The sequence below is a fragment of the Streptomyces sp. NPDC002306 genome, assembly GCF_053593435.1.
In genome coordinates this window covers 1-57,671 of sequence record NZ_JBSFCK010000012.1, presented here as the reverse complement: position 1 = coordinate 57,671, position 57,671 = coordinate 1, and the positions used below count along the sequence as shown (strand labels likewise).

The 57,671-nt window shown below is 72.4% G+C and carries 42 protein-coding genes (1 of these 42 running past the window's edge); 31 read left to right on the top strand and 11 right to left on the bottom strand.

The genetic code is table 11. The features are described from left to right. The 8 genes from ACWCQK_RS23635 to ACWCQK_RS23600 all read left to right on the top strand — a co-directional run. Nucleotides 1–6, top strand: the end of a protein-coding gene (locus ACWCQK_RS23635) for a hypothetical protein (protein ID WP_451157918.1). The gene continues 1,089 nt to the left of window position 1, outside the view; 6 of the gene's 1,095 nt are visible here — the last part of the coding sequence; its start codon lies off the left edge, out of view; the stop codon is at nt 4–6. A 6-nt stretch (nt 7–12) separates the two neighbouring features. Continuing rightward, complete coding sequence (locus tag ACWCQK_RS23630; RefSeq protein WP_451157916.1) at nt 13–2,481, top strand: hypothetical protein; 2,469 nt, start codon at nt 13–15, stop codon at nt 2,479–2,481. Nucleotides 2,482–2,594: 113 nt separating this feature from the next. Beyond that, nucleotides 2,595–3,923, top strand: coding sequence for a toll/interleukin-1 receptor domain-containing protein (locus ACWCQK_RS23625; protein WP_451157914.1), 1,329 nt, complete (start codon nt 2,595–2,597; stop codon nt 3,921–3,923). Continuing rightward, complete coding sequence (locus tag ACWCQK_RS23620; RefSeq protein WP_451157912.1) at nt 3,920–4,912, top strand: AAA family ATPase; 993 nt, start codon at nt 3,920–3,922, stop codon at nt 4,910–4,912. The genes ACWCQK_RS23625 and ACWCQK_RS23620 overlap by 4 nt, the downstream gene beginning before the upstream one ends. Then, nucleotides 4,909–6,375: a hypothetical protein gene (locus tag ACWCQK_RS23615; RefSeq protein WP_451157910.1), complete on the top strand. Its 1,467-nt coding sequence runs from the start codon at nt 4,909–4,911 to the stop codon at nt 6,373–6,375. Before ACWCQK_RS23620 ends, ACWCQK_RS23615 begins: the two co-directional genes overlap by 4 nt. Beyond that, complete coding sequence (locus ACWCQK_RS23610) at nt 6,372–9,839, top strand: CHAT domain-containing protein (RefSeq protein WP_451157908.1); 3,468 nt, start codon at nt 6,372–6,374, stop codon at nt 9,837–9,839. Before ACWCQK_RS23615 ends, ACWCQK_RS23610 begins: the two co-directional genes overlap by 4 nt. 53 nt (nt 9,840–9,892) lie before the next feature. Continuing rightward, nucleotides 9,893–10,327: a hypothetical protein gene (locus ACWCQK_RS23605; RefSeq protein ID WP_451157906.1), complete on the top strand. Its 435-nt coding sequence runs from the start codon at nt 9,893–9,895 to the stop codon at nt 10,325–10,327. A 48-nt stretch (nt 10,328–10,375) separates the two neighbouring features. After that, a complete protein-coding gene (locus ACWCQK_RS23600; RefSeq protein WP_451157904.1) occupies nt 10,376–10,885 on the top strand; it encodes an HIT family protein in 510 nt (169 codons plus the stop codon). On the opposite strand, the gene ACWCQK_RS23595 is transcribed toward ACWCQK_RS23600, so the two are convergent. Further along, nucleotides 10,845–11,033 carry a hypothetical protein gene (locus tag ACWCQK_RS23595; protein ID WP_451157902.1) on the bottom strand — a complete coding sequence of 63 codons (189 nt, stop codon included), beginning with the start codon at nt 11,031–11,033 and terminating at the stop codon, nt 10,845–10,847. The two genes, ACWCQK_RS23600 and ACWCQK_RS23595, sit on opposite strands and share 41 nt — an antisense overlap. Before the next feature lie 263 nt (nt 11,034–11,296). On the opposite strand from ACWCQK_RS23595, the gene ACWCQK_RS23590 reads away from it, so the two are divergent. After that, nucleotides 11,297–13,624: a GH92 family glycosyl hydrolase gene (locus ACWCQK_RS23590; protein WP_451157900.1), complete on the top strand. Its 2,328-nt coding sequence runs from the start codon at nt 11,297–11,299 to the stop codon at nt 13,622–13,624. A gap of 140 nt (nt 13,625–13,764) precedes the next feature. Here the strand turns inward: ACWCQK_RS23590 and ACWCQK_RS23585 are convergent, their stop codons facing one another. Beyond that, on the bottom strand, nt 13,765–15,237 hold the full coding sequence (locus tag ACWCQK_RS23585; RefSeq protein WP_451157898.1) for a glycoside hydrolase family 76 protein: 1,473 nt from the start codon (nt 15,235–15,237) through the stop codon (nt 13,765–13,767). Between the two features lie 185 nt (nt 15,238–15,422). Then, nucleotides 15,423–16,700 carry an ATP-binding protein gene (locus tag ACWCQK_RS23580; RefSeq protein ID WP_451157897.1) on the bottom strand — a complete coding sequence of 426 codons (1,278 nt, stop codon included), beginning with the start codon at nt 16,698–16,700 and terminating at the stop codon, nt 15,423–15,425. A 327-nt stretch (nt 16,701–17,027) separates the two neighbouring features. Here ACWCQK_RS23580 and ACWCQK_RS23575 point away from each other — a divergent pair, with 327 nt between their 5' ends. Beyond that, on the top strand, nt 17,028–18,296 hold the full coding sequence (locus tag ACWCQK_RS23575) for a phosphatase PAP2 family protein (protein ID WP_451158221.1): 1,269 nt from the start codon (nt 17,028–17,030) through the stop codon (nt 18,294–18,296). A gap of 269 nt (nt 18,297–18,565) precedes the next feature. Here ACWCQK_RS23575 and ACWCQK_RS23570 read toward each other — a convergent pair whose 3' ends face one another. Then, nucleotides 18,566–18,766, bottom strand: coding sequence for a hypothetical protein (locus ACWCQK_RS23570; protein WP_451157896.1), 201 nt, complete (start codon nt 18,764–18,766; stop codon nt 18,566–18,568). A gap of 280 nt (nt 18,767–19,046) precedes the next feature. Between ACWCQK_RS23570 and ACWCQK_RS23565 the strand changes: the two genes are divergently transcribed. The 9 genes from ACWCQK_RS23565 to ACWCQK_RS23525 all read left to right on the top strand — a co-directional run bounded on the left by ACWCQK_RS23565 (nt 19,047) and on the right by ACWCQK_RS23525 (nt 35,715). Then, the gene (locus ACWCQK_RS23565) at nt 19,047–20,138 is read left to right on the top strand and encodes an AfsR/SARP family transcriptional regulator (RefSeq protein WP_451157895.1); all 1,092 of its coding nucleotides are present in this window, start codon (nt 19,047–19,049) and stop codon (nt 20,136–20,138) included. A gap of 33 nt (nt 20,139–20,171) precedes the next feature. After that, complete coding sequence (locus ACWCQK_RS23560; protein ID WP_451157893.1) at nt 20,172–22,712, top strand: TOMM precursor leader peptide-binding protein; 2,541 nt, start codon at nt 20,172–20,174, stop codon at nt 22,710–22,712. Continuing rightward, nucleotides 22,702–24,657 carry a TOMM precursor leader peptide-binding protein gene (locus ACWCQK_RS23555; protein WP_451157891.1) on the top strand — a complete coding sequence of 652 codons (1,956 nt, stop codon included), beginning with the start codon at nt 22,702–22,704 and terminating at the stop codon, nt 24,655–24,657. The genes ACWCQK_RS23560 and ACWCQK_RS23555 overlap by 11 nt, the downstream gene beginning before the upstream one ends. A 90-nt stretch (nt 24,658–24,747) precedes the next feature. Next, complete coding sequence (locus ACWCQK_RS23550; RefSeq protein WP_451157889.1) at nt 24,748–26,337, top strand: nitroreductase family protein; 1,590 nt, start codon at nt 24,748–24,750, stop codon at nt 26,335–26,337. A gap of 67 nt (nt 26,338–26,404) precedes the next feature. Beyond that, nucleotides 26,405–29,188, top strand: a complete 2,784-nt coding sequence (locus ACWCQK_RS23545; RefSeq protein ID WP_451157887.1) for a lantibiotic dehydratase — start codon at nt 26,405–26,407, stop codon at nt 29,186–29,188. Beyond that, entirely contained in the window at nt 29,185–30,456 is a 1,272-nt protein-coding gene (locus tag ACWCQK_RS23540) for a lantibiotic dehydratase C-terminal domain-containing protein (RefSeq protein WP_451157885.1), read from the top strand. The genes ACWCQK_RS23545 and ACWCQK_RS23540 overlap by 4 nt, the downstream gene beginning before the upstream one ends. Nucleotides 30,457–32,033: 1,577 nt before the next feature. Then, the gene (locus ACWCQK_RS23535; RefSeq protein ID WP_451158219.1) at nt 32,034–32,930 is read left to right on the top strand and encodes an ABC transporter ATP-binding protein; all 897 of its coding nucleotides are present in this window, start codon (nt 32,034–32,036) and stop codon (nt 32,928–32,930) included. After that, nucleotides 32,927–33,679 carry an ABC transporter permease gene (locus ACWCQK_RS23530; protein WP_451157883.1) on the top strand — a complete coding sequence of 251 codons (753 nt, stop codon included), beginning with the start codon at nt 32,927–32,929 and terminating at the stop codon, nt 33,677–33,679. Before ACWCQK_RS23535 ends, ACWCQK_RS23530 begins: the two co-directional genes overlap by 4 nt. Beyond that, nucleotides 33,676–35,715 (top strand): TOMM precursor leader peptide-binding protein, encoded by a 2,040-nt coding sequence (locus ACWCQK_RS23525; RefSeq protein ID WP_451157881.1) that lies wholly within the window; start codon nt 33,676–33,678, stop codon nt 35,713–35,715. The genes ACWCQK_RS23530 and ACWCQK_RS23525 overlap by 4 nt, the downstream gene beginning before the upstream one ends. 146 nt (nt 35,716–35,861) lie before the next feature. Here the strand turns inward: ACWCQK_RS23525 and ACWCQK_RS23520 are convergent, their stop codons facing one another. Next, on the bottom strand, nt 35,862–36,035 hold the full coding sequence (locus ACWCQK_RS23520) for a thiazolylpeptide-type bacteriocin (protein WP_031179489.1): 174 nt from the start codon (nt 36,033–36,035) through the stop codon (nt 35,862–35,864). A 454-nt stretch (nt 36,036–36,489) separates the two neighbouring features. On the opposite strand from ACWCQK_RS23520, the gene ACWCQK_RS23515 reads away from it, so the two are divergent. Further along, nucleotides 36,490–37,914, top strand: coding sequence for an amidohydrolase (locus tag ACWCQK_RS23515; protein ID WP_451157879.1), 1,425 nt, complete (start codon nt 36,490–36,492; stop codon nt 37,912–37,914). Here ACWCQK_RS23515 and ACWCQK_RS23510 read toward each other — a convergent pair. The 3 genes from ACWCQK_RS23510 to ACWCQK_RS23500 all read right to left on the bottom strand — a co-directional run bounded on the left by ACWCQK_RS23510 (nt 37,907) and on the right by ACWCQK_RS23500 (nt 40,517). Next, nucleotides 37,907–38,626 carry a hypothetical protein gene (locus tag ACWCQK_RS23510; RefSeq protein WP_451157877.1) on the bottom strand — a complete coding sequence of 240 codons (720 nt, stop codon included), beginning with the start codon at nt 38,624–38,626 and terminating at the stop codon, nt 37,907–37,909. The genes ACWCQK_RS23515 and ACWCQK_RS23510 overlap by 8 nt on opposite strands. A gap of 154 nt (nt 38,627–38,780) precedes the next feature. Then, nucleotides 38,781–39,689, bottom strand: a complete 909-nt coding sequence (locus tag ACWCQK_RS23505; protein WP_451157875.1) for an alpha/beta hydrolase — start codon at nt 39,687–39,689, stop codon at nt 38,781–38,783. A gap of 93 nt (nt 39,690–39,782) precedes the next feature. Further along, nucleotides 39,783–40,517, bottom strand: coding sequence for a flavin reductase family protein (locus ACWCQK_RS23500; RefSeq protein ID WP_451157873.1), 735 nt, complete (start codon nt 40,515–40,517; stop codon nt 39,783–39,785). A 604-nt stretch (nt 40,518–41,121) separates the two neighbouring features. Between ACWCQK_RS23500 and ACWCQK_RS23495 the strand changes: the two genes are divergently transcribed. Together ACWCQK_RS23495 and ACWCQK_RS23490 are read left to right on the top strand one after the other, a co-directional pair. Continuing rightward, nucleotides 41,122–41,904: an alpha/beta fold hydrolase gene (locus tag ACWCQK_RS23495; RefSeq protein ID WP_451157871.1), complete on the top strand. Its 783-nt coding sequence runs from the start codon at nt 41,122–41,124 to the stop codon at nt 41,902–41,904. Between the two features lie 287 nt (nt 41,905–42,191). Next, complete coding sequence (locus tag ACWCQK_RS23490) at nt 42,192–42,593, top strand: tautomerase family protein (protein WP_451157870.1); 402 nt, start codon at nt 42,192–42,194, stop codon at nt 42,591–42,593. A gap of 9 nt (nt 42,594–42,602) precedes the next feature. Here ACWCQK_RS23490 and ACWCQK_RS23485 read toward each other — a convergent pair whose 3' ends face one another. Next, nucleotides 42,603–43,814, bottom strand: a complete 1,212-nt coding sequence (locus tag ACWCQK_RS23485) for a glycoside hydrolase family 3 N-terminal domain-containing protein (RefSeq protein WP_451157868.1) — start codon at nt 43,812–43,814, stop codon at nt 42,603–42,605. Between the two features lie 926 nt (nt 43,815–44,740). Here ACWCQK_RS23485 and ACWCQK_RS23480 point away from each other — a divergent pair. Then, nucleotides 44,741–46,639, top strand: coding sequence for an FHA domain-containing protein (locus tag ACWCQK_RS23480; RefSeq protein ID WP_451157866.1), 1,899 nt, complete (start codon nt 44,741–44,743; stop codon nt 46,637–46,639). 108 nt (nt 46,640–46,747) lie between these two features. Here the strand turns inward: ACWCQK_RS23480 and ACWCQK_RS23475 are convergent, their stop codons facing one another. Further along, entirely contained in the window at nt 46,748–47,230 is a 483-nt protein-coding gene (locus tag ACWCQK_RS23475; RefSeq protein WP_451157864.1) for a hypothetical protein, read from the bottom strand. Nucleotides 47,231–47,455: 225 nt separating this feature from the next. On the opposite strand from ACWCQK_RS23475, the gene ACWCQK_RS23470 reads away from it, so the two are divergent. The 4 genes from ACWCQK_RS23470 to lepB all read left to right on the top strand — a co-directional run bounded on the left by ACWCQK_RS23470 (nt 47,456) and on the right by lepB (nt 52,560). Then, entirely contained in the window at nt 47,456–49,444 is a 1,989-nt protein-coding gene (locus ACWCQK_RS23470) for a fibronectin type III domain-containing protein (RefSeq protein WP_451157862.1), read from the top strand. A gap of 497 nt (nt 49,445–49,941) precedes the next feature. Further along, nucleotides 49,942–51,561: a multicopper oxidase family protein gene (locus tag ACWCQK_RS23465; RefSeq protein ID WP_451157860.1), complete on the top strand. Its 1,620-nt coding sequence runs from the start codon at nt 49,942–49,944 to the stop codon at nt 51,559–51,561. Further along, the gene (locus ACWCQK_RS23460) at nt 51,545–52,048 is read left to right on the top strand and encodes a hypothetical protein (protein ID WP_451157858.1); all 504 of its coding nucleotides are present in this window, start codon (nt 51,545–51,547) and stop codon (nt 52,046–52,048) included. The genes ACWCQK_RS23465 and ACWCQK_RS23460 overlap by 17 nt, the downstream gene beginning before the upstream one ends. Further along, the gene (lepB, locus tag ACWCQK_RS23455) at nt 52,015–52,560 is read left to right on the top strand and encodes a signal peptidase I (protein ID WP_451157856.1); all 546 of its coding nucleotides are present in this window, start codon (nt 52,015–52,017) and stop codon (nt 52,558–52,560) included. Before ACWCQK_RS23460 ends, lepB begins: the two co-directional genes overlap by 34 nt. 203 nt (nt 52,561–52,763) lie before the next feature. On the opposite strand, the gene ACWCQK_RS23450 is transcribed toward lepB, so the two are convergent. Beyond that, nucleotides 52,764–53,144 (bottom strand): response regulator, encoded by a 381-nt coding sequence (locus tag ACWCQK_RS23450; protein ID WP_451157854.1) that lies wholly within the window; start codon nt 53,142–53,144, stop codon nt 52,764–52,766. A 168-nt stretch (nt 53,145–53,312) separates the two neighbouring features. On the opposite strand from ACWCQK_RS23450, the gene ACWCQK_RS23445 reads away from it, so the two are divergent. The 4 genes from ACWCQK_RS23445 (at nt 53,313) to ACWCQK_RS23430 (ending at nt 57,596) form a co-directional block, all read left to right on the top strand. Further along, entirely contained in the window at nt 53,313–53,978 is a 666-nt protein-coding gene (locus ACWCQK_RS23445) for a response regulator (protein ID WP_451157852.1), read from the top strand. Next, complete coding sequence (locus ACWCQK_RS23440; protein WP_451157850.1) at nt 53,971–55,305, top strand: sensor histidine kinase; 1,335 nt, start codon at nt 53,971–53,973, stop codon at nt 55,303–55,305. Before ACWCQK_RS23445 ends, ACWCQK_RS23440 begins: the two co-directional genes overlap by 8 nt. 107 nt (nt 55,306–55,412) lie before the next feature. Further along, complete coding sequence (locus ACWCQK_RS23435; RefSeq protein ID WP_451157848.1) at nt 55,413–56,855, top strand: copper resistance CopC/CopD family protein; 1,443 nt, start codon at nt 55,413–55,415, stop codon at nt 56,853–56,855. A gap of 99 nt (nt 56,856–56,954) precedes the next feature. Beyond that, nucleotides 56,955–57,596: a DUF1775 domain-containing protein gene (locus ACWCQK_RS23430; protein ID WP_451157846.1), complete on the top strand. Its 642-nt coding sequence runs from the start codon at nt 56,955–56,957 to the stop codon at nt 57,594–57,596. The last annotated feature ends 75 nt before the right edge of the window (nt 57,597–57,671 follow it).

The window sequence follows — 57,671 nt, the reverse complement described above, 5'->3', positions numbered from 1 at the left end:
ATGTGAGGCGACATGGACCGACGCGGCCAGGAACAGCTCGACCAGATCGTCTTCCGCTGGGAGGGCAACCGCGACCGCACGGGGACGGGCATCACCGCCGTGGCGTACTCCTGCGAGAAGGAGCGTGCCGAGGAGCTCAGAGCCGAACTGGCCCACCTGCTGCGGGTGGAGGGCACCGAACAGCCCAGCCAGGTCCGTTACGTGCTCACGTCCGGGGAGGTGGTCGTCGTCAACCGCCGGAGCGGTCCCGACGCCCATGGCCGGGGCAGCACGCGGTCCCATGCCCTGGTCGGCGGACGCGGACTCCTCAAGCCCAGGCTCTGTCTGACGCTGAGCGCGTTCCCCGTACCCGAAGGCGGGCCGCCCGGAACCGACCCCCGCGGTCTGCGGCGGGCGACGCGCGGTGAGATCAACGAGGTGGTCGCCCAGGAATGGCCCTTGTTCACGGGCCGGGTGGGCACGGTCGCGGAGCCCCTGATCGCGGTGGTGGCCCAACTGCTGCGCACCCCGGACCACTCGGTGTCGATCCGGGTACCGGACTTCTCCGCCGTCGGGGCGAACGACACCCCGCTGCTGGTGTGGGGGCTGTGCGGCATCTTCGGCGACTGGCTCGGGCCGGACTGCTGGACCTACGCGACCTACGACACCTCCGACACCCGGGGCCTGCGGGTCGTCGGCGTGCCGGCCTGGCGTACGTCGGCGGCCGGAATGGCACGGCTGGAGCGGATCACGTTCGGCGACGCGCCGCGGGACGAGGCCCAGTGGATCGCGGCGGAACTGGTACGGCTGTTCCTGGCCGACCCGGACGAGGCGGTGATCCTCCGCCGGCTCTTCGGCTTCTTCCCCAAGGGAGCCACCATGCCGGTGTCCGAGCGGCTGCGTACGCTGCGGGGCCTGCTGGAGACGAGCCAGGGCCCCGTGATGCAGGGGACGGCCACGACAGCGGCCCCGCGCCCCCGGCACACGGTCCGTCACGACAACGCTCCGTACCCGCTCCCCGGCGAGGGTGAGCCGGGAGCGGCGGACGGGCGGGGAGCCGGCGAGCCGGACCCGGCCGGCCGGCCGGACGTGTTCGCGGACTCCGGCGGGTCGGTCGGCCCGGGCGGGTCGGTCGGTCCAGCCGATTCCGTCGGTCCGGCTGGTTCCGTCACGCGCGAGGACGAGCGGTACGGCAGTTCACCGGACGACCGCCGCGCACCGTCCGTGCCGACCACCCCCGCCCCGGGTGCTCCGGCGCCCGCAGCCAGGGCGCACGAGCCCGTCACGGACGGGAACGCCGGACACGGCGATGCCTTGACGCACTCCTCACCCACGGCCACGGGCACGGGTGCCACCCGGCCCGCACGACCCTCCGAGTCGACGCCACGACCCGTCCACGAGTCCGCGCCGGCGTACCCGCCCTCGCCCGCCGCAGACTCCACGCCCGCTTCCGCTCCCGCCTTCACGCCGGATCCGGAGTCCGTCCTTCCGCCGCCGCCCCGGTCACCGCTGACGCCCGCCCCGCCGGGGGCGTCACCGACGCCACCGATGCCTGAGCGCCCACCGGCCGACCCCGGCGCCGGACCTGCCCGGCGCCGGGAGACGACGGACCCCCTGCTCCGCCGGCCCTCCGAACGGCAGCGGTCGCGGTACGGCCTGCCGCGGCTTCCCCACCCCGGGCACGCACTGCCGGAAGCCGACGAGCGGAACCCGGACCGCCGGCCGTCGTCACTCGTCGGCCCCCGGGGGAGACTGCCCCTGCGCCCGACCCGGGTGCAGCGTCTGGCCCGCCGGGTCACCTTGGGCCGATGGCGGCACGACCGGCGTTCGGCGTCGTCGACGAGCCTCGACGCGCGGAGCGACCGGGAGTTGCTGGAACGGCTCGGGGAGCACGGCATACCGCGGGAGGAGAGCGACCTTCTCCTCGGCGCGCTGGCCGACCGGGCGGGCTGGCGCAGTCTGCGGGAAGCGGACTTCGTCTGTCGCGCGGTGCTGGACCAGCGGCTCTACCTCCGCCGCGGTCGCCCGGCCCCCGACGAGGAGCCCGACGAGCGGGACCCGCGATACAGGGCGGAGACCGCCGTCTGGCTGCTGCACTGGGCCGTGCTGCCGTACATGACGCACCGGGGCGTCGACGAGGACGTGGTCCGCCTGGTACGTCGCCTGTGCGAACGTCCCGGCCCGATGGAGCGGCACTTCCTGGACCGGCTCGTCCTGACCACCATGTACGGCGTGCCGAACCTGCCGAGCCGTGCCTGGTCGGAGATCGTCCACTGCCTGGCCAGGACCCCGCTCACGGACGGGACGCTCCCGCAAGCGCCTCCCCCCACGCGTTCCGGCACATCTCCCGAGCAGCTCCCCGAGGCACCCGCACCGGCCGGCGCCCGTCGACCGCCACCCGGTGAGGGCCACCGGGCGGCCCCGCCCGACGACAAATGGAAGTTCGGGTTCCTGTGCATGTGCTGCGTCGCAGCCGTCCTTCTCCTGCTCCTGATCGCCTGAGGGGGCGACCACGAACTCCCCTCAGGAGCAGGGGACATGAGAAGCCGACAGATGAACCGGCACGGGGCCGCGGCGGACAGCCGCTCCCGTGCACGGCGCGAGAGGAAACGCGCGTGACACCGACCCACGGCCCGCACGACGGGCCGCCGCCCGAGAACAGCCGGAGAGTCCGACAGCGGGTCTTCATCAGCCACGGCTCCGCGGAGGACGCCTTCAGCTGGCGGGTGTGCGCCGCCGTCCGGCGGGCGCTCGACGACGTGGGCTATGAGGTGTTCCTGGACCGCGACTCACTGGACCCGCAGACGGACTGGGACCTCCAGATCCGCGAGGCACTGGCCGCGTGTCACGCGGCGGTGTTCGTCATCTCCCGCCGTGCGCTGACCAGGGAATGGGTACGCAGGGAGGCGGAGCTACTGCGCCAACGGCAGGACATGGAACGGATCTTCCTGCTGGTCGTGCTGCTCGACGACGTACAGCCGAAGGAACTGGACGAGGCGGGCCTGCAGGTGCTGAACAGCAAACAGGCCCTGAAGTTCGCAGCGGATCCGGAGCCGGCCGGGATCGCCGAGGCGGTCGCGGAGGAGTTCGCGGCACTCCTGCCGCTGCCGGGCGAGGACGAACCGATGTACCTGTGGGCCGAGCGGGTCTCGGCGATGCTCAGGAAATCCGGCGACCCGGGTGTCCTTGAGGACGCCGCGAAGCTGCTCGGCCTGGAGGAGCGGGACGCGCGCCGGGCCCGCTGCTTCAACGGTTCGCGATTCCTCGCCAGAACCCTGCTGAGCGCGAGACTCGGCGACAACGTGCCCAGGGCCGTGTTCCACCTCAACGCGGCTCTCGGGGCCAACGGCCGTTCCCTGGCCAGGGAGATGGAACCGACCTGGGTGGACGAGGAGGCCGCGCGTGCCTTCATCCCGGACGAGAGGTCGGACCAGGGCCGGGTCATCCTGCTCAACGCCTCGTTCAAGCGGACCGCGGAACATCACATAGGGCGGGCGATGCGCCGGGACACCACCCAGTACGTCAAGGCAGACCTCGCCGTGCTCCGGCCGGACGAGGAGGCCGCCACGGAGTCGGTCGCGGACGAGCTGTGGGCCGTCCTGAGGAACAAGCTGGCGATCCCCGACCGGCCGGGCGCACGGCGCTGGCGGCCGCCGCGGTACGTGTACGTCGTCGTCCCCGTGGAGTCGCGCGCCCGTCGGCGCACGCTGGCGAACGCCGTGAGGCAGCTCAGGAAAGAGGCTCCCTGGCTCCACGTGGTCGTGCTGCTGGAGGACGGATCACCGGACGACGGCGGACCGACGCCCTGGGGGATCGAGGACGCCGTGGTGGTACGGCCCGCGCTGGACCCCGGGCAGGAGGAACAGGGGCACTTCCGGGTCCAGGAACTGTACGAGGCCGTCGAGAGCCCGTGCCGCGAACCCGAGCGCTGGAGGACGACATGAGGGTGAGCGAGGGCGACTACGACACCGTCCGGACATGGGGCAGCACGGACCGCGGGGACGGCACCCGCTACCTGATGCCCGACGCGGGCCGGCTCGCGGTGCAGGTGGCCCTCGCCACCGGGCGCCCGCTGCTGCTCAGGGGAAGCCCCGGCTGCGGCAAGTCCTCCCTCGCCGCGTACGTCGCCCACACACTCGACTGGCGTTACTACGAACATGTCGTCACCTACCGCACCCAGGCGACCGACCTGCTGTGGACCTTCGACACGGTCCGGCGGCTCGCGGACGCGCAGGCCCGCGACGGCGGCGGCAGGATCGACGACCACAAGTACGTGCGTCCCGGACCGCTGTGGTGGGCGTACGCGCGGGACTCCGCCCTGCGGCGCGGGCTGCCCGAGGGGAGGCTCGTCGAGGACACCGCGTGTCCCGAGCCGTCGGCCGAGTTGAACGCCGGGCGGAAGAAGGAGGGCGCCGTCGTCCTCATCGACGAGATCGACAAGGCCGACCCGGACGTACCCAACGGGCTGCTGGTGCCCCTGGGTTCGGCGGAGTTCACGGTGGCGGAGACCGGGGACGTCGTCCGCATGCGACGCCGCGCGACGCCGGGGCCGGCGGACCCCCGCCACCTGGTCGTGATCACGACCAACGACGAGCGGGAGCTGCCGCAGGCGTTCCTGCGGCGGTGCGTCGTCGCGTCGCTGCCGTCACCAGGCAAGGACCGGCTGGTCGCGATCGCGGTCGAGCATCTCAAGAACGGGCCGCCGGACGGCGACTGGGAGGGACTGGCCCTGGCCGTGGCGGAGGAGGTCGAGAACGCCCGGGACCAGGCACGCAAGGACGGTGTGCGCGCTCCGAGCACGGCCGAGTACCTGGACGCCCTGTACGCGTGTCTGTCCCTGGGCATCCGCAGCCCGGCCGACGACCGCTGGCACCGGCTGCGCGATCTGGTGCTGGTCAAGCACCAGCAACCGGAGGATGGTCTCTCGGGGTGACACACCAGGACGGCGGGGACAGCCCGGAGCGGTGGGGCGCGGACGGCGGCCGGAACGGGCACGGTGGGACAGAGGCCGCCGGGCACGTCCTGTCCGGCCGGGCGGACGTCTGGCTGGGGGATCTCGTCAGGGCCGTCGAGGAGATCGCGCCGCGCGACGACGAGGAGTTCTGGCGGGTCGCCCGGATGCTGGGACTGGGCCCCGGGGGACGGGGGCCGGCCCGCGCCGGGTCAGAAGCGGGGACACCGGGACGGACGGGACTCGGCCGGTGGCACCGCGCCGAGCGCCCTGGGACCGGCCCCGGGCCGACGACCACGCACGGGGTCGTTCTCGAACCCGGCGCCCTTGACGCGCCGGACGAGGGGCGGACGCGGGCTCCCGTACCGGTGCGGTGGTACGCGCCGGTGCCCGAGCCGGGGTCCGCGCCCCGGGCCGCGGACCCGCGCACACCGCCCCCCGGCCCGTGCGACGGGCGCGCTCGGGCGGCGGACGCGCGCCGCACCGTCGACGCCGACCGGGCGGCTGGAACGGACACCGGCGCGACGGGGACCACCGGCACCGCCGTCTCGCGCACCGACACCCCGCGCACCGACACCCCGCGCACCGACACCCCGCGCACCGACACCCCGCGCACCGACACCCCGCGCACCGACACCCCGGGCGCCGACACCGGTACCGCCGCCACCGACGGTGGCCGCGCGTCCCGCGCCCTGGACCCCGTGGAGCGCGCGCCCGCCTGGCCGCGGACCTGGGTCCGGGACGGGCTGCTCAGGCCCGACCGGAAGCTGATGGCCCAAAGTCCCCCGTACACCCCGCTGTTGGCCCGCAGTTCCGCGGCGGCGCTGCTCGAGGCCGCCCTGTCGGGCCGCGCGCCGGACGGGGACGTGGAGATCGAGCACGCGGTCGAACTCCTCGCGCGGGGACTGCCGTTGGCAGCCCTGCCGCGGCGCATGCGCCGGACGCTGCGGCACGGGGTGCAGATCCTCGTCGACCACGGCCCCGCCATGGAACTGTTCGCCCGCGACCAGGTCCAGCTGTGCGCACGGGTCGAGGCTCTCGTCGGCACCGACAAGACGGGGCTGCTGCACTTCGCCCACGCCCCGCTCCGGGGGGCCGGCCCCGGGCCGCTGTGGACCTGGGAGGCCTACCGCCCGCCGCCCCGGGACAGCGCGGTCCTGCTGCTGAGCGACTGCGGAGTCATCGGCCCGCCCGGCGACCAGGACCGGAGCACCCCGGCCGAATGGCGGCGGTTCGCCGAACTCGTGCGGGGCAACGGCGCCCGCCCGCTGGCGCTGCTGCCGGTGCCGGAGCAGCGGGTGCCCGAATGGCTGTCCGCGCTGATGCCGGTGCTGTGCTGGGACCGTGGCACCACCGTCGGCCGGGTGGCCGCCCGGGTGCACGCCTGGCGGGAAGGACGACGGCCGTACGGTGGTCCGCCCCTGGGCGACGGGAGCCACCCATGAGTACCGCGTCCGGTGCCGTGGGGGAGGGGCACCCGCTGCCACCCGGGCCGCCGCGCGACGCGGTCGACGTCGCCACACTGCTCAGCACCACGGTTCGCGTCGAGCCCGAGTTGTTGCGTGCGGTGCGGGTGGCGCTGTTGCCGCAGGCCGATGTCGGCGCGGAGTCCGATCTGTGGTTCAGCCGGTGGGTGGCGACCCGCAATCCGCGCGCCATGGTGCTCCTGCCCGACGTGCAGCGAGCGCTCAGGCCACGGCTGCCCGAGGTCCTCGGACGCTGTGCCTCGCCCCCGGGCCTCACCGCGGCGGAGCATCTCAGGGAGCTGATCACCAGCAGGCACGGTCATCTCTCCCCTCTCATGCGGCTGGAGGAGGAGGTCCAGTGGCTGGTCGCGTCGGGCGCGGGCGGCGGTGCGGGCGTGCGCGAGGCGGAGGCCGCGCTCGGCTCGGCACTGCGGGCCCTGGTCGAGCACGAGGGACGTGAGGCGATCGCCGACTGGATCGTGAGCGTGTGCCCACGCCTGCCCGAGCCGTTGCGGGACACGGTCACCGGCTGGCAGTTCCGTGCCATCACCCGCTTCCTGGAACCCGGGCTGAACCCGGACCGCGCCGCGCCCGCCGGGCTCACCTGTCCGGACGTCGGGCTGGTCCTCGACGCGGTGGCCGTCTCCGGGGAGGCGGAGGTCCCCGACACGCTGGTCGCGGTCCGCCTGGCCGGCGAGGTGCTGACGGTCGCCGACGCCTCGGCCGGCCGAGGCGCCGTCGACGGCGCCGAAGGGGACGGGACGGGCCCGGTGTTCATTTGGGTTCCGGCCACCGATCCGGTCGTCCTGGAACTGCTCCCCGGCGCGGACGGACGGGGCGGTCGGCCGATCCGGTTGCGCGCGGGTGAGTCGGTCACGGTCACCGGGTGTCCGCCCACGCCCCGGCTGGTGACCGCCGACCGCCGCGTCTACGCCCCGTCAGCTGCGGCCCGCGCAGGCGGTGGCGGGCGGCCTGCGTCCACGACACCGGGCCGGACCGTCGTCCTGGGCCCGCGGCCCGTCACCGACACCTTCTGCCAACAGGTGTACGACAGCGTGTGCGCACGGCTGCGACAGGCCGGACACGCCGTGTGGGATCTCGGAACGCTGTGGTCGTCCGTCGCCCGGCCCGGCCATGTGCCCTGGCCCGGGACGGTGGACGCGGTGGTCTTCCTGCTCGACCGCGAACTGATCGTCGAGCCCGCGGTGCGCGACCAGATCGAGACGCTGGTCTCGTGGTCGGCGGACACGGGGGCGCCCCGCCCCCTTCTCGTGCCGCTGCGGGGCGTGCGACGCGACGACCGGCAGGCCCGGGCACTGCCCGGTGGCGACGCCTGTCACTGGATGACGTACGTCAACGACCGCGTGTGGAGGAAGGACCGCCCCTGGAGTGCCGGGCACGCCCTCCACATCGCCGGGGCGGTGGCGAGTCAGGTCGGGGAGTCCATCACCGGCGCGGGACACACCCCGCCGGGCAGGCACACCTTCCCCACGCGCTTCCGGATCCTCGCCCGGATGGCCGACAGGCGGCTGAGCCGGTACGTCGCACACGGCGACCGCGATGCGCTCGACCGGGCGGTCGACCTCTTCCCCCCGGACCTGACGGTGTTCCCCGCCGACGACCCGGGAGCCGCGTCGGCGTTCCTCCGGCAGGCACGCGCCCGACGCCACCGGGCGCGGCTGACCGGCAGCGCCCGGGACGCCGAACGCGCGGTGGACCTCCTGCGCCAGGTACTGGACGGTACCTCCGGGGAGTCCGGTCCGCGGGCGCGGGTACACGCGACCGCCCTGAGGGAGCTGCTCCTGGCCCTGCGGGTACGCACCGAGATCGCCGGCGCCGCCCCGCTCCCGGACGGTGTCGTCGCCGCTCTCGACGAGGCGGTGGCGCTGGCCCGTGCGGCACATCACGAGGACCGGTCGGCCGACGACCGGGCCGCCCTGGCGGTCTGTCTGGCCCCCGCCATGGCGAGCGACGCGTGGCTGCGCCGCCATCCCCGGGAGACCGAGACCGCGGCGCGGCTCAATCTCGAAGCCGCGGGCGTGGTGGTCTCCGGCTCGTCGACGGAGCCGGTGATCGCGGCCCGGACGGCGGCCCGGCTCGCGCTGGACGCGGGAGCCGTGTCTCTGGCGGTACGGGCCTTCGCCCGGTGGTTCACGCTGCTGGAGGGCACCGAATGGACACGGCTGGACGGGGCCCGGTTCGCCGCCCTGACGGAGGGGTTCACCGGCGCCCCGGAGAACGCCGCCGCCTGCGCGGTCGCGGCGGACGAGCCGCCGACGACGGTGCTGCGGCTGCTGGAACGCGGCCTCGCCGTGCACCGGGTCGTCCTGGCGGGTCGCTCCGTACTGAACGACGAAGGCGGGCGTTCCTGCCGGTCGCGCGAGGAACGACTGGACCGGCTGGGCGGGGAGGCGGCCCGGCTCACCGCCCGCTGGACGCCGGACGAGCGGCGGGCGGTGACCGCGCGGGCCACCGTGGTCGTGCTGGTCGCGGCGGACGCGGGGGGCGGCGCGCTGATCCTCGACGGCGACACGGCCACCGCCGTACCGCTGCCCGGCCTCACCTCCGCCGCCGTCGCGGGCCGGGCACCGGAGGATCCGGCTGTCCGCGAGGCGCTGGGCCCCGCGCTGCGGGAGCTGGAACGCGGCCCGTCGGCCGGGGACTCCACGGTGCCGCGCCGCGTGTACTGGTGTCCCACCGGTCCGCTGGCCCGGCTCCCCGTCCACGAGGCGTGGTCCGGCGAGCCCGGCACGCCGGCCCCGGTGTCCTCGTACGCCACGTCCGTGTCGGACCTGTTCATGCCCCGCCACGACGTCTCCGCGGGCGGCCCGTACCGGCCGGCTCCGTCACGGGTCCTGCTCGTCGTCTCCCCGACGCAGGGCGACGACCGGTGGGCGGAGCGGGCCGAAGCGGAGGTACGGACCGTCAGGGACACCGGCATCGAGGTCGACCTGCTCGTCGGCGCCCAGGCGACACGGCGGGCGGTGCTGGAGGCCGCCGCCGACGTGGAGTTCGTCCATCTCGTCTGCCGCCCGACGGCGGCGCCCGGACGCGGCGGGGGCTGGGCGATCGTCCTCGCGGACGGACCGCTCACCGCCGCCGACATCGCCGCGACCGACCTGTCCGCCACCCGACTCGTCCTGCTCTCCGGATACGGCGAAGCCGTCGGCGCCGGTACCGACCCGGACCGGGACACGCTCGCCGGCAGCCTGCACCGGGCGGGGTGCCGTCATGTCGTCGCCTCGCTGTCCGCCCCCGGGACCGGGGCGGCCGTGCACGACCTCGACGCACCCGTGGCCCGCTTCTACGACGCGCTCCTCGACGGCGACGGACGCCCGTGGACCGACCGGGTGGCGCTCGCCCTGCACGAGGCGACGGCACCGGTCCACGGGACGGAGCGGCGACGGAATCCGTACCCGTCCTTCGTGCACATCGGCTCGTGAACAAGAAGTGCGCGCACAGCGGCTCGTGAACAAGAAGACCGAGGGAGGGTGTCGTGACCACCACCGACGTGGGTTCGTACACGACCGACGAGATCAAGCACCTTGAATTCATCCAGGCGGTGGTGACCAGACTGGGAAACGGCTCCTTCCTCATCAAGGGGTGGACCATGACGGTCAGCGGAGTGTTCTTCGGCGTCCTGGTCAATCACCTGAGCTGGAGGTTCGCGGCGACCGGGATGATTCCCCTCGTGGGATTCTGGCTGCTCGACTCCTATTACCTCAGGCAGGAACGGATGTTCCGCAAGCTCTACGACGATGTCAGGGGGCGGGCGGCCGGAGTTCCGCCCTTCTCCATGAACGTCCAGCCTTACCTGGCCCGCGTTCCGTGGAGCGATGTGGTCGTCTCGCGGACGATGGTCAACTTCTACGGCGTCATCGCGGTCGTCGACGCCGCCTTCATCGTGGGCGCGGTCATCCAGGTGACCTGACAGCGGCGGATCTTCCACCTCGCGAGGGGCGTGCTGTACGGTCGCGCAATGACGTCGGCAGTCGAACGCGAGGCCGCAAGCTGCCCCTTCTGCGAGATCGTCGCGGGCCGCTCTCCGGCGAGGATCGTCCACGAATCCGCGTCCACACTGGCATTCCTGCCCCTGAATCCGGCCGCGCGCGGACACACACTCGTGGTGCCCAAGGAACACATCGCCGACCTCTGGGAGTTGGACCCCGCGGCGGCCCGTCCGTTGATGGATTCCGTGCTGCTCGTCGCTCAGGGCATCAGGAGCGCGCTGTCACCCGAGGGGCTGAACCTGATCAACTCGGCGGGCGCGGCGGCCTCGCAGACCGTCTTCCACCTGCACATGCATCTGGTCCCGCGCTGGCCGGACGACAGAATGGGAAAACTCTGGCCGCCGAGCGAGGAGGCGGAACCCGAACAGCTCGACGCGTTCGCGGAATCACTCAGGTCGGAGCTCGCGAGCAGGACCATGATCCCCGCTTCCGCGTCACCTAGCGCTTCAACGCCCGATAGCGCTTCATCAGGGCGGTGATGCGCGCACCGTCCGCCTGGCCGTTCAGTTCGGCGACGAGATCGTCAGGGCACAGCTCGTACAGGTCGCCCCACCACCGACGCCCACGGTTGTCCCAGATCCGGTAACCCCCCGGCACACCCCTGGCCACGAAACGCCTCCTGCTCACGTTCCCTCCTCCCACGAACCTCCACACCGGGCCACCGGACCACCGGGTCACCTGGCCCATCGTTCCCTCCGTCGGGCCGCCCCCGCTCCGGCTTTTCGCCATTCGGCCGACAGGCCCTCCGTCAAGGCGACTTGTCGATGTGCTCGCCCTCACCGCGGCCCGCCCCGCCCGCTCCCCATCTTGACGAGTACACGCCCGCCGCGAAGAATGAGCCCGCTCCACTTTGACAACGTTGTCCAAGCTTCGGGGAGGCGCTGACGCCCATGAAATGGATCCAGCGAGTACACCGCGCGGGGACGGTGATCACGGCGGTCGCGCTGCTCGGTGCCGCCCTCGCCGCGCCGACGGCCCAGGCGGCCGGAGCCGGGAGCGAGCGACTCACCGACCTGGTCAACCCGTTCATCGGGAGCGAGAACGACGGCAACACCTACCCCGGCGCGGCCGTGCCCTTCGGGATGGTGCAGTTCTCGCCGGACACGGGGCACAACACCGGTTACGACTACTCCCAGAACCACATCCGGGGCTTCTCCCTCGTCCACCTCTCCGGCGTCGGCTGCGGCCTGGGCGGCGACCTGCCCGTGCTGCCGACCACCGGCGACGTCACCGAGACGGACTACGCCAGGTACGCGGCCGAGTTCAGCCATGACACGGAGCAGGCGAGCCCCGGCTACTACAAGGTCGGACTGAAGACCGGCATCGACGCCGAGCTGACCGCGACCGCTCGCACCGGGGTGCAGCGCTACACCTTCCCCGCCACCGACAAGGCCAACGTCCTGCTCGACGCCGGCCAGTCACTGCACCGGACGGTCTCCACCAAGGTCGAGATCCTCGACAACCGGACCGTCCGCACGGCGATCACCGGCAGTGGTTTCTGCCAGGACACCAAGCCGTACACCGTCTACACGATCACCCGCTTCGACCGCCCGTTCACCGCCCACGGGACCTGGGACGGCTCCACGGTCACCGACGGTTCGAGCGCCGGACGCGACGGCGCCTACGTCCGCTTCGACACGACCGAGGACCGGACCGTCGAGGCGACGACCGCCCTTTCCTACGTCGACGCCCACGGCGCGGCCGTCAACCTCCGTACCGAGGGCGGCCGTTCCTTCCGGCAGGTCCGTGACGCCGCACAACGGGCCTGGGAGGACCGGCTCGACGACGTACGCGCGAAGGGCGGCGGCGACACGCTGCGCCGCACCTTCTACTCGTCCCTGTACCGGTCCTTCCTCGCGCCGAACATCGGCAGTGACGCCGACGGCCGTTACACCGGCTGGGACCAGAAGATCCACCGCGCTCGCGGCTTCACGTACTACCAGAACTGGTCGTTGTGGGACACCTACCGCACCCAGTCCCAGTTGCTCGCCCTGCTCGCGCCGCGCGAGGCCCGCGACATGGCGATCTCCGTCATCAGGATCGACGCGGAGAGCGGCTGGCTGCCCAAGTGGGGTTACGGCACGGTCGAGACGAACATCATGACCGGTGACCCGGTCACCCCGTTCCTCACCAACGCCTACCAGCAGGGCCTGCTCAAGGGCTACGAGGAACAGGCCTACCAGGCCCTGAAGAAGAACGCGGACGCGGTGCCGCCCGCGAACTCGCCGGCCGTGGGCCGCGAGGCCAACAGGGAGTACATCGCCGACGGCTTCGCGCCTTACATCAAGGGCCGCCCGCATGTGAAGCCCGGTGACTCGGACTACGACCACGGCGCGTCCGCGACGCTGGAGTACGCCCTGTCGGACGCCATGCTCGGTGAGATGGCCCGCGATCTCGGCCACCACGCCGACGCGGCACGCTACGCCGCGCGCGCCCAGAACTACCGCACCGTCTTCGACGCCTCGACCGGCTTCTTCCGCGCCCGTGACGCCTCCGGTGCCTTCACCGGTCCCGAGGACCCCGCCCAGAGCGAGGGATTCCACGAGGGCACGTCCTGGCAGTACCAGTGGCTCGTGCCGCAGGATCTGCCCGGCATGGTCGGCCTGATCGGCGGCAAGCAGGCCGCCAACGACCGGCTGGACTCCTTCTTCGCCTACGACCAGCTCGTTCGGGACCCGGCGAAGACCGCGCGTGAGGTCTGGGTGAACGGCCCGTACGACTACTACAACGCGGACAAGTACAACCCGCAGAACGAGCCCGACCTCATCGCCCCGTACACCTACCTCTCCACCGGCCAGCCGTGGAAGACCACCGACGTGGTGCACGCGGCCCTGACCCTGTTCACGGACGCCCCGACCGGGATGACCGGCAACGACGACCTCGGCACCATGTCGGCCTGGATGGTGCTGTCGTCGATCGGCATCTTCCCGGTGCAGCCCGGCTACGACACCTGGGGCCTGTCCACTCCCGTCTTCGAACGCGTCGACCTCAGCCTCGACCGGCGCTACTACCCGCGGGGCGCGCTCACCGTGACGGCCCCCGGCACCTCGGACGGCAGCCACTACATCCAGTCGGCCCGCGTCGACGGAACCCCGTACGCCCGCACCTATCTGACCACGGACGCCCTGCGTGACCTGCGCTCCCTCGCGTTCACCGTCGGCGCCGAGCCGTCGGACTGGGGAACGGCGGCCACGGCCGGACCGCCCGCGCTGAACTGATCCACCCGGAGCCCGCCCGGTCCGGTCCGAGTCCTGTCCCTCGTCCTGCCGAGGGACGGGACTCGTCGGCTCCGGCTCCCTCCGGCGGCAACACGTCCGCCGCGCGCGGGACATCGCCGTACGGAGCCGGTTCCGCCGTGTCAGGGGGCCGCGTTGAGCAGATCCACGGCGCTCTGCTGGCGAGCCGCGTCCACCGTGTCGAGCGGCCCGTACCAGCGCAGTCCGTACTGGTCGAGGGCGTTGCGGTCGCTGCCGGCGGCGCGGTCCGCCTGGCGTCGCAGATAGCCGGTGTACGGGTGGTCGGCGAGCGCCGCGTCGAGCTTGCCCAGACCACGCACGTGCGCGCCCTTGAACGACGGCCCGTCGCCGCCGCAGTCGCCGCTCTCGCACGGATCGCGCAGGATCCCGTCCGCGGTGTTGAGCGAGGACGAGGTGGTGGCGGCGTCCGCGATCCGCCGTCCGGCCGTCAGCAGCCCGCCGTCACCCGTCGCCCGGTACAACTCGGTCAGGGCGCCGAGGAGCACTCCTTGGTTGTACGACCACACCGTGCCGCCGTTGTCGCGGCAGGTACCGAGATCGATGCCGTCGTCGACCAGCTGCGAGCCGTTGACCATGCCGGTGCCCTGGAACCAGGACCATCCCGCGCGCGCCCGGCCCAGGTACGTCGAGTCGCCGGCGAGGCGGTTGTGCAGCGCCGCGTTGAGCTGGATGTACAGGGAGTTGGCGATGGCGTTCTTGTACGTTCTCGCGGTGCTCCACCACACTCCGCCGCCGCAGGTGCCGTCCCAGTAGGAGGCCATGTGGTCGGCGTCCGCGCGGGCGGTGGCCAGGTAGCGGCTCTCGCCGGTGAGGTCGTAGGCGGCCACCCAGGCCAGGCCCCACCAGCCGGTGTCGTCGATGTACTCGTTGCGGAACTGCCCGCCCCGCGCGTTCACGTTCAGGTCGTACGTCCGGGCGATCGCGTACGTGTAACTGCCCATGCCCGTCACGCGGATGTTGTCGATGACGGCCGTGAGCGCGTTCGCCGAGTTCCACCAGCCGGTCGTGTCGAACAGGCCGGTCCCGTAGGCGTAGAGGGACATCAACCCGGTGACCGCGGCGGTACGGCGGTTGCCCGCGTTCCAGGTGGTACGGGCCCACGCGGTGCAGGCGATCTCGGCGCGGTCCCCCGCCTTGCCGCAGGCGCGCAGGGCGCCGACGCCGTGTCCCGCCCAGTCGTCGACGTTGTACATGAGGGTGCGCCGGCCGCGCTGTCCGGCGGGGACCGTGGTGTCACCGAGTCTGCTGCCCGCGCTCCAGGTGCGGCCACCGTCGTACGAGCGGTCGAGCCAGACCTCGTCGCCGGGGTTGCCGTTGTCGAGGGACGCCCAGCCCATCGCGTCGGTGTCGTCGAAGTGCAGGGCGATCGAACGCGCGTGGACGGTCGCCGTCACCGGGGTGCGGTCGCCGGGGGAGAGGGCCGGGTCGCGGGCGTCGCAGTACCTGTTGCAGACGGTGGCCGCGACGGCCGTGTCGGCGGCGGACGCGGCCGGTGGCAGCTGGAGCAGGGCGCACAGGGTGAGGACGGACACCGCGGCCGTCCGCCATCGCCGGGACCTCGGTACGGGATGCATCCGGAGCCTCCCCGTGTAGGCCGACTCCGGCCTGGAGGAGGCCTGGAGTGAGAGCGCTCTCAGACGGTAGTGGTGAGCACGGGGAGCGTCAACGGGACACGCATGGGCGCGCGTTGAACGTGGCCGTCCGGCACCGGCCGGGGCGCCCGGGTGGACGCCTGCCTCGGTGGGGGAGCGCCGCTGGTTCAGAGCCGGCTGTACTTCTCGATGTCTTCGGTGAACTCGTCGATCGCCTGGCCCGTGAGCGTCGGCCGGGTGTCCGCGATGGCGGTCATGTAGTCCCCGGTGGTGACCGGTTGGCCCTGGCGATGCGTGACCTCGCGCTCGAACGCGGCCTGTGCGCCCTTGCGGGCGGCGAATTCGATGTCCGCGGGAGTGAACAGCTCGCTGGCCTTGACCAGTTGACCGATGTCCACGGAGCCGGAGGCGGATCCGAGATAGCGGGACCAGATGGCCGCGCGGGCGGTCGGGTCCGGGGGGCCGATGGGGATGACGTAGTCGAACCGGCCCGGTCGCAGGAAGGCCGCGTCGAGGGAGCGTACCGAGTTGGTGGCACAGGCCAGCAGTCGTGAGTCGTGCTCGCGGAACACGGGGATGAGTTTGAGCAACTCGTTGGTCACTCCGTGCCCGGGATCGACCGCCTTGCCGGACCGCGCGCCGGCTATCTCCTCGACCTCGTCGATGAAGAGCAGCACCGAGTCGAGTTCCGCCAGGTCCGCGAAGGCCTCACGCAGTGCCGCCGCCAGTCCCTCGCTCGTGTCGGCCGCGAGCCGGGAGGGGAAGAGCTCCACGAACGGCCAGCCGAGCCGTGAGGCGACCGCCTTGGCGAAGCTGGTCTTGCCGGTGCCGGGCGGCCCGAACAGGATGATCGCCTTGGGCGGGACGACGCCGTAGCGGTCGGCCAGCGCCGGTTCGGCCAGCGGGAGCACCACACGCCGTTCGACGACCTGCTTCTCCCGCTCCATGCCGGCCATGGCGTCCCACAGCCCCCCGGGCAGCGTGCGGCCGCCCAGTGACGCGAGGACGTCGGCGTTCACGGTTCCGGGAGGTTCGAGCTTCTCGTAGTAGGTGAGGTCCTCGCGCAACCGGTAGCCGGAGTTCTCCAATGCCTTCGCGCCCGCGGCGTGGGCGGGCAGCAGTGCGCTGATGTGGCGTACGCCCATGGCCCGCAGTCGCCGTTCGAGCTCGGTGAGAAGGGCGCTGCCGATCCCGCGCTCGCGCCAGCGGGAGGCGAGCGCCACGAGGAGGATCCATCCCCGCTTCTCGTAGGCCTGCGCGACCGCCATGCCCACCAACTCGTCGCCGACCACCGCGACGACCGCCGTCTGACCGGCCTTGGCCGCGGCCATCACCTCGGAGACCGGAAACACCCGTTCCTCGTCGGCCCGGCGGCTCTGGTCCCAGATCTGGATGGCCTGGTCAAGATCATCATCATGATAGTCGCGCAAATGCCATACGGGCATCGTCACCACCTCACAAGGCCCGGGACTCTCATTGTCCCCTCGTCCCCGCGGACGCGCCGGGTGACGAACCAGGCGGACCGCAGAACAGCCCCGGAGCTCGAATGGCCATTTCTGACGCCCGCGACCGGCGAATCCCACCCGTACCGCTCCTATAACATGATCGCCCTCATTACCTTTTCTTCACCGGTAGGCAATGCTCCGTAGCACGAAGAGTGACTTATTTAGTTAATACGTAACGAATCGGTCAAACAATTGATATCTATATCGTCGCGGACTTTCTCGCGAATAAAGTACAGAACCGCGCTCCTGCGGCACCGGCCGCAGGTGATGCTGTGGGTCGCGGTGAGCGTGGTGGCCCTCGGGTTCCTCGTCGCGCTGGAGATCGCCGCGCGCCGCTACGACGTGCCGGGGCCGATCACCAATCAGGCGCGCGAGGTGATATTCGCACCCAAATCGGGGCCACTGCTGTACGCCAGCATGGCGTTGATGATGGTGGTGCTCCCGTGGCGGCAACGATTCATCGCGGCCGGTGTCGCGGTCGGTATCGACGTCGCCTTCTTCCTGGCGCGGTGGGCGGTCGGCGCCAAGATGATGTTCGGCAACGGCGCGTTGTGGGTGATTCTGGGCTACGCGGTCATCGCGGTCACGCGTCGCGCCGGACGGGAGCGTGTCCTGCTGCTGAAGGGCGTCGGACTGGCTCTGCTGCTGGTGACCGGCCGCAAGACCGGCGACGCCTGGCTGCTCATCACGTCGAAGACCCGCCCGACGGTGCTCGACCCGTACATGGCGAACGCCGATCACGCGCTGGGCAACCCGTCGTGGCTGGCGGGCCGGGTCGTCCAGGCCACCGGTTCGATCGGTGCCCATGTCCTTGACTGGGTCTACATCCAGCTCGCGGTCGCCGCGGTGATCGTCGCGCTGTACGAACTGCGCAACGTGGCGGTCGAGCGCCGCTTCCCCGGACACCATCTGGTGCGCACCTTTCTGGTGATCGGCCTCCTGGGGCCGGCCATCTACATGATCTTCCCGGTGGTCGGTCCGGTCTTCGCCTACGGCGCCGACGGCGGACGGTGGGCGGTGGCCGACCTGTGGCCGAACACGCTGCCGACGGGTGCCCCGCACTCGATCCCGTTCGACGAGATCACCCCGCGCAACTGCATGCCCAGCCTGCACACGGCCTGGGCCACCACGATCTTCATCCATTCCCGCAGGGGTCCGCGGATCCTGCGGTTCGCCGGCACGTTCTGGCTGGTCGCCACACTCTCCGCGACGCTGGGCTTCGGCTACCACTACGGCGCGGATCTCGTGGCCGGCGTGGTGTTCGCCTTCACGATCGAGGCGGCGATGCGCTCGTTCGAACGCGGCTGGGACCGGTCGGGAGCCCAGTTGGTCGCGTACGGCACGACGGTCTTCGCCGCGCTCCTGCTGTCGTATCGCTATCTGTCGGTCGAGATGGCGGCGCACCCCTGGGTGTTCGGACCCCTGCTCCTGCTGGCGATGGCTTCGGTGATCCACCGTTACGCACGGACCACCAGGCTGTGGGTACCGGAGACGGCGCCGGTGCTGAAGCCCGATCTGCAACCCGAACTCGTCTGAGACCTGTCGCGTCGGTGAAGAGGACGCTCGCGGCCCCGGCCCCTGTCGAACGTGCTGGACCACGTGCGCCGGTCGGGGCCGGCAGTCGCCGTGCCCTTCAACGACGTTGGGCGGCTAGGCCTGACGATCGGCGATCGGCGATCGGCGATCCGCGGTCAGTAGTCCTTGGTTCGTAGTCCCGGGCCCGTGAACGGCCGTCTGTGAATGGCCGCCTGCGGTCGGCCGTCCGCGGTCACCGTCTCCTGCGTGCGGGGGCGTGCGCCCGACGTTCAGTGGGAATCCGGGTAACGCGCGCGGCCGTTGGGCAGTTCGCCTGAGGTGGAGTCCTCGAGCAGCGCGGTGTACTTCCGCGAGAGCTCGTCGTAGCGCTCATCGGCGACCTCGGGCCGGCGCTTGCGCCGGGTCATGAGGTACAGAGCGACAGGCCCGGTGATCATCGAGACGACCGGGATCAGCGCCCACCACGGCATGGATCCTCCCCTGAGTGCGGCGTACGGGGACCCCGCGACACTTCTCCCGGAGCGTATGCCCTGGCGGGCCGCCCGCCAAAACCACATCCCGGCACATGGGCATCAAGATCTTCGGCAGCCACACACATCACCAGTTGTTTCATGCCAACCACTGGACGTGGTGTCCTGATCGAATCTAAGTTCCCCACTCGGTAGCGCACTTGTACCCGCCACACATCCCTGGCGTGGACAAGTGCGTTGTCCTGCTAGGCCTTTGGTGGAACACCCCACCCACCGTGCGATGCGAAAGGCTGTGGTGAAGACCGGTGCCCCCGCGCCCGACGGCGCGCTCCCCGAACGGACGGCCGCCGCGGCGGCCGTCACCGGCCGCCCCCGGTTCCTGGTGCTGGGACTGCTGGCCATCACCGACGGCCACGAGACGGTCGTGTTACAGCCGTCCAAACCGAGTTCACTGCTCGCCGCGCTGCTCCTGCATCCCGGCGCCGTCGTCTCCGCCGATCTGCTCCAGCGCGTGGTCTGGGGAGGTCGGCCCCCCGCCGGTGGACGGTCGGCGTTGCACACCTGCGTGCTGCGACTGCGCAGGCTCTTCGCGAAATACGGCGTCGCGGGCCACGCCATCGAGGCCGTGCCCGGCGGCTACCGGCTCCACGCCGACGCCGACACCCTGGACCTGCTGCGGTTCCGCGAGTTGCTGGCCCGGGCCGGCGCCAGCGACGATCCCGAGTCCGCGCTGCACCTCGCACGGACCGCGCTGCGCCTGTGGAAGGGCCCCCTCCTCGGCAACGTCCACTCCGACGAGCTCCACCGCGACCATGTGCCCCGCCTGTCCGAGGAGCGGCTCCTCGCCGTCGAGCGCGTCTTCGACGGCGAACTGCGCCTGGGACGGCACCGGGAGATGACCGCCGAGGCCCGCGAGGCGGTCCGCGCCGACCCCGGGCACGAGGGGCTGTCCGCCCTGCTCATCGAGGCGCTGTACCGCTCCGGGCGACGTGCCGAGGCACTCGCCGAGTACCGCAGGATCCACGCCTACCTCACCTCGGAGCTGGGCGTGGAGCCCGGTCCGGCGCTGCGCGAGCTGCACGGCGCCGTCCTGCGCGGCGAACCGACCGACGGGCGCGCGGTGTCGCCCGCGACGGGCGTACCGCCGCCTGCCGCCGCCGACGTACCGACCGGTCTCGGACGGGCCTCACCGCCGGCCCCGGGCACCCTGGTCCTGCGCGCGCTCGTCAACGCCGGGCTGCTGGAGGAGGACCCGTCCGGCCGTTTCCGCGTCCACGATCTGCTCCGGCTCTTCGTCCAGGCCGCCGGCGCCAGCCTGCCGGCCGCCGTCCCACCCGACCCGACGGACCTCCCCCCGTCGACCGCCGGCTGACCGTCCCCCGCACTTCGGAGGTTTTCGCACCCCATGGCTCACGCTCCCGCGTCCTACGAAGACATCGCTCGGTCGAGACCCCGCATCCGCAGGGACGTCCTGTTCACCCGGACGCCGTCCGGGGTGCTCTTCCACAACGCCCACGGCGGGTTCAACGTCGTCACCCAGTCCGCCTACCGCTTCGCCACACTGCTCGTGCCCCACCTCGACGGCGAGCGCCGGGTCGAGGAGCTGTGCGCCGGCCTGGGGGACAAGCAGCGCGACATGGTGATCCAACTCGTGCGCGCGCTCTACGCGCGTGGTTTCGTCCGGGACGCCGGGCTCACGCCGCCGTCGGACACCGTGTCACCGCAGGTAGCGAAACGATTCGCCCATCAGCTCGACTACCTCGACCACTACGCCGACGACGCGCCCGGCCGCTTCCAGCGCTTCCGCTCCGGCCCGGTCGCCGTCCTGGGCGACGACGCCCTGGCGCGCTGGGCGGCGCTCGGTCTGCTCCGCAACGGCTGTGCCTCCGTCGCCGTCACCGGACCGGAGGCGCCGTACGAGGTGCTCTCCCACGAACTCCACGGCGTCGAGGGCACGGCAGACCTCGACGCGGAGGCGGCCGCCCTCGCCGAAGCCGGCTGCGCCCCCCGGCTGGTCCGCCTGCCCGCGCCCGCCGCGAGAACCTTCTCCGCCTCGTCGGCCTCCGCGCTCGAAGTCCCGTACGAGGGAGCCCCGTCGGCTGACGGGACGTACGGCTGGCGGGACCTCGACGGCTGGGACACCGTCCTGGTCACCGGTGCGGCCGGGCGCCGTCAGCTGCTGCGGCTGCTCGCCGAGGGCGTGCCCGCGGGACGCCGCCTGCTCGGGGCGTGGACGTTCGGCAACCGTGCCGTCGTCGGCCCGGTGATGACCGCCGGTACCCCCGGCTGCTGGTGCTGCGCCGCCCTGCGGCTCGGCGCGGGCGCCGACGCCGCGGACAGCGCGGAACTGTGGGCCTCCGTCGGCCCCGCCGCCCCGCTCGGCGCCCCCTCGCCCGACCTCGTGGGCCCGCTCGCGGGCATGCTCGGCAACCTCCTCGCCTTCGAGGTCTTCCGCCTCGCCACCGAGGCGCTGCCCGCCGAGACCCGCAACCAGATCGTGGTCCAGGACCTCGACACCCTCGACGTACTGACCGAACCACTGCTGCCACACCCGCGCTGCCCGTACTGCGCGAGCGAGGACGCCGACGACGCCGACGACACCGGCGTGGTCGGGCACACGGGCGCGGCCGAGCACATGGCCGCGGCCGCGGACACCGGCGCGGGCGATGTCACCGGCACGGCCGAGGACACCGCCGCCGTGGAGGTCACCGCCGTGGTCGCGAGCACCGGCGCGGCCGAAGGCCTCGCCGCGGGCGAGGAGACCCACGTCGGCGGACCCGTCGCTCTCACCGGTGCCGTGCTGCGCGCGCCGCACGCCGACGACGAGCCCGCCGGGCTGCCCGCCGACGGAGCCGCCGACGAGGACGCGGCCCGGACCCTGCTCGCGGCACTGGAGGAGCGCGCCGTCCTCGTCCACGAGCGGGCCGGCGTCTTCACCGCGTTCGCCGACGACGACTGGGAGCAGACCCCGCTCAAGGTGAGCACCGTCCGTCTGGGCATCGCGCCCGGCCGGCCGCGCCGGATCTCCGCCGCCGACATCCACACCGTGGCCGGTGCCCGCCTCACCGCGCTGTTCCGTGCCGCGGAGGTCTACGCCGAACACGTCGTCCCGCCCCGGGTGCTCGACGCTCCCGCCCTCGCCGCCGCGGCCGGCAAGTGGACGCGCGTCGCACCCGCCGAACTCGCCGTCTCCACCGGTCTCGACGTCCCGGCGGACCGGGTCGCCCACTGGAGCGAGGCCGTCTCCCTGACCGACGGACGGACCGTGCTGGTGCCGACCGCGGCCGTCCGCACCCTGGGCGGCTGGAACGACCTGGGCCTGTTCGAGCGGAGCTCGGCCGGTACCGGCGCCGCCGGTAGCCCGCGGGCCGCGCTCGCCCGGGCCCTGGCGACCGCGCTCGCCCTCGATGCGCTGCGCGGCGCCGTCCGCCGCACCGCCCCGGTGCCCGCCGTGGACCGGTCCTCCCTCACGGCCGACCCCGAGACGCTCTTCCTGCTGCGCTCGGCGGACAACCTCGGCGTCGGCGTCGGCGTCGACGTCCTCGACCTCACCGCCACCGGCGGTGGTCTGCTGCCGGTCGCCCTGGCCCGCCTCACCGATCCGGAGACCGGGGCGGTGCGCTGGGCGACCGGCAGCGGCCTGCGGCACCGCGACGCCGTACGGGACGCCCTGCGCGACCTGCTCGGCGCCGAGCAACTGCGCCGTGCCGCGGACGACCCCGACCTCGGCGACCCGGTGTGGGCCGACCTGGACGCCACCACCCTCGTCGCCGAGGGTGTCGTACCACTGCCGGAGACCGGCACCACCTGGGCCGCCGTACTCGACGGCCTCGCCGCCGCCGGCCGGGACGCCCTCGCGGTGCCGCTGCCCGCCCCCGACCTCGCGGCCGGCCACCTCCACGCGGCGCGCGTCCTGCTGACCCGCGGAGCGCACCGTGCCGACTGACACCGTGGCAGCGCCACGCGACCGGGCCGCGCCACCGCGACTGGTGCCCGCCGGGCCGTGGGACGAGGTCTGCGCCGTCCTGACCGACGCCCTCGCCGAGCGGGCGACGCGCCATCCCGGCACGCCCCCGGCGGTGGTGGTCCCGCTCGGCGGCCGCGACGAACTGGGCGACGGGACGCCTGAGTTCGCCCCCGGCGCCGTACCGATCGGGCTGTACGGGCACCATGCCGTGATCGGCCCGTCGGCCGTGGACGGCGGGCCGGGCTGCGCGGGGTGTCTGGCCCGCCGCTGGCAGTCGGTACGGGCGGGGTACCTCCGGGACGCCATCGAGCGTGGCGGGGAGATCCGGGCCACCGGCGCCCCGCCGTGGCGGGCCGACTTCGTGGCGGACGCCCTGTCCGCCCTCGTCGCGGCGACGGCCCGGCGGCCGCGCGCCGCCCGCCATCCGTGGGTCTGGCTGCTGGACCTGGAGACGCTGCGCGTCGCCCGGTTCCCGTTGGTGCCGGACGGCGAGTGCCCGTCCTGCGGGGCGCACCCCGACGACACGGCGGAGGGCGCCCGGATCACCCTGGAGTCCAGCCCCAAGCACGCGCCGGACGGTTTCCGGCTGCGCCCGCTGGACGCCTACGACCTGGTGCCGGAGGCGTTCGCCAACCCGGTCACCGGGATGCTCGGCCCGTCCGTCGTACCCGATCTGACGTCCGCCTCGACCTCCTCCACGGTCGGCGCGTTCACCACGCGCTCGGGCGATTACCTGCGGGAGTGCTACTGGGGCGGTCACACCGGGACGTACGGCGCGAGCGTGCGCGTGGGCCTGCTGGAGGGCCTGGAGCGGTACGCCGGAATGCGGGCCCGCGCCAAGCGGACCGTGGTCACCGCCGCGTTCGACGACCTCGGTGACACGGCGGTCGACCCGCGCGTCACCGGTCTTTACTCCGACGCCTTCCACGCCGCCGAACCGGACGCGCCCCGCTTCGCCCCGGACCGCCCGGTGCGGTGGGTGTGGGGCTGGTCGCTGCGCGAGGAACGGCCGGTTCTCGTACCGGAGATCGTCGCGTACTTCCACGCGCCGGGCGGCGTGCGGCGGCGCTTCGTCCAGGAGAGCTCCAACGGCTGTGCCTCCGGCGGCAGTCTCGCCGAGGCCGTCTACCACGGGCTGATGGAGACCGTCGAACGCGACGCGTTCCTGCTCGCCTGGTTCGGCCGGGCCCGGCTGCCCGAGATCGACCCGTCGAGCAGCACCCGGCCGGCCACCCGTGCCATGGTCGACCGGCTGGCGATGTACGGCTATCGGGCACGGTTCTTCGACACCCGCGTCTCCTTCCCGGTGCCGGTGGTGACCGCGGTCGCCGAACGCGTCGACGGCGGACCCGGACTGCTCTGCTTCGGCGCCGGTGCCTCCCTCGATCCGGAGGACGCGCTCGCCGGCGGCCTCTGCGAGATCGCCACCGACTCCGTCAACCTCCGCCGCCGCACCGCCCGCGAGGAGCGCCGGCTGCGCCGCATGGCGGACGACTTCGACGAGGTGCGCGTGCTCCACGACCACCCCCTCCTGTACGGGCTGCCCGAGATGGGCCCGTACACCGACTTCCTGCTGCGCGGCCGGGACGGGACGGACCGGGTGCCGCTGTCCTCGCTCGCCTCCGGGCCCGAAGCCCTGGTTCCCTCGGCCGATCTGCGGGAGGACGTGCGGGCCTGCGTCGGTGCCGTCACGGCGCGGGGGTTCGACGTGGTGGTGGTCGACCAGACCGCCGCCGAACAGCGAGCCCTCGGCTTCCACACGGTCAAGGTCCTCGTGCCCGGTCTGATCCCGATCGACTTCGGCTGGAGCCGGCAGCGCGGCCCCCTGATGCCCCGCGTCCGCACGGCGCTGCGCGAGGCCGGACTGCGCGGCGACGACCTGTCACCGGCCGACCTCAACCCGGCCCCGCACCCGTTCCCTTGACGCTCTGCCGCAGTCGTCCGCCCTCCGGCGCGGGGCACTTCGCTCCCGGCGCCCCACCACAGACAGTCACGAGCAGAAGAGGGAGTGATCGTGGGATACGCCCATGAGTACGCGACCGCGGTGATGCGGCGGGGCCGGGTCCCCATGGAACCGGCCGACTTCGTCCCCGACTGGTCCGACCGCCCGCGCAAGGGCAAGCACTTTCCCGGCGCCCCGTCCGTGCCGCTGCCCGACGGTGGCTGCGCCGAGGAAGCGACCCTGGACCGGGGCCTGTTCGGCCGGTCCGGCACCGGCGCGTTCACCCTGCCGCTGCTCGGCGCGATGCTCCGGGACTCCTACGGTCTGACCGGGCGCAGGCTCGCCGTCCAGGCCAACACCGACCTGGGCTCCCTGCCGTTCTACTCGCACGCGAACTGGTCCCGCGGCACCGCCTCCGGCGGCGGCCTCTACCCCATCGGCGTCCACTGGATCAGCGGCGCGAGCGGCCCGCTGACCCCGGGCGTCCACTACTACGACACCCCGCGCCACCGCTTCACCCGGCTGCTGTCCGGCGACGTGAGCGCGGAGGTCCGCGCGGCTCTCGGCGACCTGCGAGAAGCCGCCGGGACCGACCAGTTCCTCGTTCTCGGCGTGACGTTCTGGCAGAACTCCTTCAAATACAACAGCTTCTGCTACCACGCCGTGACGATGGACATCGGCGCCCTCGTGCAGACCTGGCGCATGTGGGCCCGCGCGCACGGGCTTCACCTCGGCAGCGCCTTCTGGTTCGACGAGCCGCGGCTGGGCCGGCTGCTCGGCCTGGATCCCGAGGACGACGGTGTGTTCGCCGTCGTACCGCTGCGCTGGGCCGGTACCGCCCCGGCCGCGCCGGCGCCGCCGACGCCCCGCGCCGCCGTACGGCGCGTGCCCGACGAGAAGTCCCGCCGGGTGCTGTCCTTCCCGACCCTGCGCCGCATGCACACCGCCACCCTGGACGGCGCCGTCGACCGGCCCGCCCCCGGCGTCCTGGACGGCTCCCTCGCCGCTCCCGCCGCGCCCGGCGACCGCGTCCCGCTCCCGGAGCCCGTGCCGCTGGAGGTCCCCGTACGCCGTGCGCTGCGCGAACGCCGCAGCAGCTTCGGGCGGTTCACGTCCGCCGAGCCGCTCGACGCGGCCCGGCTCTCCACCACGCTGCGGGCCGCGATCGCCGCGGGCACGCTGGACAGCGACGCCGAATCGTCCGGCGGCGCGCCCCTGACCCGGCTGTGCGTGTTCGTCAACCATGTCCGCGACGTACCGCCCGGTCTCTACGAGTACGACCGGGACACCGGCGAGCTGGTGCTGATGAAGGCGGGCGACTACGGCCCCTTCCTCCAGCGGAACTACTTCCTCGCCAACTACAACGTGGAGCAGGCCGCCGCCGTCCTGGTGCCCGTGGCCCGTACCCACGCGGTGCTGGACTCGGTCGGGGACCGCGGGTACCGCCTGGTCAACGCCGTCGTCGGCGCCGTCGCCCAGGCCGTCTACACCGCCGCCTCCGCGGCGGGCACCGGCTGCGGCGTCGCCCTCGGCTTCGACAGCGTCTCCTTCGAGGAGGAACTCGGGCTGGCCGAGCGGGGCGAGATCCCGCTGCTGATCGTGATGATCGGCCACGAACGCCCCCGCTGCGCCGACTACCGCTACGACATCGTCGCGCCGTGACCCGAACCCCCGCGCGGCCCGAGAAGGACCGCGGACCGCGGCACACCCCACACGAAAGGGGGAGGGCGTGAGCCCCACCGTCACCAGCCCGGCCCAGGACCCCACCGTCTCCGATGAGTCCGCGGCCCTGCACGGCCGCTTCATGCTGCGCGTAGCGGGTCTGCCGGCCGACACCGTCGTCGCCCTGCGCACCCCCGAGGCGGCCGACTGGGCCGCCCGCGCAGCCGCCGAGGAGGACCGGCTCGCCGCCCTCGGCGCCGCCCTCAGCGACCCGCTGTCCGCCGTGGTCGGCGCCACCGAGGACGCCGCGCTGCGCCGCCGGCTGCTCGCGCTGCGCCGCAGCGTCTTCAACAACCGTCTGCCGAACGACCTCGACGCCGCCCGCGCCCTGGCCGCCGGCATCGGCGGCGGTACCGGAGCCGACCTCGCGACCTGGCTCGACGCCCGCGTCCGCTGGGCCGCACTGCGCGCCGAGGGCGAGACCGTCCTCGCGGACGGGCTGGCCCGCACCCGCGCCGCCCTGCGCGAACTCGCCCTGGACGACCGGCTGCGCCGGGGCCTGCTGCTCGCCTCGCCCACCCTGGAGGAGCGGCTCGACGCGTTCGCCGCCGACCCCGCCCCCGTACCCGGCAAACGGGCCCGCAAGATGGAGCGCTCCCTGCTCTCCTACGTCTACCGCACCGCGTGCAAGACCAGCCCCTTCAGCACGCTCACCGGTGTCGCCCTCGGCGGTTTCCGGACGGCGGGCGCGGACGACGTACCGGCCGCCACCCGCGTCGGCGACGACTGGACCGGGCACTGCCGGCTCAACGTCGTCGTCCTGACCCGGCTCGCCGAACTCGTCGCCGCCGACCCACGGCGCCGCGCCGATCTGCCGGTGGCCCTCGCCTCCGGATGGAAGCTGGACGACGACCGTGTCCGCTACGTCCAGCGGGCCGTGACCGCGGGCGACGACAGCGCCCCGGTCAGCTTCGACGCCGCTCAGGACCGGCTCCTCTTCCTCCGCCGCCGGGGCACCCTGGACGGCATGCTCGCCCGGCTGCGGGACCACGACGGCACCCTCCGCCACGGCGACCTGGCCCACTGGCTGGCCACCACCACCGGCGCCGACGACGAGGCCGCCGGACACTACCTCACGGCCCTGCTCGACCTCGGCATGCTGCAACTGCCCACCCTCGCCGTAGGAGTTCACGACCGTGAGCCGCTGCGAGCCTTCCAGAACTCCCTGCGCGCACTCGAACGCCCCTGGGCCGACGAGCTCGCCGCACGCCTGGACGGACCGGCCGACGCTCTCGCCCGCTACCCCGCGGCGGACGTCCCCGGCCGCCGCGCCCTGCTCAGCGGCCTCCGCGCCGACCTCCTCGCCCTCCAGAGCGACCTCGGCGCCGAACGGCCCGTGCTGCCGCGGACCCTGGTCTACGAGGACGTGTCCGCCGGCACCACCACCGCCGGCCTCGCCGAGTGGACCGCCCTCGCCGCCGCCCCGCTCCGCTCGATCGGCCGGGTGCTGCCCGCCTTCGACGTCGCGCTGCCCCAACGGCTCACCCTCAAGGGCTTCTTCCTCGCCCGGTTCGGACCCGGCGGACGGTGCGAGGACCTGCTGCGGCTGGTCCACGACTTCCACGAGGACATCTTCCGGCAGTACCTCCAGTTCACCGCGACCAAGGACGACCGCCTCCCCGACGGCAGCCACGCCCCGGAGGAGAACTGGCTCGGCATGCCGGAGATCACCGCCGTCGACCGGGCACGCGCCGCCCTCACCACCCGGATGCGCGCCCTGTGGGCCGAACACCCCGACGGATCCGAGGAGTTCGTCCTCGAGGACGCCGTCGTCGACGAGGTCGCCGAAGCGCTGGGCTCCGCCGCGCCCGCCTTCCAGCCGCACAGCCACTTCCTCCAACTCGCCCGCCGCGACGGCGATCCGCTGGTCGTGCTCAACGACTCCTTCGGCGGCCTGTGTTTCCCCTTCACCCGCTTCACCCACTGCTTCGACGGCACCGAAGGCACCGGCCTGACGGACGCGCTGCGCGAGGAACTGCGCGGACTGCTCCCGCCCGGCGCCGTCTTCGCCGAGATCACCGCCGGCGCGGCCACCACCAACCTCAACCTCCACGGCCGCCTCACCGACCACGAGATCGTCTGCCCCGGTGAGCACAGCGATGCCCCGGAGGAGGCACGGCTGTACCTCGACGATCTCCACGCCGTGCACGACGCCGAAACCGACCGGCTGGTGCTGCGCTCACGGCGCCTGGACCGCGAGGTCGTCCCGCTCTACCTCGGCTACCTCGTCCCCATGGTGCTGCCCGAGATCCCCCGCACCCTGCTGCTGTTCTCGCCGACCGCCCGGTCCGTGCCGGACGTGTGGCGCGGGGTGCCGGCCGGGCCGCAGGACGGGGGTGTCACCCGGCGGCCCCGGGTCCGCCACCACTCCCTCGTGCTCCAGCGGCGCTCCTGGACCGCTGCCGACGGCAGCCTCCCGCTGCGCCTCCCCGACGCCACCGACGGTGAGTGGTATCTCGCCTGGCACCGCTGGCGGGTCCGGCACGGGCTGCCCGCCCGGGTCTTCGCCACCGTCCACGAGGAGAGCTCCGGCGAGGGCGGCGGCTGGTTCGGCGGCTCCAAGCCCCAGTACGTCGACTTCGAGAGCCCGCTCGCCCTCACCGCGCTCGAAGGTCTCCTGGCCGGCCGACGGGCCCGCACCGTCTTCGAGGAGATGCTGCCCGGCGAGAGCGAACTGCACGTCACCTCACCACGCGGCCGGCACGTCGCCGAACTCGCCGTCGAGATGCTGCCCGGCCCAACGGGCTCAACCGGCCAGACCGGCCTCTCCGAAGGGGACCGAACCCGATGACCGCTCCCATCGCTCCTACCGCTCCTACCGCTCCCTCCGCTCCCTCCGCTTCCTCCGCTTCCTCCGCTTCCTCCGCTTCCTCCGCTTCCTCCGTCACCCTGGCCACCGACACCGCCGACGGGCCCGGCGCGCCCGCCGACGACGCCCGGGGCGACTGGCTGGCCGTGCACGTCTTCTACGCCGCCAGCCCCCGCCCGCTGCTCCTGCAGTGCGTCAAGCCGCTGGTGGACGATCTCACCGAGGAGGGCCTGCTCGACGGGTACTTCTTCATCAACTACTGGCTGGAGGGCCCGCACCTGCGGCTGCGCCTGCGCCCCCGGCGGCCCGCCGACGCCCCCGTCGTCCGGGAGCGGACACATGCCGCGCTCGCCGCCTTCCTGCGCGAACGCCCGGCGCTGTACGAGGTGAAGGCGGGCTTCCTCGCCGAGCTCTACGAGACCCTGTTCACCCTGGAGTACACCGAGGACCAGCGCGCCGAGTTCCTCGGCCCCGACGGGCGGATGCGGCTGCGCCCCAACAACACCTTCGAGGACCGGCCCTACGAGCCCGAGTACGGCAAGTACGGCGGCCCGAGCGGCATCGCGCTCGCCGAATGGCACTTCCAGCACTCCAGCGACCTGGTCGTCGAGGCCGCGCGCGGGATGAACCTGCACCTGCGCACCGTGCTCCTCGGGCTCTCCGCCCAGCTGATGATGGTCATGTCCGGCACCTTCCTCAAGGACGACGAGGCTCTGCTCGCCTTCCTCGACCGCTACCACGCCTTCTGGAACGGGGCGTTCGACGGGACGAACTACACCGCGACCCAGGGCTACGACCGCGCCTACACCGAGATGGGCGCGAGCCTTCCCGAGCGCTTCCGGCGCATCCGGGACGCGGTGTCCCGGGGCGAACCGGAGCGACTCCCGGCGTTCCTGCGGGGCTGGGCCGAGCACTGCGCCGAACTGCGCGACCGTGCCGAGGAGTTGACTCAGCGCGGCGAACTGACCTTCCGTGCGTGGGACGGCAGCCGCGACCTGCGCCCCACCGACCCCGCCCACGCGCTGCCCATGCTGCTCTCGCCGTACATGCACATGACCAACAATCGGCTGAGCATGACCATCCGCGACGAGGCCTTCCTCTCCTACGTCCTGGCCCGCGCCCTGCGCGAGGAGACCGCGGGGGACGCGGGGGAGCCGGCCGAGCCGGCCGAGCCGGCCGAGCCGGGCGCCGACGGCCGGGGCGTCGCAGACACGCCGGCCGCCGGCCGCGTGCCGGGAGGGGCGGGGTGAGCACCGGATCGTTCCTCGCCGCCCGGCCGCGTGTACGGGACGACGTCGTGTTCGGCCCCAGTCTGGTGCGCGGCACCGGCCGCATCCATCTGCTGAGGGACCCGCGCACCGGGCGGCGCCTGGAGATCGGCCCCAAGGAGCACTTCATCATCGTCCGGCTCGACGGCAGCCGCAGCCTCGACGAGATCGGCCACGCGTACGCGGACGAGTTCGGCGCCCGGCTCGGCGAGGCCCAGTGGGGGCAGATGCTGCGGCTGCTGCACGGTCGCGGCCTCCTCGACGGCGGCCCCGCACCGGCCGCCGTACCCTCGGCGCCGCCCGCCGCGTCGGCGGCCGGCCACCCGCCGAACGGCATCCTCGCCGGGCGGACCCGGTTGGTCGCCGACGCGCCCGCGCTCATGGACCGGCTGCACCGGGTCACCGCCCCGGCCCGGCGGCCCGCCGTACTGGCCCCGCTCGTCGCGTCGGCCGTCGCGCTGCTCGCCGCCGTCACCGTCCAGGCCGGCACCCTGTGGCGGCAGACCGAGGAGACGGCACGGCAGCCCGTACTGCTGCTCGCCGTCGGCTGCGTCCTGTGGTGCAGCCTCGCCCTCCACGAACTCGCCCACGGCCTGTTCGCACGGGCCTGGGGCGGTCGCGTCACCGAGATCGGGCTGCGCTGGATCCTCGGCGCCACCTACCTCTACTGCGCGGTGGAGGACGTCCAGTTCCTCGGTGGCCGCGGCCGCAAGGTCGCCACCGCCTGCGCCGGAGTCTTCGCCAACCTGCTCTTCCTGGTGCCCTTCTATCCCGTGTGGGCGCTGCTCCCCGCGCAGGCCCAGGCCCGCCCCGCCCTCGGCGCGCTGCTCCTCCTCGGAGTGGTCTCCGCCCTGGCCAACCTGCTGCCGCTGCCACCCCTCGACGGATACCGCGCCCTCGGCCACGCTCTCGGTGTCGCGCAACTGGCCACCGGCAGCCGCGACTTCACGGGTGTCGCGGCGCGCGCCCTGGTCCGCCGCGGTCCCGGCCTCGCCGCCTACCCGCCCCGGCTCCGTGTCCTGTACGGCGGCTTCGCCCTGCTGACCGCCGTACAGAGTGCCGCGCTGCTCGCCCTGTGCGGCGCCGCGTTGCGCGCCGTCCTGCCGGACGACCTCGCGGCCCTGGCCTGGTGGCTGCCCGTCGCCCTGCTCGCCGCCGTACTGCTCCTGTGGGCACTCGGCTCGTACGGCCGTTCCCGGCGTACCGAGCCTTCCGCGCCCGCCGGGCCCACCCCCACGACCCCGTCCGCCGGACGTGCCCCCGCCTCCTCCCCGCGGCGCCCGGGCACCAGTGCCGCACCCCCCACCGCCACGCCGGGGCAGCCCGCCCCGGCGACGGGCACCGGACCGCTCCCGCATGTCCCGGGCCCACGGAACCACCCTAGGAAAGAGGCGATGAGCGCACCCGAAAGCAAGACCGAGTCCGTCCTCGGCAAGACCGGGTCCGGCCCCGGCAAGTCGGAGCTCGTCCCCGGGTCCGTCACCGGGAAGACCGGGTCCGCCCCGAGGTCCGTACCTAGCGAGGCCGGCACCGCGTCCGGCACCGGTCCCCGGACGGTCATCGCCGTGCACGGCGTCACCAAGCGGTACGGGGCGGTGACGGCTCTGGACGATGTCAGCCTCGACGTACGGCACGGTGAGTTCTTCGGCATCCTCGGCCCCAACGGCGCGGGCAAGACCACCCTCGTGGAGATCGTCGGGGGTATGCGTGAAGCCGACTCCGGCACCGTGACCGTCTTCGGGCAGAGCCCCTGGCCGCGCGACACCGGGCTGCTGGCCCGGATCGGGGTCCAGACACAGGCGTCGGCGTTCTTCGCCCGCCTCACCGCCGGCGAGCATCTGCGCACGGTCGCCGCCCTGTACGGCATGGACCCGGCCGCCGCGACCACCGCACTGGAGCGCGTCAGCCTCACCGAGAAGGAGAACGCCCGCATCGACCACCTCTCCGGCGGTCAGCGCCAGCGTCTCGCCGTCGCCACCGCGCTGCTGCACGAACCCGAACTGATCTTCCTGGACGAGCCGACGGCCGCCCTCGATCCGGAGGCCCGGCGCGAACTGTGGGACGTGCTGCGCTCGTTGCGCGCGGAGGGACGCACGATCATCTACACCACTCACTATCTGGAGGAGGCGGAGGCGCTCTGCGACCGGGTGGCGATCGTCGCCGGCGGCCGGGTCGTGGCGCTCGACACTCCCCGCAACCTCATCCGCTCCCTCGCCGCCCCCACCAGGCTGCTCGTCCCCGCCGCCGGCCTCTCACCCAAGGCGGCGCTCGCGGTGGAGGGCGTGGACCGGGTCAGCGTCGAGGGCGACGACCTGGCCCTGGAGACGACCGTCCCCAGCCGCGTCCTCACCGCCCTCGGGGCCCTCGTGGACATCGACACGGTCACCGTCCGCACTCCCACTCTCGAAGACGCCTACCTGACGCTGACCGGCACCGGATCGGAGCACCACCGTTGAGCGCCTACGCCGCACTGACGAGGGCCACATACGTCGCGAGCGTGCGCGACAGGACGACCCTCTTCTTCAGCTTCGCCTTCCCGCTCGCCTTCCTGGTCCTGTTCGGCCTCATCTTCCAGGGCCAGCAGGTCGACGGCGGGATGTCGTCCATCAACTACATCGCCCCGGGCGTGCTCTCCTGGGGTGTGGGCAACGCGGCGGTGTTCTCCGTAGGCTTCGCCCTGATGCAGTGGCGCCGGGACGACCTGCTCCGCCTCATCTGGCGGACCCCGACCCCGCTGCGTACCCTGCTCGCCTCCCGCTGGACCGTGGCGCTGGGCGTCGCCCTCGTACAGACGGTGCTCTTCACCGCTGTCGCCCTGCTGCCGTTCTTCGGCCTCCAGCTCAACGGCCCCTGGTGGGCGGCCGTTCCGCTCCTGGTGCTGGGCGTCACCGCGTTCCTCGCCATGGGACTGGTCGTCGGCAGCGTCGCCGACACCCCGGAGGCGGTCGCGGCCATCGCCAACATCGTGATGGTGCCCATGGCCTTCCTGTCCGGCTCGTTCTTCCCCGACGACCTCATGCCCGGCTGGCTGCGCACCGTCGCCAAGGTCCTGCCGCTGCACTACCTCAACGACGGGCTCACCGACGCCTTCGGCGGCCGTGGGGACCTCGGCGACATCGCCGTGGACTGCGCGGGACTCGCCGTGTTCACGCTGGTCTTCGGGCTGATCGCCACCCGGATCTTCCGCTGGAGCAACCGGCCATGACCACCGTCACCGCCCCCGCCCCCGCCGTCCCGCCCCTGGAGGCCGCCCGCGCGGACCTCCAGTCCCGACTGGCGGCCCGTGCCGCGACGGCCGGCCTGCCCGCACCGGCCGTCTCCCGCGTCGGCGACGCCAACGTCCTCGGCCACACGCCCGACGTCCTCGGCCGGCCGCCCACCGGGCCCGCGCCCGTGCCTGGGCACGCGTCCACGGCAACGGCCACCGCACCCCGGGAAGGGGAGGCGGCGCCGCCGAGCGCCGCCGCCGTCCATCTCACCGCTCAGGCCGTACTGCTCGGCCCCTGGGGCGGTGCCCCCGAGGCGGGTCCCGCCTGTGGGACCTGCCTGGCCATGCGCCGGCAGCGGCTGCGCACCCGCACCGAGCGCGAGGCCCTGGAGACCGGCACGGAGACCACCGCGACCGGCCCGTGGCCCGTGCTGCCGGACCACACCGTGGACGCCGTATGGTCCCTGCACCGTCTGATCGCCACCGGCGCCGCACGGCACACCGCCGAGGGCGCCGACAGCGCACTGCCCCGCATCACCGAACTCGACCTGGAGACCCTCCGGGTGCGCACCTTCCCGCTGGTGCCCGAGCCGATGTGCCCGTACTGCCGTCCCTTCACCGACGAGGCCGCCCGGCAGGCCGCCGAGGAGGCCGCCCCGGCGCCACCCTCCTCCCGCCCGAAACCGCACCCGGACGCCTACCGGCTGCGCGGCCCCGCCGACTACCCCCTGCCGGTCAAGGGCCTCGCCAACCCGGTGTGCGGGGTGCTCGGCAGTGGCACCTGGATCGACGTCACCTCGCCCACGACCGCCCCCGTCGCCGGCAGCGTCTTCATGCGCGGCTACGCCGGACTCACCGACGTCACCTGGAGCGGCCAGGCCAACTCCTACGCGAGCAGCCGCGATCTCGCGTTCCTGGAAGGACTGGAACGGTACGCGGGCACCCACCGCCGTCACCGTGCCCCCGTCGTCACCGCCTCCCTCGACGAGCTCGGCGACCGGGCCCTCGACCCCCGCGTCTGCGGACTCTACGGACCCCGCACCTACGCCGAGGACCCGATGGTCGAGCCCTTCGACCCGGCCAGGCCGCTGCCGTGGGTCACGGGCTGGTCGCTGCGCGACGCGCGTCCGGTGTACGTCCCGGCCCGGCTGGTGTACTACAGCGCGGGCACCCGCGAGGACAACTTCGTCTTCGAGTGCTCCAACGGCTGTGCCACCGGCGGGACATGGGAGGAAGCCGTCCTCTTCGGCCTCCTGGAGCTGATCGAGCGGGACGCCTTCCTGCTCGGCTGGTACGGCGACCTGTCCCTGCCGGAGATCGACCTGGCCTCGGTCCGTGGTCCGAAGGTACGGGCGATGGTGGCACGGGCCGCGCTCCAGGGCTACGACGTCCACGTCTTCGACAACCGGGTGGATCTGCCGGTACCCGTCGTCACCGGCCTCGCGGTGCGCCGCGACGACGGGCCGGGAACACTGGCGTTCGCGGCCGGCGCCTCCTTCGACCCGGAGACGGCCGTCGAGTCCGCCGTCTCCGAGATCCTCACCTACATCCCGCACCTGCCCGGCCAGGTCGCCGAACGGCCCGCCGAACTCGCCGCCATGACAAGAGACTTCGACCTGGTCAAGCGGCTGCCGGACCACGCGGCGCTGTTCGGGCTGCCCGCGATGCGCCGACACGCCGCGAGCTACCTCGCCCCGTCCCGTGTCGGTTCCCTCGCCGAGCTGTTCGCCGGCTGGGAGGAGGGCCGGCCGCGCTCCGAGGACCTCCGGGACGACCTGCTTCTCCTGTGCGACCTGCTCGGCGGCGCCGGGTGCGACGTCATCGCCGTCGATCAGACCACGCCGGAGCAGCGTCGGATGGGGCTGCGTACGGTGGCCACGCTCGCCCCCGGACTGCTGCCGATCGACTTCGGCTGGCTGCGGCAGCGCGCTCTGCACCTGCCGCGCCTGCGGACCGCGCCCCACCGCGCCGGTCTGGTCCCGGCGCCGCTGCGGGAGGAGGACCTGCGACGGGTGCCCCACCCGTTCCCGTGAGCCGTCGAACCCCGGCGCAGGGTGCGGAGTTCGACGCGTGCGACGGGGGCGAGTCCCGTACGCCGAGCCCTGGTGTCGGACGTGGAACGCGGGCGGTCCCCGGTGCGCACGCGCGCGCCGTGGACCGCCGATCCCGACGAAGGACGTCAGGCGGTGCAGGAGGTGGTGCTGGTGGTGCTGGAGCAGGTGCTGGTGGAGGAACAGCTCGTGGAGGAGCCGAGCATGACCTCGCTGGCGTCCGAGTAGTCGGTGATCTCGAAGGTCTCCGACTCGAGGTCCAGGATCTCCTGGGCGAGGGAGGCGAGGGTGTTGTCAGCCATGGTGTCTCCTTGTGAGTCCGGGGACCGGCCGCCGGCCGGGAAAGCCCCGGCCGGCGATGCGCTGAACCTGCCGGAGGCCAAGACCTCGGGCTCCACCTTTCTACGCGGCACCGACGTCAGTCCCCTGGCTCTCCGCTGTCACCCCGCTGACACCCCCGCACCCACCGGTCCCCGATGCCCCGCGTCACCGCGCTACTCAAGTCCGCCCCGTCATGCGCCATTTCGCCGCGTGCCGAGTGCCGCCCGTCACCGCGCCGACCAACTCCACCCGGTCGGCCGCCATTCCGCCGTGGGCCGGGCGCCATTCCGCCGTAGGCCGGGCGCCGCCCGACACCGCACCGGGTCCACTTGTCTTCCCGCCGCCCGCCAACACCGGCGGCCCGCACGCCACTTCACCCACGAGCACCCACCCCCTGAACCAGTGAGTTTCCGCCGACACCCTGGAGCCCCGCCCGTGACCAGCGACCACGACAGATCCGGCACCCGCACGGACTCCGACGGCCCCCTGCCCGGCCTGAAGACTCTCCTGCCATCCGCCATCGAGTTCTACCTGGATCTGCACCGGCATCCCGAACTCTCCGGCGCCGAACGCCGTACCGCCGCCCAGTTCGCGGACCGGCTCGACGCGGACGGATTTCGCGTGCTGCGCGGCCTCGGCGGCCACGGAGTCGCCGCCGAACTCACCAACGGCGAAGGCCCCGCCGTACTGCTGCGCGCCGAACTCGACGCCCTGCCCGTGGCCGAGCAGACCGGTGTCCCCTACGCGAGCACGGTGACCGCCCCCGGACCGGACGGACGGCCCGTCCCCGTGATGCACGCCTGCGGCCACGACGCCCACCTCGCCTGCGTGGCGACCGCCGCTCGCTGGCTGGCGGCCCGGCGCCACAGCTGGCGCGGCACCCTTCTCGTCGTGGGCCAGCCCGCCGAGGAGACCCTCAGCGGCGCCAGGGCCATGCTGGAAGACGGTCTGTACGACCGGATCACCCCGCCCGACGTGGTCCTCGCCCAGCACACGGCGGCCTTCCCCGCGGGCATGGTGGCGCACGCCGACGGCCCGGTACTGGCCGGGAGCCTGACGCTGGAGGTGTGCTTCGAGGGCGACGGCGGCCACGCCGCCACCCCGCACCTCAGCGCCGATCCGCTGCTGGCCGCGGCCGGGGTCGTGACGCGGCTGTCCGCCGTCGCGGTCCGCGAGACCGACCCCGCCGAGCGGCTGGTCGTCACCGCCTCCTCGCTGCGCACCACGGACGCGGGGCACACCGGGAACGTCATCGCCGCGCGGGCCGTGCTGCGCGTCACCGTGCGGGCCTTCTCCGAGGCCGCGCTCGACCGCGTCGCCTCGGCGGTGGAACGGGTGGCCCGCGCCGAGGCGGGTTCGGCGGCCCTGCCGCCGCGGGTCACCGTCACGGAGGTGTCCCGTTCCGGGGTCACGGTCGCCGACCCGGACGTCACGGCCGCCGTCCGCTCCGCCCATGTGGCCGCCTTCGGTGCCGCCCGCGTCACGGGCTGGCCCGCCGGCTCGGCGACCGAGGACTTCCCCCTGCTCACCGGCGCGGGCGCCCACCTCCACGGACGGCCCGGTATCCGCGGTGGCTACTGGATGCTCGGTGCCGTCGGACCCGCCCAGTGGGCGGCCGCCCCCGGCACCGCGGCCGCCGAGAAGTTCCGTGGCCTGCCCGGCAACCACTCGCCCCGCTACCTGCCGAGCGTCCGTCTCACCCTGGAGACCGGAACGGCCGCACTCGTGACGGCCGCCCTGGCCCGACTGGCCGGCCCGGCCGACCGCCGGGGTCCGTCGGTCCTGACGTCCGGTCGGGCCCAGGGGCCGCAGGCGGGCCGATCCGACGGGCTTCGTGAAGGGTCCGGTGACGTCAGCTGAAGTGGACGTCGCTGAGATCGATCGACACCATGACCTGGCCCACGAGCGGGTGGCCGGCGGTGTCGCGGCGGTACGCCCGGCGCTTGGTGGGCAGCTTGATCCCGTCCGCTTCCACGTAGTCGTAGACGTACTGCGCGGCGGCGAACCCGCCGGCTACGTCGACCTGGTAGTCGTGGCGCCGCAGGAGTCGGTCGGGGCCGAAGTAGAACTCCTGGTGGGTGCTGTGACTGGCGAGGTGGGACGGGAACGTGGCACGGAGTCCAGGCCAGGCCTCGTCCCCCTCGCACCACGGCTCGATGTCGGTGACCGTGAAGCCGGGCATGGCGAGGAGGAAGGGCGTGGTCAGGTAGGTCCACAGCGCGTAGCCGTTGAAGTAGGCGCGGTCCAGCGGATCCCAGGGGGTCTCCAGCCCGTGTCCGGCGAAGGACGCCCGAGGGTCGTCGCGTTCGACCACCACGTGCCCGTCCAGCTTCGTGATGCCGACCCGTCCGGGCGTGAAGTCGGTCTTCTGGTCGGGAGCCCCGAACGGCTCCACCGAGGCGCGCTCCTCGTGCAGCAGGACCGTCATCGTGCGCGGCGTGACGTCCTGTGGCAGGCCCTTGATGACGAACAGGTCACCACCGCTGACAAGGGTGGCCCGCGCCTGGGTCAGCGCCTGCCACCGTTCGGCCCCGCCGTGGGCTTCGATGGCCTCGGAGAGTAGATCACTCATGTCGGCTTCCTTCCGTCTCTTTCGTTTCTCTTGTTTCTGTTGTTTCTTTCGATTGAGCTCCCCCCCGTTTCCTTCCGCGCGCCCCGTCGGCCGACCCGCGGGGAGCCGCCCATGGGGCCGAACGGGTCGGCGGCGCGTCTCGCCCACGGGGGGATCAGCCGTTCGCCTGTCCCGCGAGGTGCTCGCGGAACCAGGCGAGAGCGGCGGCGCTCGACCGGTCGAAGTGCGCGACGTACGGGTCGAAGTGGCCGCCCGGGAGCAGTTGCAGCCGCTTCGGTTCGAGCGCGCGTTCATAGGCGGCGAGTGCCAGGTCGGTGACGGTCACCGTGTCGTCGAGCGCGACCACCATGAGCAGGGGCGTGGGGGAGACCCTCGTGACCCACGTTCCCGGCTCGTACATGCGGGCCGCGCGGCTGGAACGGACCGTGACCTTGTTCTCCCACACACCCTCGGGCTTCGGTTGCAGGTAGAAGTCGATGGCCGACTGCGACCGGTACGACGCGGGCAGTGCCGGATCACCGCTGACGACGGCCACGGTGCGCGGAGCCTCTCCGCGAAACCGTGCCCGCTCGTCCTCGGCGAAGGACTCCTCGAGTGCCGCCACGTCATCGGGAGCGACACGGCGCAGCCCCTGCTCGTACCCGCTGATGGTCGGGACCTGCGAGACCACGGCCCGCAGCCGACGCTCGGTCGCGCCCAGCACGATCGCGTGGCCGCCGGCGTAGCTGCTGCCCCACAGGCCGATCCGGTCGGCGTCGACCTCGGGCCGGCTCTCCAGGTAGGTGATGGCCCGCCGCCAGTCGGCGATCTGCTGCCAGGGGTCCACGTCCTGCCGCGGTTCGCCGTCGCTGGCCCCGAAGGTGCGGTGGTCGTGCAGCAGAACGACGAACCCGGCCTCGGCGAAGACCTTCGCGAAGGGTTCGAGTCCGTGGTCCCTGACCGCCGCGTAGCCATGGGCCATCGTGATCGCCGGATGCGGACCCGGCCCGTCCGGCAGGAAGAGCCATCCGCGCAGCGTCACACCGCCGTCGGCCTGGAATTCGACGTTCTCGCGCTCAAGCATGAACAACCTCCTCGGTGGACGGCGGCACTCGGTGGGATCCCTCGACGGATCGGCTCAGGAGACCGCGGACGGACACGGCGGCCCACCCCGCTCTCATGGCTGGGCCGGCTCGTCGGGGGCGGTCGTCGCACCCGAGGGGGACCACGCCTTGGTGTCGATCGGGGACCAGTCGGTCGGCCGCGCGTCCAGGCGCTGCATCCTGCGGCCCTCCCGGGTGGTGAGCAACTCCTCGTCGAGGGGCGTGAAGAAGACGTTGTCCACCAGGGTGTACTCGGCGGCGAGCCGGCCCACGGCCGGCACCGCGGCGGTGTCGATCCGCCCACGCTCCAGATACAGGTCGTCTCTGATGTGGAACCGCACGACCCGCCCCCACACCACCTGATCGCCCGCGTCCCCGACGGGCATGATGCGGTCGACGACACACTCGAACGAGATCGGCGCACCTTCGACGCGGGGCGCGCGCACCACTTCGGACGGCTCCTTGCCCAGACCGAGTGCCTCGAACTCGTCGACATCACGGTCGAACGCGAACGCCGAGTCGTGCATGACGTGGGCTTGCGGCAGCGTCACCAGATTGGTGACGAACTCGCCGGTGTCACGGATGTTGACGAAGGTGTCCTTCAGCGTGACGCCGTCCGCCTGCGGCTGCAGGGTGAGCGAGACCATGGGCGGTTTCCGCCCGACCGCGGTGAAGAACGAAATGGGCGCGAGGTTGGCGACGCCCTCGGTGGACACCGTGCTGACCCAAGCCACGGCGCGCGGGATGATGCTTCCGACCAGCAGTTTGTACGCGTGAGTGGCATCCAGCTCCGCGGCATCAATGATCATCGGAGACTCTCCGTCGGGTGAGAGGCGGCAGGGGGGACGGCGCTTCGCCGGCGTACGCCCACTGCCGAGGTGTGATGCGTACGGCGGGGGAGGGATGCGGAGCGGTGCTCGCATCCCTTCGCGTACGACATAAGCGTATGTGCTTTGATTCTTTCAAACAAGATTATGTCCACATTCATTCCATATCGGGATGAATTCTGTGGAATCGGTGCGCCGTCGGGGTGGGCACCGCAACTCGCCGCCGAGTAGGCGGGGATGGCCGGTGGTGACCGGCCGAAAACATCCCCGGCCAGTACCAGGCTACACCAAGGTTCCGATCTGGAACCCAGCCTTGACAGTGCCTGGGTTCCAGACGGAGACTTAACTAAGACGGCTTGCCGGATCCGGGTACCCGATCGACAACACAGGTGGACCGGCCGCAGATGGTTCCGCCGCAGGTGGACGGCCGACGGCCAATGGCCGCCCTTGCCTGCCGGCCCGGCCCGGCTCGCGAGGGCATCTCGGCCAGGGCGATCACTCTGGTGAGCGTTCCCTGTCACCGGAACCGTGTCCACCATCCGCATTCGTCGAATTCAAGCTCTCGACCCGACGAAAAGAAATTTCCATGACTCTTGGACACCACACCGTGGGCAGCGGAGCGACGAAGGTCATCTGGGCCCACTCCTGGCTCGCCGGCCACGAAAGCTATGAATGCATGATGCCCTTTCTCGACGCCGAACGGTTCACGTGGGTGTTTCCCGATTTCCGCGGGTACGGATCATCGCGGGGACTGACAGGTGACTACGGCGTCCCGGAGATGGGACGCGATCTCGTCGATGTCGCCGACGCGCTCGGATGGGACGAGTTCCACCTGGTCGGGCACTCCATGGGCGGCCAGGCCGCGCAATGGGTCTCCGGTCAGCCTGCGGTCCGGGACCGTCTGGGCAGCCTGGTGCTGCTGTGCGCGGTCCCCAGTCGTGGCTTCCCGCTCGACGCGGACAGTTCCAGGTTCTTCGGGGGTGCTGCGGACAGCCTGGACGTACGAGCCGCGGTCATCTCGGCGGTGACCGGCGGTCGGCTCGGGACGGGGTTCGTCCGCTACGTGAACGAGGCGTCCCGCAAAGCGGTCGATCCAGAGGTCATGCGGGCCTACCTTCGCACCTGGACCCAGGACGACGTGTCCAGCGAGGTCCAGGGCTACGAGCGGCCCGTCCTCGTCCTCACCGGCCAGTACGACCCCGTCCTGACCGCTGCTGTGGCCGAGGAGCAGATCGTCCCCCAGTACAGCGACGTGCACCGCCGCGTCCTCGACGGCGCGGCGCATCTGCCCCCCATGGAAACCCCCGCCCGCACGGTGGCGCTCATCGAGAAGCACTTGCTGACGGGGGCCGAGGAACTGCGCGGCTGAGCCGCCGCCCATTTTTCACCGTTGCCGCGTCGCCGGACCCGCTCTCGGCTCCGGACTCCACCGGACACGGAAAAGCTCCGGAACTCATCGGACACGGAACGGTTCCGGAACTCATCGGATACGGAACAGCTCCGGAACTCACCGGACACGAAGCAGCTCCGGAATCCACCGGAAATACAACAGCCCCGGAACTCACCGGACACGGAAAAGCCCCGGAACTCACCGGACACCGACCACAACGAAGCGGCGGCCGCCATCGCGACCCGCGCCGTCAGAAGGAGAATCCGATGCCTGTCTTCAACGCCCACATACCGGCCAACCGCTATTCGGCGGAGCAGAAGCGCGCGCTCGCCGATGCCCTCAACCAGTCGCTGGTGCAGGGTCTCGGCATTCCCGAGGGCGACCGCTTCATCATGATCAGTGAGCACGGCGAGAGCGAACTGTTCCTGGATCCGACGTTCATGGGCATGCAGCGCGGCGACGACGCCATGATCATCACGGTGCTCCTCGGGGCTCACCGTCCCCTGGAGGACAAGCGGGCCGTGGCCTCGGCCATCAACAAGCTGGTGGTCGAGGCTCTCGGCGTCTCACCCGACGACATCTTCGTCGCGCTGGTTCCGGTACCGAACGAGAACTTCTCCTTCGGCAGGGGCGAACTCCAGCTCGCCGAAGGCGCCCCTCGCTGGTAGGTCCCGCGGTCAGCCGCAGTACAGCAAGCCGGCCTTCTGCTTGGCGGTCAGGACGCGATGGACGCTCTGGTCCACCTGGGTCCGGAAGGCCGCGGACTGCGACATGCGGGTCTGCACGGCCTTGACCATCGCCGGGACCAGGTTCGGTTCGACGGTCAGGACCAGGTCACCGCCGGCGGACAGGAAGTTCACCGCGCGGTTGCCGGCGGGCACGGACTTCACCGCCACCGCGTTCCCGAGGTCGTCGGAGATCACCACGCCCTTGAATCCCAGGGTCTTGCGCAGCAGCCCCTGGATCACCGTGGAGGAGAACACGGCCTGGTGCTTCGAGTCGATCTTGCTGTACTTGGCCAGTGAGATCATGACGAAAGGCGCGCCCGCCTTGATCCCCGACTTGAACGGCGTGATGCTCGCGCTCCTGCTCGTCGTCACCGAGTCCACCACGTTCGCCGTGGTGTCGGTGTTGCCCCGGACGTAGCCGAGTCCCGGGAAGTGCTTGAACGTGGTCAGCACCTTGGACTGGGCGAAGCCCGCGGCGAAGGCGCCGCTGTGGGAGGTCACGGTCGTGGAGGTATGGCCGAACTCGCGGTCGTACCGGCCGATCGGGGCGTTGTTCCTGCCGAGGCTCGCCGGGACGACGTCGGCGACGGGCGCGAGGTTCAGGTTCACACCGGCCGACTTGAGCTGCTTCGCCCACACGGCGGCCGAACTGCGAAGCTTCGAGGTCGACCAACTTCCCTGCACCAGCCCGCTCGGTATGGTCGAGAAGCCGGGGCCGGACAGCACCTGTACCTGGCCGCCCTCCTGGTCGGTGGAGACCAGCAGGCCGACGCGATGCCCCGAGACCGTGTCCGCCTTCGCCTGAAGGCTGTCGGCCAGCGACTTGGTCGCCTTCGTACCGGACTTGCTCCGTCCGGCCAGGAACACCGACCCCACGTGGTACTGACGCAGCACCTGGACCCGCTTCTGGTCCGGTTTCGCGGCGTTGACGCCCCCCATGAAGAGCTGGCCGACCCGTTGCGCCCCGGTCATCCCGGCGTAGACCTTGTCGACGCAGGTCGCTGCCGCACTCTCGGCCGCGGGTGCTTCAGGTGCGGCCGCGGCGGTCGAGGTGTAAGCGCCGCCCAGGCCCGCGGCCACCAGCGAGAGTGTCAGCAGCGGGACGGGCCAGACCGCCCGTCTGCCCTGCGGTCCTTGTGACGGCAGCTGCTGCGAAGTCATGCGGAGCCCCTTCCGGTACGCCGACCTGCGGACCGGGCGCTCCTTGCTCGGCCGTCGACGGCGGTCACACAGCCAGTACCACCAAACGTACATCCATTCGACGGTGTTCGCCTCTGCTGTGGAGGGCCCGGCGTGCGGGCGGCGGGGACGCCGTAGTCGCACGTCGGGGCACGGGGCCGGGGTCGGCGGAGCACGTCAACTCATGCTGTGCGGAGCCGGGTTGGCAGGGGTGGTTGATGCCGGATGTGGGGCGCGGGGGACTCCGGCGGGGGAGGCGGGGCGAGTTCGCCGGCGGCCGGGCGGGCGTCGAGCGGGGCAAGAATTCTCCAACAGGACGGGCGGTGTACATCCAGTGCCGCGACACGTGTCGTGGCAGCCGGGACACGTGGCGCGGGGCGCGGGGTGCCTTCGGGCGGCGAAGGGAGCCGCCGCCGGTCTCCGAACGCGCGGCGGCCTCGTCGCGCCGGTCGCGTCCGCCGGCGTGAAGCCGGCCGGGGGTGGTGCGCGCCCGGCCGTCACTCCACAACTCCACGACGAGGGCGGCTCGAATTCGGCCATACGGCAGGCCGGAACAGGACGGAATCGGTCATCGATCGCCGACGCGCACCATCACTCGGCTGACACCACGTCAGCGGGCGACGCGTGCGCCGCAGAAGGACCATGACGCCCCTGGCGCGTTCCGCTCCGGCATCGCCGGAAGGCCTCTCCCGAACGGCTGCGGAACAGGGCATGATGGGTCATCTGTACCGGTCAAGCGACGCTATGCTGTCGTCAAAACCGAGCCGTTCACCGATCAAAAACATCGAGCGAATGTCGCTCCGTCCTACCCGTCACACGCTGCCTGGTCACGCCCCCGCAACGGTGCGTTCGGTGGCACCGCGGCAGCAGCAACCTCGTCAACCTCGGAAGGAAGTGCTGTGGCGCCGGTGCTTGTTGCACACGAAGGGCTGCTGGCCGGAGAACGCATACCGGTGATCGGCACCCGGGTCACCTTCGGACGCAACCCCGAGAACACCGTCGTCATCTCCAGCCTGAGCGTGTCGCGCTTCCACGCGGAAATCGTTCTCGACGACACCCAGGGCTACGTGCTCCAGGACTGCGGCAGCAGCAACGGCACGCTGGTGAACGGCGAGGAGATCGACTCCCAACTCCTCAAGGCCGGGGACGAGATCACCATCGGGGACCAGGAGTTCCGCTTCGAGGTCGCGGACGCCATGGAGACGATCATGGCGCTCTCCTTGCCGAGGTCGCTGACCCATGGTGACGAAGAGGTCGAACACGGCCCGGTGCTGCGGGTCACCATCGCGGGCGGAGGCCCCGTGGGTCTGTCACTCGCCCTGCTGCTGGAGCACTTCCTCGGCGCCCAGGTGAACATCACGGTCTACGACGGCCGGTGGCGCAAGCAGGGCCGCAAGATCGTCTGGAAGGACGAGAGCCAGGGCAACGTACGCCGCCAGCAGGTGGTGACCGTGCAGAGTCGCCAGTACCTCAGCCTGCCCGAGGAAGTACAGGCCCTGCTCTTCGACCCGGACCACTACACCGAGATGTGGCCCTCCGGCCCCGACTCGATCGGCGATCACCACCCGCGCAACATGCGCATCGCCTATATCGAGGACCGGTTGCTGGAAGTGGCCAACGGGAAGTCGGGCCGCATCCAACTCGTCCCCGCCCGCTTCAGCATCGACGAGCAGCAGGACGCCCTGGCCACCCAGCACGTACTGGCGATCTGCGACGGCGGCCGGTCGCGCACGCGTGAGCACTTCGCCGCCAAGTTCGGCAAGGCGGACGAGTCCATCTACTCGCTGAACGACCGCCACCTCCAGGACGTGGTCCTCGGCCTGCGCGTGAAATCGGGCCTGACCGACCCCATGGCGGTCCTGCTGACCGTCGGGCAGAACCGGTTCCTGCTCAACTCCCTGCGCGGCGAGGGCTTCCTCAACATGCGCCTGACCGACGCGGAGGCCGCGGAGGTCGTCGGCATCGACCCGGTGCGCCGCGTCTTCGAGGAGTGCATCGCCTCTCGTCCCTGTCTGATGGGGCGCGACGAGCACGGCGACTTCCAGTGCTCCACGCACAGCACCCTCTTCCTCCCGGCTCTCATCCGGGGCTCGGCCCTGTGGAAGCGGGTCGGCGAAGGGCTGCGTCTGTTCGGCGTCGAGTCGGACGACCTGAGCGCGGTCACCTCCTTCCGCCTGGACATGGTGCAACGCCCGCGTTTCACCGCCGAGTTGCTGCCGCCCACAGCCAACTCGACGGGCACGTACGGCTTCCTGCTGGGCGATGCCGCCAACGCGATCCACTTCTGGCCGGGCCGGGGCCTCAACAGCGGTCTGGCCTCCGCGATCTCGCTCGCGCGATCCCTCAACGGAGCCTGGAACGGCAAGCCCTTCCGGGACGCGGACTTCCTGCGCCACGAGGCCGCCATGTCGATGCTCCAGTATCGGCACAAGAGCCGCGCCTGGAAGGCGATGGTGACCACCGACGACCAGGGCGCCACCTGGGCCATCAAGGACATCATCGCGCACGGCATCGACGGAATCGCCGAGGAGCCGGACCGCGAGGCGGACACCGCGACGCTGCTGGAGCGGCTGCGCGGAATCCGCTCCCGACTGGCGACGCGTATGCCCGGCATGCCGGACGACGAGGCGATCCTGGAACGGCTGGGGACCTTGGAGGGCAGCACGCTGCGCATGCTGGTGCTCAGCGGCGCCTGGGACACCCTCACCATGGGGGGCGAGGAGGTCGACATCGACATCTTCTACGGTCAGGACTCCGCCGCCGCGGCAGCGGCCGTCGAGGCCCTGGAGCCGGCCGCCCAACTCTGAGACCCGCCAGGCCTGTCCGGAACCGGGGTGGCGGCCACGCTCGACCTGTCGGGCGGCGTCGCCACCCCGGGTGGGGAGTGCTCTCTCGCGTGGACGGGCGGGGCCCGGTCAGTGTGAGGATCCGACACCATCGGCCCAGACACGCAGCGGCGTGATCTCCGGCTCGGTCCCGGTCCACTCGGGGTGGGTCCGCACCTCGCCCAGGTCCGCCCGGGCGAGGAAGCCCGGTTCGAGGTCGGCCAGGAACTCCACGACGACCGGGGCGAGATCGTCGCAGACCGCGTAGGCACCGCTGAAGGGCAGCGCGTCCCGGGACACGGAACCGGTCGAGCACCGGAGGTGCCCGGCCTGCGCGTCGTGCCATACGTAGAACGTCGCCTCCCCGGGAAATCCCATCTCGCGCACGCGACTTCGGATGGCGGCGGAGGTCCGCTCGAAGGCGGCCACCACCTCGGCGACGGACAGCGAACCCCTGTCCTCCTCCGCCGCACTCAGCGACCAGGTGTTGGTCTCCCACTCCACCCGCCGGTCGGCGGGTTCCAGCACCAGGGTCTCGTCCGCCACTTCGGCGATCCACGTCAACAGCACCACCGCAGTATCCCCGCCCCGCCCCGACCGCCACCCCGAGGAACGAGATTCCCCGCCCCGGCCGGTCGCCGGGCCGGTCGCCGGGACGACCCCTCCAGATTGGGGAGAGGGGGGTGCCCAAGACAAGGCTGCCGGGGCGAAGGGGGGTCAGCCACTCTGGGACTCGCTCATCGCTGCCGACTGCCCGGCACAGGTCGGTCCGGGTACGGCCAAGGAGGGGAAGTCGTCATGAGTAAGTTCGCGCGAGGCGGGGGCAGGGGGAAGCGCACCGCCGCCGCCGGTCTCGTCATCTCCGGCATGGTGATCAGCGCCTCGGTCGCGCCCGTCACCGCCCACGCCGCCGTTCCGGCCTTCCCGGACAACATCACCATTTTCCCGGACCGGGACTTCGTCTCGATCGACGGGTTCTCCGAGCACGCGGGCGAGCAGGTGACCATCGAGGTGCAGCGCCCTCGCGTCGGCCTCGTCGGCTCCGCCGTCGGCACGATGGCGTCGGCGGCCTCCATCGCGGCGGGCAACCCGGCCATCGAGGTGAACCACCCCGGCGGCCTGTGCTGGGGTGCGGGCGGCGGCCCCCAGGTGACACCCGACATCCGCGCCGGTGACGTCGTGTCGGTCAAGTTCGGGGGCGCGGTGGTGGCCGACGCCACGACCCTCGATCTCGGCGTCACCGGCGGCACCCTGACCACTCCGACCACGCTGGTGCTCCAAGGACGGCTCGGACCCGCCGTCGACCCGACGTTCCTGGAACAGCGGATCGTCGAACCGGCCCTGCGCGACACCGAGGTGGCACGCCGCGACGTGCGGGCCGTGCCGGGCGCGCTGACGAACGCGCCGAAGGGCGGCTACGCCTCCGGAGTGCAGGTGGCCGACGGAAACTTCACCGCCACGTACGAGTTCCTCGACGGGGACACGGCGGCCGTGGCGGCCGAGGGGCTGTTCATCGCCATGAGCTGGCAGGACCAGGACCCCGACGGCAATACCCAGGGCGTGACGATCGCGGAGTTCGGCGAGGTGGGCGGCCCCGGCATGGGTGGCTGCCCGGCCGGGCCGGCGCAGCAGGCGTCGGCCTCGCCCACCGGTGTCGTCGTGCGCGACGAGGGCGACTCGACCTCGGTGAGCTGGACTCCGCCGCAGCCGACTCCGGGGGCGGCGCCGATCCTCGGATACACCGTGCGAGCCGTCGACCAGCTCAGCAGGAACGGAGTGCAGAGCGAGGTCGGCGTCCGCGTCAACGACCCGGACGCGACCTCGGCGACCCTGCCGGGCTCCGTCGAGGGCAGGCGGGTCGAGGTCAGATCGTTCAGTGGGACCGGCGAATCCTGGCCGCCCGCGCTGCCGGGCGACCCCGCCTCGGGAGACGCCACACCACCGACCGTCACGGCCAGGCCCGGCGGCGGGCTCTACACGGCCGACACCCAGGTCGTCCTCAGCGCCGACGAGGCGGGCTCGGAGATCTACTACACGCTCGACGGTTCCGACCCGCTGGAGGCGGGCACCAGCGGTCCCGCGGCGATGCCGTACACCGGGCCGTTCGACCTGAAGGCCGCCGACGGGCCGCGGACCCTGCGGTTCGTGGCCTTCGACCCGGCCGGCAACGCCTCGCAGGCCAGGCTGGAGAAGTACACCTTCGGATCGGCCAGGACGCCGAGCGCGCCACGGCCGGTGACCGTACAGGGCTCCCACGCGAGCGCGACCGTGCGCTGGACGGCGCCCGAGGACCCGGGCACCTCGCCGGTCACGGGCTACGAGATCACCGCGACGCCCGCCTCCGGGGCTCCCGTCACCACCACGGCCGGGCCCAGCGCGTCCAGCGTGCTGCTCACCGGGCTCACGAACGACACGAAGTACGCCGTGACGGTCCTCGCCGTGAACGCGGTCGGCAAGGGCGCCGCGTCCACACCGGTCGAGGTCACCCCCAAGGTGCCCGTGGTCGACAAGATCGCGATCACCCTCGCCAAGTGGAAGTCCGGAGACCTGCGGCTCGAAGGCACCGGGTCGATCCCCGGCGCGTCGCTGACGCTCCGGTCCGGCTCGCCGAACGGTCCCGTCTTCGCCACCAACGTGATCGTGCAGCCACCGGCGGCGGGCGCGGTCAACGGCACATGGAGCCTGCGGCTGCGGGCCGGCAGCGCCGCGACCACCAACCCGTCCCCGGTCTACCTCACCTCCGACAAGGGCGGAACCCTGGGACCGGTGACCGTGCCCAACGGCTAGGGGCGGAGGCGCCTGCCACACCCCGCGACACCGGGCTGGTCCGAACGAAAGGCCCCGGCCGCCCCGCCCGAAGCCCCGGCACGGAGCGAACACCGCCCGGCGAACACCGCCCGGCGAACACCACCCGCCGGGGCGCCCGACAGGACAGGGCAGCCGACGGGAGCCCCCCGCTCACCGGCTGCCCTGGTCCACCCGGGCAGCCGGTGGATCCCCCTCCACCGGCTGCCCGCTGTCCCGACCCGCCCGGTCACGTCTCCTCAGCGGTGCGTTCAGGAACACCGCGAGCCGCCCCCACGCGGCCGAGGAGCACGGGCGCACGGCCCGTTCCCACGTACGGCACCACGCTCGCGCCGGTACGCGGGTGCGGCGCCGCACGCGGCCCGCCGCGCGCACGACCAGTACAGAAGGCAGCACCGAGAAACCGAGAAGACCAGGGCATCCGCGACTCCAGGGGGAGAGCAGGGCCCGAGCCGCCGTCACGGCGGCCCACCATGGGGGTGAGCACGCACATGCACGACAACGCGCTGTCCAGGCGTGACCTGATGAAGTTCGGCGTCCTCGCGTCGGCGGCCCTGACACTGCCGCTCGAACGCGTCGTACGCGCCAAGACCGCTTCGGACCGGATCGCCGTCAGCAAATTCCCGAAGCCGTTCACCGTGCCGTTCGCGGTGCCGCCGGAGGCCGTGCCGACCAAGCGGTCGAGCACCACCGACTACTACACCATCAGCATGCGCAGCGCGATGACCGAGATCCTGCCCGGCATGAAGACGGAGACCTGGTCGTACAACGGGACGTTCGGCGGCCCGACGATCCGGGCCGTCCGGGGCCGGCCGGTCGTCGTACGGCAGATCAACGACCTGCCGCGGGTGCACCCACGCCTGGGGTACGAGTCGTGGACCTCGGTCCACCTGCACGGATCGGCCTCGCTGCCGGAGTTCGACGGCTACGCCAGCGACGTGACGCGGCCGGGCGAGTACAAGGACTACCACTACCCGAACTTCCAGGACGCGCGCACGCTCTGGTACCACGACCACGGCGTCCACCACACGGCCGAGAACGCGTACATGGGCCTCGCCGCGATGTACACGATGCACGACACCCTGGAACAGTCGCTGCCGATCCCGCACGGCCGGTACGACGTGCCGCTGATCGTCCGGGACGCCATGTTCGACCGCGACGGACAACTGCTGTACGACGACGGTGGCCATTCCGGGATCTTCGGTGACGTGATCCTGGTCAACGGGCGGCCCTGGCCGGTGATGAAGGTCGAGCGGCGCAAATACCGCTTCCGCATCCTGAACGGCTCGATCTCACGGGGCTTCAAGTTCGCGCTGAGCACCGGCGACCCGTTCGTCTTCATCGGTACGGACGCGGGCCTGATGCCGCAGCCGCGCTCGGCGACCAGCTACCGGCACGGCATCGCCGAACGCTACGAAGTGATCATCGACTTCGCCAAGTACCGGACCGGCCAGCGCGTGGTGCTCAGGAACCTCAGCGTGCCGAACGTCGAGGACTTCGACACCACCGGCGACGTGATGGCCTTCGACGTCACCGGCGACCCCACCGACCTGTCCGGCAACACGATCCCGGAGCAGCTGAACCCGAACGCCCCGGCGATGGACCTGACCGCGGCGATGGCGAAGAAGACCCGCAAGTTCGAGTTCGTCCGCAAGAACGGCGCCTGGACCGTCAACGGCAAGACCTGGGCGGATGTGATCGCCTCCGACTACGAGTACGTCTGGGCCGATCCGGGGCTCGGGGACACCGAGATCTGGGAGTTCGAGAACAAGTCCGGCGGCTGGTGGCACCCGGTCCATGTGCACCTGGTCGACTTCAAGGTCCTGGACCGCAACGGCAAGCCACCGTCCCCCTGGGAACTCGGCGGCAAGGACACCGTGTACGTCGGCGAGAACGAGACCGTACGCATGGTGGTCAAGTTCGGCCCGAACACCGGGTATTACATGATCCACTGCCACAACCTGGTGCACGAGGACCACGACATGATGGCCCAGTTCCGGGTCGGGCCGCCCGCCGGCGAGCACCACCCGGTCTACGCGGACCCGGCCAGGTCCGAGCCCGGCCCGACGCTCGGAGACGACGATGACACCCTCTACTGAGGCGTGCCCCGCCGAGGGCGCCACCCCCGTGACCGGCCCGCGATCCGACCGGCATGTCCCGGGCCGCCGCGTCGCGTCGCCGCTCTGCGCCGCCGCGGCCGCCGGGGACCTGGTGGTCTTCCAGCAGAACCTGGCGTACGGCCTGGCCGTGTCGCTGCCGTTCCTGGCGGCGGCGGTCGTCCAGCTCGTTCTCGCTCGGTGGGTGTGGGCCTCGCGGCGCGCGGCCGCCGCCCTGTCCGCGGTCCTCGGACTCGGTCTGCTGATCGGCCTGCGGTCCGTCGCCGTCGGTACCGGTGCGACCCTCGGGCCGCGCGGCGAGCCGCTCCTGGCCGATCCGCTCGCGATGGTCGTGCTGATCGCCCAACTCGCCGCCCTGCTCGTGCTGGTGCGCACCCTCTCCGGTCGCGGGCGGTCCTGGGCCGGCAACGGACTCCTCGTCATCGGGACGGTGCTGTGGACGCTCAGGTCGACCGGCCTGCTCGGCTGACCCCGCCGGGGCGGCGCGCCGCACGACGGACCGTCGCTGCGCGCACCGCCCTGCTCGCGGTGGTGGCCGTGGTCCTGGTGGCCGGCACCTTCCTTGTGCGGCCGGTGCGGGTCGAGTCGACCAGCATGGAACCGACGCTGCGGGCCGGGGACCATCTGCTCGTCGACGAGCGCGCGTACCGCGACGCGCCGCCCCGGCGCGGTGACCTCGTGGTGTTCCACGGGACCGACGCACGCCTGATCAAACGGGTGGTGGCGGTGGCCGGGGACACCGTCGCCATCGAGGACGGGGTCCTGGAGGTGAACGGCCACGCCGTCGCGGAGCCGGCGGTGGACCCGGAGACCGTCGACGGCCTGTACTACGGGCCCGCGCGGGTTCCGGCCGGCACCGTCTTCGTACTGGGCGACAACCGCAGACACTCCGTCGATTCCCGGCAGTTCGGTCCGGTCCCCGTCACGAAGGTGACGGGACGGGTCGTCCTGCGCTGGTGGCCACGGCCCGGACGGCTGTGATCGGTGCGTGGTTCGGGGGACCGTGACCGGCGATGGCCCGGGAGGCGGGGAGTGTGACCGGCGGTGGCCCGGGTGGCGGGGAGTGTGACCGGCGGTGGCCGGGGTGGCGGGCCGTGTGACCGGTCATGGCGCAGGAGGCTGATCACGTGCGTGGGACCGTCCGGACCGGCCCCGCGCGCCGCATCACGGATCACACCCCCTGATCACGGGTTCACACCTTCGTGGGCGGCCGCCACGATGGCGTCGAGCACCGCGTCGATCCCGACGTCCTTGTGCAGGACCGCGCAGGCCCCGGCGTTCACCGCCGCCTGCTCCAGTCGTCCGCCGACCGCGGAGGTCAGCACCACGACCCGGGTCTGGGGCCGCAGGGCGAGCAGCCGGCCGGTCGCCTCGGCCCCGTCCAGGACGGGCATGACCAGATCCATGAGGACCACGTCCGGCAGGAGCCGTACCCCCGCCTCGACCGCTTCCGCGCCGTCGCACGCCACTCCCACCACATCCACGAGCGTGCTCCGGCCGAGGGCGCCGGCCAGGGCGTCCCGCACGAGCGGGTGGTCGTCGACGACGAGCAGGCGAATCGGCATGGTTCCACGGTGCCTGGTCCCGGGCGTCACGGCCATCCCCAAACCGGAGGGGTCGACAGCCCGGAATCAACACCATTCCTTCACAAGTAGTGGTTCCTTTCAACTACGCCGTGGTTCCATGGCATGTGCGTACCGGCCACGGTGGCGGTCCGTCGGGGTGGGGGGAACATGGGGGAACAAGGGGGTTCGCCGACGACGCGGGTACTGATCGTCGACGACCATCGGACGTTCGCCGAGCTGCTGGCCTTCGCGCTGGGATCTCAGCCGGACTTCGACTGCGCGGGATGGGCGGGCACCGGGGCAGCGGCCGTCGACCTGGCGGCCAGGGAACGGCCGGACATGGTCGTGATGGACATCTCGCTGGGCGCGGAGTGCGGCCTGGATGTCACACGGCGCATCCGTGAGGCGACGCCGGACGCGATCGTCGTGATCGTCTCGGCGCACCGCGATCCGGACTGGGTGGTACGGGCCGCGCGGGCGGGCGCGAGCGCGTTCGTGCCCAAGTCCGGTTCGCTGGAGGAGATGCTCACCGTCCTGCGGGCCGTACGGCAGGGCTCGATGCTGGTGTCGGCCTCGATGTTCGGTGAGCCGGCCCGGCCGCGGGCCACAAGGGATCCCGGAGCGGCGAGCCTGACCGCCCGGGAGTCCGAGGTGCTCACGATGATGAGCAAGGGGCTGGCACCCGCGGCGATCGCCAGACTGCTCGGGATCAGCGTCAACACCTGCCGCGGCTATGTGAAGTCGATCCACCTCAAGCTCGGGGTGCGGTCGCAGCTGCAGGCCGTGGTGAAGGCACAACAACTGGGTCTCGTCGAGGCGCACAGCGATGGCTGACCGGAGGGGCGTGGTCCCGCCGGCGGAGTCGGGGGGCAGCAGAACGGTCCGGCGGGCGGTGATCGCGATGGTCCTCATCGGACTCGGGGCCTTCGCGCTCGTGGGCGCGGCCACCGTGTTCGCGGCCGAGTCGATCGCCAAGAAGACCGCGCTCGCGGAGGCGGCGCGGTCCGCGCAGTTGATGGGCAACGTGATCTTCAAGCCGGTCATGCCACGGTTGATCCACGGCGACCGGTCCGTGCGCGCGCAGCTCGACGAGGCGGTCCAGGCCCGGCAGGACGAGGGCGGCGTCGTCCGCGTGAAGGTGTGGAACCGGCGGGGCGACGTGCTCTACTCGAACGAGCACCACGCCATCGGAATGTCCTTCCCCCTCAACGACGACGTGCGCAAGACCATCGACCAGCACGCGAGTTGGGCGGACCTCTCCGACCTGTCCGACGAGGAGAACGTCACCGAGCCGCATCGGGGCGGCGGCCGACTCGTGGAGGTCTACGTGCCCCTGGACCTGGCCTCCGGCGAACGGCTGGCGCTCGAGGTGTACTCCACCGACGACCGGGTGGCCGCCGCGCGGACCGAGCTGATGCGGACCCTCGTCCCGTTCTCGCTCCTGGCGCTGCTGCTTCTGCTCGTGGCCCAACTCCCGGTGTCGGTGCAGCTCCTGCGCCGGGTCAGCCAGGCCGACGTGGAGCGGAGCCGACTGCTCGCCAAGGCGCTCACCGCGTCGGAGCGGGAACGGCGCGCGATCGCCCGCGACCTCCACGACGGCGTGGTCCAGGACCTCGCCGGGGCCGGGTACGCCCTCGAGGCCGTCCGCGCCGACCTGCCGCCCGGCACCGGGACCGTGGCGGGCGGCATGCTCGACAGGGTCTCCGAGGTGCTGCGCGGCGCCGTCGGCTCGCTCCGCACGATGATGGTGGACATCTACCCGCCGGACCTCACCGAGGACGGGCTGCCGCAGGCGGTCGAACTGCTCGCCGGGCGCCTGCGCCGGGAGGGGATCACCGTCGGCACGACCGTCGACGTGCGGGCCGCGCTGGGGCCGGATGTGGCTGCCGCCGCCTACCGCTGCGCGCGGGAGTGCGTGACCAACATCCTCAAGCACGCCGAGGCCAGGCAGGCCTGGATCGACGTCACCGGCAGCGAGGACCGGCTGCTGGTCCGGGTGGCGGACGACGGCAAGGGGCCGGGTACCGCTCTCGGCCCCACCGGGCATCTCGGGCTCCAGCTCATCCGGGACACGGCGGCCGAGCTGGACGGAGAGGTCACGATCGCCGAGCGCGCCGGCGGCGGCACCGAGGTACGCACCGTGCTGCCGGTACGGGCCTGACCCCCTCGTTTTGAGGGGACCACACCCCCAAGGGCGAGGCTGCCGGTGACCGTCGGAGAACGCCACTCTGGATGCGCCGCACGACAAGGGCACCCGGGGGGAGTCGGATGCGCCGCATCATCAGCATGCTCTGTCTTGTTCTCTGCGTCCTCGGCCTGGGGGCCGCGTCCGCGGGGCGGGCCGCCGCGCACACCGGCCTGCTGTCCAGCGATCCCGCGATCGGCCAGGTGCTGCCGCGGCTGCCGGCCCAGGTGGCGCTGACGTTCCGCCGGCCGGTGACGGCGGGGGCCGACGCGGTCCGCGTGTTCGACGACCACATGCGCCGGGTCGACCTCGGCGGTCACCCCGACGACGTACGGCGGCGGACCGTCCGGACGGCTCTGCCCGGCGGCCTGCGCGCGGGCACCTACTCCGTGGCCTGGCAGGTGACGTCGGCCGACGGCCATCCCGTCGCGGGCACCTACCGGTTCTCCATCGGGAGGACCAGCCAGGTCGTCGGCGTCGTGCCCTCGCCCGGTGGTACGAGCGGTGCCTGGGCCGGCCGGCTCCTCGGGGCGGCCCGGGGACTCGGCTACGCCGGACTCGCCCTGGGACCGGGCGTGTTGCTGGTCGTGCTGTGGCTGTGGCCGGCCGGCCTGCGCGACCGCGGGACCCGTGGGCTGGTGTGGGGCGGACTCGTCCTGCTGGCGGCCGGTACGGTCGCGGCCCTGGCCGTCGACACCGTCTGGGCCGACGCCCGTCCGCTGGCCGAGGTCTGGTCGGGCTCGGACGCCCATCAGCACGCAGCCCCGGCCGACGACGCCTACGCGGTGCGCTTCTACTCCCTGCTGGCGCTGGGCGTCGCGACCACCCTGGCCACCGCGTCCGGCGGCCGGGACAGGCCGGCCAGACCGCTGGTCCTGGGGACGACGGCCGCCGTCACCGTGCTCTGGGGCACCTGGCCGCTGACCGGGCACGCCGTCGACGGGCGCCACGCGCCGCTCGCGGTGGCCGCCGACCTCGCCCACCTGGCGGCGATGACGCTCTGGCTGGGCGGACTCGCCCTGCTCGCGGCCGTCCTGTCGCGGCCCGCCCACGTGGTCGAACTGGTCCGCGTGCTGCCCCGGTTCTCACGGCTGGCAAGCGGCAGCGTGGTCGTCCTCGTCGTGACGGGGACGTACCAGGCCTGGCGCGAGGTGGGCTCCGTCGGCCATCTCCTCGACACCCGGTTCGGCCGGTTGCTGCTGCTGAAGTCGGCCGGAGTCGCCGTGGTCGTCGCGCTCGGCGGCATGGCCCGCCGCTGGGTCCACCGCCACACGGCCCGCCCGGCGCTTTCGTTGTCGAGCGGTGCAGGGGAGACGACACGGACCCTCACGGGGGCGACCCCGACCACGCCGACCCTCACGGGGGCGACCCTGACCACGCCGACCTTCACCGCGGAGCCCCTGCCGACGCTGCCGGACGCCGCGCTCGTACGGTCCCTGCGGCGCGGCCTCCTCGGCGAACTGCTGGTCGCGGCGGGCGTACTGGGGGTCACCGCGGCCCTCGTCGCGGTCGGCCCGCCGGTCTGACCGCGTTCCTCCCGTCCCGCCGACGCCGTCCGGGACACCCCCGCCTCGCACGCGCCTCCAGCCGTGCCCACGGTCACACACTCCTGAGAGGAATCACCCATGAAGCTCCTTCGCCCGGCCCGGGCGGCCGTGGTCCTGATCACCGCGGGGCTGCTGACGGGAACGGCGGCCCCCGCCTGGGCGCATGTGCATGTCCACTCCGACGCGGCGGTGGCACCGGGCGCGACAGACGTGCGGATGACGTTCCACGTGCCGAACGAGAAGGCGCCCGCGCGGACCGTCGGCGTACGGATCGAGGCGCCGGAGGGCGTACGAGGGATACGCGCCGAGCAGGTGCGCGGCTGGACCGCCGAGCCGTCGACCGGCGGTGACGCGGGCAGGGCCGTCGGCTGGTCCGGCGGTGCGATCAGCGGCGAGAACGGCGTCGACTTCGTCCTCCACATCGACCGCGTGCCCACCGGGGTGCCGGCCCTGACCTTCGTGACCCGGCAGGAGTACGACGACGGCGAAGTCGTCTCCTGGGACCAGGAGACGGTGCCGGGGGAACCCGAACCGGAGCACCCCGCCCCCGTGTTGAGCCTCACCGGAGCGTCCGCCGCCGATTCCGCGACGCGGGCCCCGGTGGGCCTGGGCGACGCGTGGACGGCGGCCGCCGTCTGCGGCGTGCTGTTCCTCCTGACGGCAACGGGGCTTCCGCTGGCGCGCTGGGCGGCACGACGCCGAAGTCCCGCACCGCGCTGAGGCGGCTACCTGCACATCGACGCGTCCCGTTTCCTGTTCCGCGCCGGCGCGGAACAGGAAACGGGACGCCCTCGG

Excerpts from the sequence above, each read along its gene's own strand:
- ACWCQK_RS23585 (WP_451157898.1), bottom strand. The coding sequence starts at position 15,237 with ATGCATCCCGTACCGAGGTCCCGGCGATGGCGGACGGCCGCGGTGTCC.
- ACWCQK_RS23505 (WP_451157875.1), bottom strand. The coding sequence starts at position 39,689 with ATGCTTGAGCGCGAGAACGTCGAATTCCAGGCCGACGGCGGTGTGACG.
- ACWCQK_RS23430 (WP_451157846.1), top strand. The coding sequence starts at position 56,955 with ATGAAGCTCCTTCGCCCGGCCCGGGCGGCCGTGGTCCTGATCACCGCG.
- ACWCQK_RS23540 (WP_451157885.1), top strand. The coding sequence starts at position 29,185 with ATGACCGCTCCCATCGCTCCTACCGCTCCTACCGCTCCCTCCGCTCCC.
- ACWCQK_RS23620 (WP_451157912.1), top strand. The coding sequence starts at position 3,920 with ATGAGGGTGAGCGAGGGCGACTACGACACCGTCCGGACATGGGGCAGC.
- ACWCQK_RS23580 (WP_451157897.1), bottom strand. The coding sequence starts at position 16,700 with ATGCCCGTATGGCATTTGCGCGACTATCATGATGATGATCTTGACCAG.
- ACWCQK_RS23565 (WP_451157895.1), top strand. The coding sequence starts at position 19,047 with ATGCGAAAGGCTGTGGTGAAGACCGGTGCCCCCGCGCCCGACGGCGCG.
- ACWCQK_RS23445 (WP_451157852.1), top strand. The coding sequence starts at position 53,313 with ATGGGGGAACAAGGGGGTTCGCCGACGACGCGGGTACTGATCGTCGAC.
- ACWCQK_RS23435 (WP_451157848.1), top strand. The coding sequence starts at position 55,413 with ATGCGCCGCATCATCAGCATGCTCTGTCTTGTTCTCTGCGTCCTCGGC.
- ACWCQK_RS23590 (WP_451157900.1), top strand. The coding sequence starts at position 11,297 with ATGAAATGGATCCAGCGAGTACACCGCGCGGGGACGGTGATCACGGCG.
- ACWCQK_RS23630 (WP_451157916.1), top strand. The coding sequence starts at position 13 with ATGGACCGACGCGGCCAGGAACAGCTCGACCAGATCGTCTTCCGCTGG.
- ACWCQK_RS23450 (WP_451157854.1), bottom strand. The coding sequence starts at position 53,144 with ATGCCGATTCGCCTGCTCGTCGTCGACGACCACCCGCTCGTGCGGGAC.
- ACWCQK_RS23495 (WP_451157871.1), top strand. The coding sequence starts at position 41,122 with ATGACTCTTGGACACCACACCGTGGGCAGCGGAGCGACGAAGGTCATC.
- ACWCQK_RS23525 (WP_451157881.1), top strand. The coding sequence starts at position 33,676 with ATGACCACCGTCACCGCCCCCGCCCCCGCCGTCCCGCCCCTGGAGGCC.
- ACWCQK_RS23570 (WP_451157896.1), bottom strand. The coding sequence starts at position 18,766 with ATGCCGTGGTGGGCGCTGATCCCGGTCGTCTCGATGATCACCGGGCCT.
- ACWCQK_RS23470 (WP_451157862.1), top strand. The coding sequence starts at position 47,456 with ATGAGTAAGTTCGCGCGAGGCGGGGGCAGGGGGAAGCGCACCGCCGCC.
- ACWCQK_RS23520 (WP_031179489.1), bottom strand. The coding sequence starts at position 36,035 with ATGGCTGACAACACCCTCGCCTCCCTCGCCCAGGAGATCCTGGACCTC.
- ACWCQK_RS23460 (WP_451157858.1), top strand. The coding sequence starts at position 51,545 with ATGACACCCTCTACTGAGGCGTGCCCCGCCGAGGGCGCCACCCCCGTG.
- ACWCQK_RS23485 (WP_451157868.1), bottom strand. The coding sequence starts at position 43,814 with ATGACTTCGCAGCAGCTGCCGTCACAAGGACCGCAGGGCAGACGGGCG.
- ACWCQK_RS23575 (WP_451158221.1), top strand. The coding sequence starts at position 17,028 with ATGCTGTGGGTCGCGGTGAGCGTGGTGGCCCTCGGGTTCCTCGTCGCG.
- ACWCQK_RS23500 (WP_451157873.1), bottom strand. The coding sequence starts at position 40,517 with ATGATCATTGATGCCGCGGAGCTGGATGCCACTCACGCGTACAAACTG.
- ACWCQK_RS23510 (WP_451157877.1), bottom strand. The coding sequence starts at position 38,626 with ATGAGTGATCTACTCTCCGAGGCCATCGAAGCCCACGGCGGGGCCGAA.
- ACWCQK_RS23560 (WP_451157893.1), top strand. The coding sequence starts at position 20,172 with ATGGCTCACGCTCCCGCGTCCTACGAAGACATCGCTCGGTCGAGACCC.
- ACWCQK_RS23600 (WP_451157904.1), top strand. The coding sequence starts at position 10,376 with ATGACGTCGGCAGTCGAACGCGAGGCCGCAAGCTGCCCCTTCTGCGAG.
- ACWCQK_RS23440 (WP_451157850.1), top strand. The coding sequence starts at position 53,971 with ATGGCTGACCGGAGGGGCGTGGTCCCGCCGGCGGAGTCGGGGGGCAGC.
- ACWCQK_RS23610 (WP_451157908.1), top strand. The coding sequence starts at position 6,372 with ATGAGTACCGCGTCCGGTGCCGTGGGGGAGGGGCACCCGCTGCCACCC.
- ACWCQK_RS23490 (WP_451157870.1), top strand. The coding sequence starts at position 42,192 with ATGCCTGTCTTCAACGCCCACATACCGGCCAACCGCTATTCGGCGGAG.